This window comes from Sphingomonas molluscorum (assembly GCF_039522995.1).
GTDB lineage: Bacteria > Pseudomonadota > Alphaproteobacteria > Sphingomonadales > Sphingomonadaceae > Sphingomonas > Sphingomonas molluscorum.
In genome coordinates this window covers 478,142-533,937 of sequence record NZ_BAAAEL010000001.1, presented here as the reverse complement: position 1 = coordinate 533,937, position 55,796 = coordinate 478,142, and the positions used below count along the sequence as shown (strand labels likewise).

The window sequence follows — 55,796 nt, the reverse complement described above, 5'->3', positions numbered from 1 at the left end:
CCGAGCCCGAGCGCCATGCGGAACGCGACGGCCAGCACCATCAGCGCCAGGATCAGACGGAGATATTCGGGCTTCACCACCTGTGCGAACTTCGCCCCGATCTGCGCGCCCGTGACCGAGCCGATCAGCAGCAGCACCGCGAGCACGATGTCGACCGCCTTGGTGGTCATGGCATGGACCAGCGTCGCGGCGGCAGTCACGAACAGGATCTGGAACAGCGAGGTGCCGACCACCACGCGCGTGCCCATGCCGAGCAGGTAGAGCATGGCCGGCACCAGCACGAAGCCGCCGCCGACCCCCAGCAGCACCGTCAGGATGCCGACGCCGAACCCCAGCAGCAGCGGTGCGAGCGGCGAGATGTAGAGGCCCGACGCATAGAAGCGCCAGCGCAAGGGGAGCGCGGCCACGAAGGGGTGGTGGCGGCGGCGCGCGGCCGGCGCGGGCTTTGCGCCGCGCAGCACGCGGATGCTGCCCACCGCCTCCTTCAGCATAAGCCCGCCGATCGAGCCCAGCAGCAGCACATAGATGAGCGCGATCACCGTATCGATCTGGCCGCTCGCCTGGAGCAACCGGAAGATGCCGGCGCCCGCGATCGACCCCATCACGCCGCCGACCGTCAGCACCGTGCCCATGCGCACGTCGACGCCGCCGCGGCGGAAATGGGCGAACACGCCTGACACGCTGGCGCCCGTCACCTGGCTCGCGGCCGAGGCGGCGGCGACCGTGGGCGGGATGCCGTAGAAGATCAGCAGCGGCGTGGTCAGGAACCCGCCGCCGACCCCGAACATGCCCGACAGGAACCCCACGCCGCCGCCCAGCAGCACGATCACGAGCGCGTTGACCGACAGGTTCGCGACGGGGAGGTAGAGGTCCATCGTCCCGTGGATAGCCGTTTGGCCCGGCGGGACAAAGCCTTCAGAAGTCGGTGCCGAGGGTCAGCGCAGGACCGGAGCCGGGAGCGGCATTCCCCGCGACGCGCTGGCGCCATTCGGCGGCGACGCGCAGCTTCGGCCCGCCGGTGGGCACCGTGGCGACGAGCGAGGGGCCGATGTCGAGCCGGCTGGCGCCCCGCTGGGCCCCGCCCCAGGCGCCGGCACCGAGCGCGAGCTGGAGGCGCTTGCCGCTGGCGACCGGATGGAGCAGCCGGACGGCACCATCGGCATAGGGCTCCCGCCGCGCGCGCAGGACGACGCCCGCCTGGCCATAGCCCTCCACCTGCAGCCTGCCCACGAGCGGGGTCGGGTTGATGCCCGCGATCGCGCCGAGGCCGGTCCCGTCCTGTCCGGAGTCGAGCGCGATCCGCCGCTCGAGCAGGATTGAGATCGGGAGCGGGAGCTTGAGCGGCTGCCACTCGACGCCCAGCCCGGCCTCCTTACCGACGCCGCGCAACGGGCTGGAGAGGCGGCCCGAGAGCGAAAGCGTGCGGGTGAGCGCATAGCGGATGCGGGCGCCGGCCTGGCTGCCGCCGAGCTGGGCGGGGCCGAACGCACCGTCGCCCGCCATGCTGCCGCCGCGCGCGACCAGCCAGGCACTCGCCGACCAGCGGCGCAAACCCTGGGGCTGGGTGACCAGCGCCAGCGCCGGTTCGGGCGAGGTGCCGGCCTGTGGCGCGAGCGTCCCGGCCGAAGCCGCTTCGGGAATGGACGAGATCGTGGCCACGGCGGGGCGGAGGACGGGCGAGTCGCCGGATCCCGGGAGGCCGGGAAGCAAGCGTTCCGGCGTCATCGCACCGACAAAGCGCGGGTGCGCGGACGGCTGGGGAAGCGCGAACAGCGGCGCTGCGGGCACGGGGCTGAGCCCGGCGGGCGTCTCGGAGGCCTCCGCGACGGGGGCGAGTTCGGCGCCCGGCCACAGCAGCGTCGCGCGCGCGCCGGTCCAGCCGACCAGCACGAGCAGCAGGAACTTGATCGGCCTTCCCGCGCCCGTCATGCCGCGGCTTCGCTGGTGACGACCGGGAAATGGTGCGCGGTCTTGTCCCAGCGCAGCTCGGCGCCGCGCAGCATGGCGAGATAGCGAAAGATCGCGCGGCGGGCGGCGAGCAGCGCCACCAGGTTGGCGATGATCGCGCGCGGGACGGAGCGGGCGCCCTCCTTCCAGCCGCAGCGCCTGCCGACGAAATGGGCGCGCATCGCGATCCGCCAGAGCAGCAGCGCGCTGTTGAGCATCAGCAGCAGCCGCATCGCGGGCGAGGCATCGGCACGGCTGGTGCCGATCAGCCAGTGGATGCTCTCCGAAATGCCCCAGCAGACCAGCGCGACATAGGCGGCGGCGAGCACCGGCACGGCCAGGATCGTGCGCCGGTCGCGCATCCGCATCCAGTGATCGGTCGCGCGGCCGCGCGCCGCCCAGCCGATCCGGTCCCAGCCGGCGAGCGCGATGCCGATCATCCAGCGCGCCTTTTGCCGCACGGCGGCGTCGAGCGTGGCGGGGAAATAGGCACGCACCCCCACCGGCTGGTCGCCGCCGGTCTCCCGCACGTTCAGGAACAGCCCGCGCCCGCCAAGCATGGCGATGGTGAGGCCGAGCTCATAATCCTCGGTGAGGCTCGCCTCGTCGAACGGCACGCCGCCGCGGGCGATGGCGATGCGCGCCAGCATCGGCACGGCGATCGCACAGCCGGTGCCGGCAAGCGGCAGCCCGGCGCCGAGTGCCTGGCGCACCGGCATCAGCTTGCCATGCGCCTCGGCGAATTCGTCGATGTAGTGGCCCGAGATCCAGCGCGAGCGGGGATCGGCGAGCGGCAGCACCGGCAGCTGCACGGTGGTGGCATGGTCGAGCCCCTGGTCGAGCAGCCGAAGCTCCTCGGGATGGACGAGATCCTCGGCATCGTGGAGCACCACGCCCTTGAACGGATGGCCTTCCGCCCGCTGGTCCGCGAGCAGCGCATGCCACAGCGCGTTCAGGCAATCGGCCTTGGTGGTCGGGCCGGCGCGCGGGCAGACCACCAGGCGGACGCGCGGGTCCTCCTGCGCCACGGCCTGGACGGCGGAGACGGTCGCCGGATCGTTGGGATAGGTGCCGGCGTAGATTCGGTAGTCGGGGTGGTCGAAGCGGGCGAGCGCGCTGCGCAGCATCAGCCCGATGACGGCCGCCTCGTCCCAGGCGGGGACGAACACCGCCAGCCGTCCGGGGGTGTAGGCACCTGGAGGCGTGGGCTCGGCGGCCTTGCGCCCGGGGCGCAGACGACGCCCGAAATGGACCAGATCGGTCGCCAGATCGTCGGCACCGCCGATGAGAAAGCCGAACGCCGCGAACAGCACGACTTCGTGCAGCACGCCATCGAGCACTCCGATTGCCGTCGCCAGGCCCCCCACAGCGAACTCCCCCGATTCGGATGCGGTGACTATGTAGTAAACGCGAGGTTAGGCAAGTTGGGTACGTAGTAATAGGTGTTTACGTACTTCGAGATTGCGAAGAAGTACGTGCTTTCGAAGAGATGTGACTTGGAGCGTCCTGGCAAAAACAGGTCGCGCATCTTTAGAGTTCGCCCGCACCTGGACTCCGGCCTCCGACCGAGTACGGCGAGTGCGCGGTCTCTTGGGGGCGGTGTTCCTCGGGACGTAGGGGTTCCGACAGGGCTGCGCCTTGTGCGCCCGCGAAGGCGCGCGCGGCGAGCCGGGGCAGGCATCGCGGCCTGCCCCGGACGGTGCGCCTTACCAGTAGAAGTTGCGGATCACGTCCACCACGCGGCCGCGGCGGTAATCGACCAGCAGCACGTCGTCATAGTGGCGCACCCAGCGCAGGCCCGGGCGGGCCGGCGGCAGGCGGTAGCGCCACGGATCGGCGATCACATAGCGGCTGCCGTAATAGGGCGGGGCGATGCGGCCGCCGACGCGGAAGCTGGAATAGCGGAACGGCGCCTGCCAGGGGCCGCGGGCGTAGAGCCGGCGGTTGCCGTTGCGGTACCCGCGCCAGTCGTCGCGGCCCCAGCGATGATCGCGGGCATAGCGGGGCGGCGCCGGCCGCACGCCCGGACGAACGTCGTGGCGATCGTAGCGGCCGCGGGTCTCGTGGCGGCGGTCGTCGCGATGATCCCGGCGATCCCAGTGCTCGCTGCGGGGCTGGGCGCTGGCGGCAGCCGGGGCGACCACGCCGGACAGGACGGTCGTGGCGGCAAGGGCTGCAAGGATAAGGCTACGCATGGGGGCTCCTCTACACTGCGGGCATTGCCCGATGTGGAGGGGATAGCGCCCCGTCGCTGAACGGCCCGCAAACCGGTTCGTCAGGGAAACGAAAGCTGCGCGTCCGCCGCGCAGCCCCCGAAAGCTTACTGGTTCGGGTTGCCGCCGCCCGGGCCGCCGCCCATGCCGGCCGCGCCCACGCTGCCGATGTTGCCGAACAGATCCTGGAAGAAGCTCTGATGGCGGCCGAGCGTCGGCGTCTTCTTGCCCGACGGGCTGATCGAGGCGACCTGTTCGATGCCGGTGCGGTCGATCGACTGGACGGTGCCGTTCTGGTCGAAGCGGACGCGGATCGTGGTCTGCTCCTTCGGGTTCGGGCGATTGAAGGCCAGGTTGCGGCTGTCGCGCGACAGATAATACCATTCGGTGTTGCCGCTGCCGAACTGGCCGGTGAAGGTCGGGTGGCCGAGCGTGCTGGTCACCGACTCGCGATTGTCGACGCCCGGCTGGACGGCGTTCACGAGATCGGCGTCGATCACATAGCCCTGGTGCGTGCGCACGCGCGTGCAGCCCCCCAGGCCCAGCGCGGCCAGCGCCACGGCGGCAACGGCAATGCCGTGGTGCGCAAACAGCTTCATCGACTTCCTCCAGCAAACCCGGCGGGCGATTGCATCACGCGCCGATCGCCTCAATATGCGGGCCGGCGGTGCGCGACAAGGCCGCCCTCCGTTTCCGTCTTTCGAAAGCCGTCATGCGCCTGCTCGACCTGTTCCGTTCCCCGCCGCCCGATCCGCTCGCCCCCCTGTACGACGCCGTGATCGCGCGGGCGCGCCAGCCGCACTGGTATGTCGAGGGCGCGGTGCCCGACACCACCGATGGCCGGTTCGACATGCTGGCGGCGGTGCTGTCGATGGTGCTGCTGCGGCTGGAAGACACGCCCGAGGGCGCGATGCCGGCGGTGCGGCTGGCCGAGCGGTTCGTCGACGACATGGACGGGCAGCTGCGCCAGTCCGGCATCGGCGACATCGTGGTCGGCAAGCACATCGGCAAGATGATGGCGATGCTGGGTGGAAGGCTGGGCGCCTATCGCGAGGGGCTGGCGACGGGCGCGCTCGCGCCGGCGGTGCTGCGCAACCTCTATCGCGGCGAAGACCCGGGTGCTGCCCCGCTCGCGCATGTGGCGGGCGGGCTGGAGGCGCTGCACCGCGCGCTCGGAGAGACGGCGATCGACACATTGCTTGCTGGAAGGCTTCCCGAATGACCCCGGCCCCTGAATTCAGCCGGCCGCACCGGCTCGACCGCATCGGCACGGGCGACAGCGACGTGCGGGTGGAGGCGAGCCTGGAGGAGCGTGCGGCGCTGGCCAAGCGCTTCCGCCTCGTGTCGATCGACGGGCTGGCGGCGGACTTCACGCTGCGCCGGGATGCGGCGGGCGTGGTGGCGCGCGGCACGCTCAAGGGCGCGGTGGTGCAGAGCTGCGTCGCCACCGCCGAGCCGGTGCCGGCGACGATCGAGGAAAGCTTCGCGCTGCGCTTCCTGCCGGAAGGCACGCCCGAGGGGGACGAGATCGAGCTGTCCTCGGAGGAATGCGACACCATGTTCTTCGAGGGCGGCGCGATCGACCTGGGCGAGGCGGCGGCGGAGACGCTGGCGCTGGCGCTCGATCCGTTCCCGCGCGCGCCCAATGCCGACGCGATCCTGCGCGAGGCGGGCGTGGTGGGCGAGGACGAGGTGCAGCCGTTCACGGCCTTTTCGGTGCTCAAGGACAAGCTGAAGTAAGGTGCCCGTGACCGCCGGTTCGTCGCCCCGCCGCCCGGGCGTGGTGCTGGCGATGCTGCTGCTCGTCTACAGCTTCAACTTCCTCGACCGGCAGATCCTGAGCATCCTGGCGATGCCGGTGAAGGCGGACCTGAAGCTCTCCGACTCGCAGCTGGGGATGCTGGGCGGGCTGGCCTTTGCGACGCTCTACTGCACGCTCGCGATTCCGCTGGCGATGCTGGCCGACCGGACGAGCCGCAGCTGGGTGATTACGATCAGCCTGGCGGTGTGGAGCGGGTTCACGGCGCTGTGCGGGACGGCGCAGGGCTTTGCGCAGATGTTCCTGTTTCGCGTCGGCGTGGGCGTCGGCGAGGCGGGGGGCGTGGCGCCCTCCTATGCGCTGATCGCCGACACCTTTCCGCCGGGCAAGCGCGCGCGGGCGCTGGCGATCTATGGGCTGGGCATCCCGATCGGGTCGGCCGTCGGCGTGCTCTTGGGCGGCGCGATCGCGGCGGCGGTCGAATGGCGCACGGCGTTCGTGGTGATGGGGGTGGCGGGGCTGCTCACCGCGCCCGTCTTCCGGTTGCTGGTCCGCGATCCGCCGCGCGCGCGTACCGGACAGGCGCCGCTGCTGCCGGTGTTCGGGATGCTGGCGCGCAAGCCGAGCTTCTGGCTGCTCTCGCTGGGCGGGGCGGCAGGATCGGTTGCGGGCTATGGCATCGCCTTCTGGATGCCGAGCCTGATGATGCGCAGCTTCGCGCTCGACCTGGCGGAGACGGGGCGGTTCGTGGGCGCGCTGCTGCTCACCGGCGGGGTGGCGGGGATCCTGCTGGGCGGGGTGATCGCCGACCGCTGGGGACGGCGGACCCGGCGTGCCTATGCGCTGGTGCCGGCGATCGCCTATGCGGCGGGCGTGCCGTTGCTGGCGGCGGGGCTGCTGTCGGGTTCGTGGGAAGCGGCGTTCGCGCTGTTCCTGGTACCGCAGGCGCTGGTCTATGCCTGGCCCGGACCGCTGCTGACGGCGGTGCAGCAGCTGGTGCCGGCGGCGATGCGCAGCACCGCGAGCGCGTGCTTCCTGCTCATCAACAACCTCATCGGGCTGGGGCTGGGATCGTGGCTGGTGGGCGCGCTGTCGAAGGCGCTGACCCCGCAGCTGGGCGACGAGGCGCTGCGCTATGCGCTGCTGGCGGCGCTGGTGTTCTACCTGGTCGCGGGCGCGCTGATGGCGGCGGCGGCGCGGGTGCTGCCGCGCGACTGGGTCGACGAGTAGCGACAGCGGGGGCGGCGCACCCTATATCGACGGTGCCGGCGCAACGACGCCGTGCACGCAGGAGAGATGTATGACCGCCGCCGACCCGACCGTGATCTTGTCCTATGCCCGCACGCCGATGGGCGGGTTCCAGGGGGCGCTCGCGGCCGTTCCCGCCACTCGGCTGGGGGCCACCGCGATCCGCGCGGCCGTGGAGCGCGCCGGCGTCGCCCCGGAGGACATCGAGCGTGCCTATATGGGCTGCGTGCTGTCGGCGGGGCTTGGCCAGGCGCCGGCGCGGCAGGCGGCGCTCCATGCCGGGCTGCCGCAGTCGGTCGAGGCGACCACCGTCAACAAGATGTGCGGATCGGGCATGAAGGCGGCGATGATGGCCGCCGACGCGCTGGCGGCCGGATCGTGCGACCTGATCGTGGCGGGCGGCATGGAGAGCATGTCCAACGCGCCGTACCTGATGACCAAGCACCGCGCTGGCGCGCGCATCGGCCATGATACGATTTACGACCACATGATGCTCGACGGGCTGGAGGACGCCTATGAGCCCGGCCGCGCGATGGGCACCTTTGCCGAGGACAGCGCGCGCGAATACCAGTTCACGCGAGAGGCGCAGGACGCGTTCGCGATCGAATCGCTGACCCGCGCGCAGGCGGCGCAGGCCTCGGGCGCGTTCGACCGCGAGATCGTTCCGGTCGAGGTGGTGGGCCGCAAGGGCAGCGTCACCGTGACCGCCGACGAGCAGCCGGCGAAGGGCGACGTCGCGCGCATCCCCACGCTGAAGGCCGCCTTTGCCAAGGAAGGCACGATCACCGCGGCCAATGCGTCGTCAATCTCAGACGGGGCGGCGGCGCTGGTGCTGGCGCGCCAGTCGGTGGCGGAAGCGCGCGGGCTCAAGCCAATCGCGCGCATCGTCGCCCATGCAGCGCATGCCCGTGCGCCGGCGCAGTTCACCACCGCGCCGGTGGGGGCGGTGCAGCGCGTGCTCGACAAGGCGGGCTGGTCGGTGGCCGACGTCGACCTGTTCGAGATCAACGAGGCGTTCGCCTGCGTGGCGATGATCGCGATGCAGGACCTGGGCATCGCGCATGACCGAGTGAACGTGCACGGCGGCGCCACCGCACTCGGCCACCCGATCGGGGCGTCGGGCGCGCGGGTGCTCGCGACGTTGCTGTCGGCGATGGAGGCACGCGGCGCCCGGCGCGGGGTCGCCACGCTGTGCATCGGTGGGGGCGAGGCGACCGCGATGGCGGTCGAGCGGATCGATTCATGATTTCTGGGGGGAGGAACTGCCGATGCGTCGTCGCGACCTGTTGGGGGCCGGCATGGCCCTGCCGCTAGCTTCCAGCGCGCTTGCGGCGCCTGCACCGGCGCTCCCCAGGGGCATTCGGCGGCTGTCGCCGAAGCTCGACGCGATCCTGGATGCCAACGCGCCGGTGGAGATATTGGGCGGCGGCTATCAATGGTCGGAGGGGCCGGTGTGGGTGCCGCGCGGCGGCGGCATGCTGCTGTTCTCCGACGTGCCGGCCAACCGCATGTGGCGCTGGCGGCGGGACAAGGGCTTCGACCTGTTCCTGGAGCCGTCGGGGCTGGTGGGGCCGATCCCCAAGTCGATCCGGGAAGCGGGATCGAACGGGCTGGCGCTCGACGGGCGCGGGCGGCTGCTGATCGCGGACAGCGGCAGCCGTGTGGTGGCGCGGCTCGACTTCGCCACCAAGCGCAAGACGACGGTGGTCGACCGGTTCGAGGGCAAGCGCTTCAACAGCCCCAACGACGTGATCTGCGCCAGCGACGGCGCGCTCTATTTCACCGATCCGCCCTATGGGCTGGCCGGCGAGGGTGAGTCGCCGCTGCGCGAACTCGACTTCTGCGGCGTCTATCGGCTCGGCGCGGACGGGCGGCTGGAGGTGCTGGACCGCAGCCTTTCCCGCCCGAACGGCATCGCCCTCTCGCCGGACGAGGGCACGCTCTACGTCGCGGTGTCGGACCCCAAGGGGCCGGTGCTGGTCGCCTATACGCTCGACGCGCGCGGCATGCCGACGGCCAAGCGCGTGCTGGTGGATTTCGCCGCCGACGTGGCGGCGGGCCTGCCGGGGCTGCCGGACGGCATGAAGGTCGCGGCCGAGGGGCATCTGTTTGCGAGCGGTCCCGGCGGCATGCATGTGCTGAGCGCGGAGGGCGAGCGGCTGGGGCTGATCCAGAGCGGCGACGTGATCTCCAACTGCACGATCGGCGAGGGCGGCGCGGCGCTGTACATGTCGTCCAACCACGCGATTGCGCGGGTTTCGCTGAAGCCGCGGGGGTAGGTCGGGGGACGGGGGGCGACCTCAACGCGTACCCCGGGCGGAGGCCGGGGCCCAGTTGGTGTGGCCTCCGAGGTCCGGCGCTTCTCTCCGCTGCTATCCCACCTGGGCCCCGGCCTTCGCCGGGGTACGCAAGAAGGGGAAGGCGTTTCCCCTCTTCGTGCTCCCGCGCAGGCGGGAGCCCAGGGTTTTGGTCGCTGGCGGTGGTTTGCCTTGGCTCTGGATCCCTGCCTTCGAGGGGATACGTTGGGGGCGCGTCGTCCGTCCAAAGGCGGGGAGGGGGACCGGGCCCTCGCCGCGCGTCAGAGAATGCCCGGGAAGGTGCCGCCGTCGATCAGCAGGCTCTGCCCGGTGATGTAGCCGGCGTGGGCCGAGCAGAGAAAGGCGCAGGTGGCGCCGAACTCGGCCGGTGTGCCGAGCCGCCTCGCGGGGATCGAGGCTTCGCGCCTGGCGCGTTCCTCGGCCTCGCTCGCGCCGGACTTGGCCGCCGCTTGCGCGACGATGCTGGCGATGCGGTCGGTGTCGAAGGCGCCCGGCAGCAGGTTGTTGATCGTCACATTGGCGTGGGCGACCGAGCGGGCGACGCCGGCGACCAGGCCGGTGAGCCCGGCGCGCGCCCCGCTCGACAGGTCGAGGCCGGGGAGCGGCATCTTCACCGAGCCGGAGGTGATGTTGACGATCCGGCCGAAGCGCCGCTCGACCATGCCCGGCAGCAGCGCGTGGATCAGCAGCGTCGGGGTGACGAGGTTGTTCTCCAGCCCGGCGCGGATCTTGTCGGCGTCGAGGTCCTCGAACGGGCGGAGCGGCGGGCCGGCATTGTTGTTGACCAGGATGTCGGCATCCGGCGCGGCGGCGAGCAGCGCCTTGCGTCCCGCCTCGGTCCCGACGTCGGCGGCGACCGCGATCACCTCCGCACCGGTCGATTGCCGGATCGCAGCGGCCGTCGCCTCGAGCTTATCGGCGTTGCGGCCGTTGAGGATGATGCGCGCGCCCGCCTCAGCCAGCGCCTCCGCGCAGCCGCGGCCGAGCCCGGCGCTGGAGGCACAAAGGATGGCGGTGCGGCCGGCGATGCCCAGGTCCATGGTCTTGCTCCTTTTTCTGCGCGCCTGTCCGTTCCCGTTGGCGGCGGATTTGCGTTGAAACCGCGCATGGTCCATTTTGGGGCCCGGACAAAGAGTTGAGTGGCGCGTGACGACGGTAGAGCAACTGCAGGAAAGCGCGCCGATCGGCCATGACCTTTCGGCCTGCGATCGGGAGCCCATCCACCTCTCCGGGGCGATCCAGCCGCACGGGCTGCTGCTGATCGTCGATGCGGCGACGCTCAGGACCGTCGCCGGTGCGGGCGACCTGGAGGCGCGGCTTGCGCCCGACTGGCTCGACCGCCCGATCGCGGAGCTGATCGGCCAGGACATCGCCGCGCTGCTGCGATCGGCCGACATGGGACCGGGCGGCACGCTGCGCCTGGCGCCGGTGGCCGGCACCGAGGGACCGCTGGAGGCGAGCCTCCACCGTTCGGGCGACATGCTGATCGTCGAGCTGGAGCCGCAGCCGGAGCCGGTGCGGCCGGCGATCGAGGTACTGGTCGGGCTGGAGCGCGCGGCCGCGACCTTCGAGCGGGCGGCCGACCTGGTCCAGCTGTGCGAGCGGGCGGCGGTGGCCTTTCGCCAGCTCACCGGCTTCGACCGGGTGATGCTCTATCGCTTCCTGGACGATGGCGCCGGGGTCGTGCTGGCGGAGGACCGGGCGCCGGGGCTCGACAGCTTCCTCAACCATCATTTTCCCGCCTCCGACATCCCGCGCCAGGCGCGCGCGCTCTATGTGCGCAACCGCGTCCGCGTGATCCCGGACGCGCACTACACGCCCGCGCCGATCCGGCCGGAATCGGCGAACCAGGGCGGGATCGACCTGTCGGACGTGGCGCTGCGCAGCGTCTCGCCGATCCACCTCCAGTATCTGCGCAACATGGGGGTGGAGGCGTCGGCGTCGATCTCGATCGTGCGCGACGGCGTGCTGTGGGGGCTGGTCGCCTGCCATCACGACAGCCCGCGCCGGATGGATCCGGAACTGCGCGCCGCGGCCCGCGCGCTGGCGAGCGGCCTTGCCCGCCAGATCCGCGCGCAGGAGGAAGCCGAAAGCTATCGCGAGCGGCTGCGGCTGCATGCGGGCGAGGACCTGGTCACCGCGCGGCTGGGCGGCGAGCAGCCGATCCGGGTGCAGCTGGCCCAGTGCGGCAAGGAGCTGGCGGAGCTGCTGGACGCCGACGGCTTTGCGCTGGTGTGCGGCGATAGCGTGTCGCGCGAGGGGCATTGCCCCGAGGACGCGGACCTGCTGCGGCTGGCCGAGTGGGTCAACGGGCAGGGCGGCGGACTGGTGGTCAGCCGGGAGCTTTCGACGCTGTTCCCGCCGGCAGAAGGCTATGCCGGCGTCGGCAGCGGGTTGCTGGGCATGCCGATCGACGGCACCGAGTGCATGGCCCTGTGGTTCCGGATGGAGGAGGTCGAGCGCGTCAACTGGGCCGGCAATCCGCACAAGGCGGTGGCGGTGGAGCCCGGCGCGGTGCTGACGCCGCGCGCCTCGTTCGAAAGCTGGTCGCAGATCGTGCGCGGACGCGCCCGCCGCTGGACGCTGGAGGAGGTCAAGGCCGCGCACCGGCTGCGCGGCGTGCTGCACGACCTGCGCCAGCGGGTGCGGCTGCGCGAGCTCAACGGCCAGCTGTCGGCGGCGAACCGCGAGCAGGAGCTGCTGCTGCGCCAGAAGGACGTGCTGATGCACGAGGTGAACCACCGCGTGCAGAACAGCCTGCAGCTGGTTTCCGCCTTCCTGGGTATGCAGGCGCGCGCGGTTGGCGATGCCGACCTGACGAGCCACCTGACCGAGGCGCAGGCGCGGCTGTCCGCGGTCGCGCTGGTCCATCGCCGCCTCTATCGCGACGACCAGGTCGAGGCGGTGGAGCTCAGCCGGTACCTGGACGAGCTGATGACCGACATGCGGGCGTCGCTTGGCGCGGACTGGGGATCGGCGCTGCGCGTCTATCTCGCGCCGGTGCTGGTGCCGACCGGCCGCGCGGTGGACATCGGGCTGATCACGACCGAGCTGGTCATCAACGCGACCAAATACGCCTATCCGGGCACCACCGGCCCGATCACGGTGATGCTGGAGCAGCATCGCGCCAACCTGCGGCTGATCGTCGAGGACCAGGGGCGCGGCAAGAGCGGCGCCGGCGAGGGCTTCGGCAGCCGGATGATGAAGGCGCTCGTCGGCCGGCTGGGCGGCGAACTGGCGTTCGAGGACAATGCGCCCGGACTGCGCGTGATCCTGACCGCGCCGATCGAGGAACGCGGCCGCTAGGCGGCTTCGGCCGCCTGCTGGTAGAGCGCGAAGCCGGCGACGGCGCCGGCCAGCGCGGCCTCGATCCAGCCGGGGCCGCCGGCCTCGCCCGCCTGGTCCAGCCACGCGAGGAAGGCGCGCCATTCGCCCTTCTCATGCGCGGCGGAGAGGTAGCGCGCGGGGAGCCCCGCGCCCACCTGCCGCGCGAGATAGACGCCGCCCAGGCGCGATCCCTCCACCACATAGGCGAGGCCGGCGATCGCCCCGGGACCTTGCGGCAGCGCGAACGGCAGTTGGGGCGGCAGCGGCCGGCCGAGGTCTGCGAGGTCCTGGGCCAGCAGCGGGGTGCGCGGGCGCCAACGGGGACGCGCCGGGGCCGCTGCCATCGCCGCCTCCGCCACCGGCAGCGCGCGGGCGTGCGCGACCAGCATCGCGGCATAGCTGTCGCGATCGGCGAGATCGAAGCGCGCAAAGGCGGCGTCGACGCGCTCGTGCGCGGCGCGAGTGGTCTCGCGGAGAAGGGCGCTGGCGTGCATCGCGGCGGCTGTAGCGCCGGGGCCGCACCGGGTCGAGCCTGCGGGTCGCGTGGCCCAGCGCGTGCGCTTGCGGCCTACGGCTTCGTGCTCCCGCGTAGGCGGGAGCCCAGGGTAGCGGGAGCAGGCGGTGGTTGTTTTGCTTGGCTCTGGGTCCCCGCCTGCGCGGGGACACGGGGTGCGCTTTGCTTCCGGGGACGTTCCAACTGGGCCCCGGCCTTCGCCGGGGTACGGAGGAGAAGGGGGCTGCCCCTAGGCCAGGCGGGCGGCGGCGGTGCGGAGGTCTTCGACGAAGCGGGCGTATTCTTCGTCGGCCTTGGCCCGGTCGGGGATGCGCAGCAGGTAGCTGGGGTGGACGGTGATCCAGCCCTCGCCGCCGCTGGGGAGCGCGATCGCCTGGCCGCGCTCGCGGCTGATGGTGACGGCGCGGCCGAGCAGCGAGCGGGCGGCGGTGGCGCCCAATGCTACCGTGACCTGCGGCTTTACCAGCGCGGTTTCCTGTTCGATCCACCAGCGGCAGGCGTCGATCTCGCCGGCGTCGGGCTTGCTGTGGATGCGGCGCTTGCCGCGCGGCTCGAACTTGAAGTGCTTGACCGAATTGGTGACGTAGACCGTCGAGCGATCGACGCCGGCTTGGGCGAGCGCGCGGTCGAACATCTGGCCGGCGGGGCCGACGAAGGGCTTGCCGGCCAAGTCCTCCTGGTCGCCGGGCTGTTCGCCGACGAACATCAGCCGCGCGTCGACGGGGCCTTCGCCGAACACGGTCTGGGTCGCGGGCTTCCAGAGGTGGCAGCGCTTGCAGCCCATCGCCTCTTCGCGCAGCGCCTCCCATGCGGCCTGGATGTTGCCGCCGATCTGGGTGCGGGCCTTGTCGATCATGCCTGCCTCTCGTGCCTGGGCGCCCGCGATCAGCTGTCCGACCAGCGCGGTCTCGGGCATGTTCTTCCAATATTTACGCGGCATCTCCTTGAGCATCGCGCCCTTCTTGAGCCGCGCCGGGTTGAAGATGGAGGCGTAGTAGGTCTTCCACACCTCCTCGACCGGATCGCCCTCCGGCGCGTCGGCGCGGGTAGCGCCGGGGCCTTCGGTGAGCAACTCGCCGTCCCAGTGCAGCGACACCTCCGGCGTCAGGATCGACCAGCGCATGCTGGCGAAGCGGTTGACGAAGAAGGCGGCGTTGGCGCGCACGATGTGGTGCTCGGGCTCGAACCAGGCGACGTAGCGGCTGGTGCCGTCGTCCTCGGGCACCTCGCGGAAGCGCAGGAAGGCGCGCATCTTGTGGATGTCGCGGCGGACTTCCTTGGCGAGCCCTTCCAGCTTGCGCACCAGCGGGTCGGCCCGGTCCTCGATCAGCCGGGGCTGGGTGCGCAGGCGACAGAGCAGCGTGTAGAGCAGCGCGAACCGGTCGGGCGCCGAGGACATGACGACGTCGCGGGCGAGGTCGAGGAAGGCGCGCGGCACCGAGAAGCCGGGGCCGGCGGGGGAAGCTGCCGGCGGAGCTTCGGGTGCCCCTTGCGCGAACAGGTCCGCGACCGCGTCGCCGGTGCGCCACACCACCTGGTCGGGCGCCACCCCTTCGGCCGCGAGCCCGCGCGCGGCGTCGCGCCACGCGTCGAAATCGTCGGGGGCCGAGAGGGTGACGCCGCGCACGTTACTCGCGCTCGTCGCTGCCGGGCGGGTTGTCGCGGGCTTCCTCCAGCTCCTTGGGCTTGCGGTCCTCGTAGATGTCGGCGAGCTTTTCCTCGGTTGCGTCGTCGAGCTCCTCGGCGGCGGCGGGGAACATCTCTTCCTCCTCCTCGTCGATGTGGTGCTCGTAGCGGCGGCGCATGTGGAAGAACTTCTCCTTCCACTCGTCGGAGTCGAACTCGAGGTTCATGAGCTCGCCGAGCACATCGTCGACTTCCTTGTGCTCGGAGACCGAGTGGCGGGCGTCGTCGCGAAGCTCGGGGTCGCCGAGCATGGTCGCGTAGAGCGATTCCTCCTCGGCGGCGGCATGGCTCTGCAGCTCGAGGCGGAACTCCTCGAACAGCTGCTGGCGCTCCTCGGCAGGCGTGGAGAAATCGGCGAGCCGCGCGAGCATGCCGCGCTGCTTGTCGTGGTCGCGCTTCAGGTCCTGGTAGATGCGGGCGTCCGCCATGATGTTCCTCCCTGGGTTCGAGGAGACAACCGGCGGCGGCGCGCGGCGTTTCACCCGCGAATCACTCTCAGGCGGCGAACAGCTCGAGCTGCTGCTTCTTGGGCGCGACCAGCGGCTTCAGCTCGGCGCGATCGGCGAGCGCGAGCGGTCGCCAGTCGTCGGCAATCAGGAAGGGGCGAAGCTTCTTGATTGAGACGGTGAGGCGGGCGACGTCGTCGAGGCGCAGGCGGCGCCAGCGGCGGGCAGATAGGATCGCGTTGACCGCCTTCACCCCCAGCCCAGGCACGCGCAGCAGCGCTTCGCGGGGGGCGCGGTTGACGTCGACGGGGAAGTTGTCGCGGAACTTCAATGCCCAGGCGAGCTTGGGATCGATGTCGAGCGGCAGCATGCCGGTGGCGTCATCGGCGGCGGCGCGCACTTCCTCGGGCTTATAGTCGTAGAAGCGCATCAGCCAGTCGGACTGGTAGAGCCGATGCTCGCGCATCAGCGGCGGGCGCTGGAGCGGCAGCACGGCCGACGCCTCCGGGATGGGGCTGAAGGCGGAGTAGTAGACGCGGCGCAGCTCGAAGCGGTCGTAGAGCGTGGCGGCGCGGCCGACGATGTCACGGTCGGTCGCGGCATCGGCGCCGACGATCATCTGGGTGGACTGACCGGCAGGCGCGAAGCGGGGCGCGCTGCGGTAGCGCTTGCGCGCATCGGTGCCGTCGGTGATCGCGGTGCGCATGCCGGCCATCGCGCCCTCGATCTGGGTCTCTGACTTTTCGGGGGCGAGGCGCTTGAGGCCGCTGGTGGTGGGCAGCTCCACGTTGATCGAGACGCGGTCGGCGTGGAGCCCGGCCTGATGGATCAGCTCGGGATCCGCGTCGGGGATGGTCTTCAGGTGGATATAGCCGCGGAAATCATGGTCTTCGCGCAGGGAGCGGGCGACCTCGACCAGCTGCTCCATCGTGTAGTTGGAGGAGCGGATGATCCCGGAGGAGAGGAACAGCCCCTCGATATAGTTGCGGCGGTAGAAGCTGAGGGTCAGGCGCACGACTTCCTCGGCGGTGAAGCGCGCGCGGCGGACGTTCGAGCTCTTGCGGTTGATGCAGTAATGGCAGTCGAAGATGCAGCTGTTCGTCAGCAGGATCTTGAGCAGCGAGATGCAGCGGCCGTCGGGCGCATAGGCGTGGCAGATGCCCATGCCCTCGGTCGAGCCCAGGCCCTTGCCGTCGCGCGAGTTGCGCTTGGCCGTGCCGGACGAGGCGCAGGAGGCGTCGTACTTCGCAGCGTCCGCGAGGATCGCCAGCTTTTCGCGGGTGTCGAGCTGCGCCATTCGTTCTATCTATGTTCGAACGGGCGGTGGTGCAAGGCTGGAAGATCAGCGGGTTAGGTGCTGCTCGCTTCAATATAAGCTTTCAGGCTCAGCCACCCCAGCGAGACGTTTGGAAGATGCGCAACAGAGACCCGAATCGCGCCGTATCCCTGCGTAGGCAGGGATCCAGGGCCAAGCAGAACCACGGCTCCCGGAGCTTAGAAACCCTGGGCTCCTGCCTGCGCAGGAGCACGATTGAGGGTGTGCTAAGGTTGATCAGTACGAACGGGGGGTGGGGGCAAGGTGCTGTGCGACAGAACTGTCGTCGGCGCGCCATGCCAACCACGCGACGAGACCCAGCAGCGGCAGCGCGACCAGCGCCCAGATGCCCAGCCCCTCCCAGGGGGTGAAGCCCAGCCATTCGTCGGCAACGGTGCGGAGGTACCCGGGCGCAAACCGCTCCAGCAGGACCGAGCGCCAGACCGCGAACTCGAAGAAGTCCGGCGCGGCGATTTCGGCCGAGGCGATCATCAGGTTGATGGCCATGGAGATTGCCAGCAACTGCGCGGCGAGGAGCTTGCCGACCGGCGTGCGCAGCAGCGTCCAGAAACCGGCGAGGCCGAGCCCCAGGAAGCCGAGCGCGGGAACGGCATGGCGCGGGCCGGTCGAGTGGCCGCCGTCCCAGTAGTAATAGGCGGCGTTGTAGAGGAAGGGCAGGATGCTCAGCACGATCGCGAGCACGGCAAGGTCGCGATGGCGGCGATCCCAGAGCAGCCAAGCAAGGCCGATCGGCGCCAGCACCAGCACGGGCGAGACCCACAGGATGCCGCGGCGCGGGCCGAACACGATCTCCCACAGCACGTGCGGCTTGGGGTAGGTGAGGCCGAAGAAGCCCTGCTGCATGCCGACGAAGTCGGTGACGCCGGCATAGCCGGACTGGAACGGCGATCCGAACACAAAGGCGTTGTAGGCGAACAGCGGCAGCACCGCGACGAGGGCGACGCCGGCGGCGGCGAGCATCACCGGCAGCCGCTGTGCCCAGGCCCAGCCGCGCATCCGCCACAGTGCCCACAAGCCGATCGGCAGCGCCTCCAGCACCAAAGGCGGCTCGATCACCGCGCCCCAGCCGAGTGCCAGGCCGGCGATCGCGGCATAGCCGATGCCGGCGCGCGTGCCGCCGGGCGTGCGGGTGCCCCGCCACACCGCCCAGACGGCGATCACCAGCATCGCGCCCGAGGCGGCATGGCCGAAGATGGTGGTGGCCCAGCCCCACGCGATCGAGCCCAGCGCATAGCCGAGCGCCCCGAACAGGCCGGCGGCGGTGCTGCCGGTGACGCCGCGGCCAAGGTCGAACAGCAGCATCGACGCGATGGCGACGAACAGCGCGGAGGTGAAGACGGCGGTGAGGCGGACCCGGATCTTGATGAAGCGGTTGAAGCCGGGGTCCTCGTTGCGGATGCGGTGGAACTCGGCATCGTCGCCGGTGACGGCATCGGCCAGCGCGACGAAGGGCACCGCCATCAGCGTCATGCCCGGTGCCTTGTCGGTGTAGAAATGGTCGCCGAACTGCGCGCGGTCGATCGTCAGCGCGGCATATTCGTCGATGGTGGCATCGCCTTGCTCGACCAGCGAGACGGCGGCGTACATGCGGGTCGCGTTGTTGGGATTGAACTCCCAGGAGCCGAACCAGCCGCAGGAGAACCAGACGAGCGCGAACAGCAACCAGGCGATCGGATCGCGTCTCAGTCCCGTCTGTGCCGTCATGCCGCCGCCGCCGTTCCCCGTTCAAAGAGGCGTGCGGCTACGACGGCAGGGACTTGGACGCAACGTCCGGCGCGATCAGGGAACGCTGCGTTCGGCCTCTGCCTTGGCGGCGCGGCGTTCCGCCTTCCAGCGGTTGGCGTTCTGGACGAAGCAGCCCGATTGGCCACTGGCACCCACGGTGCTGCACGAACCGACGCCCGTGGCGCCTGCCTCCAGCCCGGACTGCTGGCGCACGGCCCAGCTCTGCTGGTCGGGCGACGCCTCGGTGGTGCGTAGCTCTTTGGGGATGCGGAAGCGCTCTTCCTCGCCGCGGCGCACGCACACCACGATTTCCTCGCCATTGGCGTTGGTGGGGCATTTGTCGTTGCCGTAGATCACCAGCACGCCGTTCTGGGCGGCATTCTGGGCGACCGCGGGGGCGGACAGGCCCAGCACCGGCGCGGCCAGCCCGATCGCTGCCATCAGCATCCACTTTGCCATCGGTCGTCCTCCTGTTGCCGCCATCCTAACGCGGCAAGCCTCATATGCGTTTCGATGCGGCGATTGCCACCCGGCAGCCGAGCCGGATCACGGCGGACAGCACCGGATAGCCGATCGCCTGTTCGGCACCGTGGGCGATCGCGGCTTCCTTGTGCTCCAGCTCCTCGGCCTGGAACTCGCGCACCGCGGCCGAAAGCTCCGGCTCCTCGTCGCGAAGCTCGGCGAGCTGCTGGTCGTAATGCTTGTCGATCTCGGTCTCGACGGCCGCGGTGCAGGCCATCGCCGCCTCCGGCCCGATCGCGGCGGTGACGGCGCCGAGCGCGAAACCGGCGACGCTCCAGAAGGGCTGGAGCAGGGTCGGGCGGACGCCGCGTTCGGCGATCAGGGCGTCGAACCAAGCGCGGTGGCGTTCCTCCTGCTTGGCCATGCCGACGATCTCGCGCGCGAGCGGAACGCGATCGCCCATCACCGCGAGCTGCCCCGCATAGATGCGGGTCGCGCCATATTCGCCCGCCTGATCCACCCGGATCATCTGGGAGACCGGTTCCCGCCGATCGCCGGGTCGCCACCGCTTCATGCGCGTTTTCCTGCCAGCACAAAGATCCCCAACGCGCCGGCGAGCGAAAAGATCGCATTGAAGCCGGCGAGCGAAATGCCGGCCAGCGTCCATTGCGGCACGTCGCAGCGGATCACCGGCGCCTTCATGATCGCGTCGAGCATGTTGCCGCCGCCGCCCGAGAAGGGGGTCGCGCAGCCGGTGATGCCCTGCCACCAGCCATATTCGACGCCCGCGTGGAACACGCCGATCGCTCCGCTGGCGGCGATGGCGACACCGGCGAGCAGCACCAGCGCGACGCGGGCGGAGGTGCGCGCCACCAGGAAGCTGAGCATCGCGAGCACGATGGCGGCATAATGCGGCCAGCGCTGCCAGTGGCACATCTCGCACGGGTAGAGCCCGCCCAGATATTGCGATCCGAGCGCGCCCAGCATCAGCACTGCGGGGACGAGCAGCGCGAGCCAGCGCGCCGCCTGGAGATTGCCGCCGCGCATGTCAGCGCTTCTTTGCCGGCGTCGCCGTCGCCACCGCGCGCGGCGCAGGACCCAGGCGGCCGAGCGTCTGCAGGGCATAGTGGAGCTGGAAATCCTCGATGCCGCGCTTCTTGAGCGCCTCGGCACTCTCGGTGAAGCGCGGATCGGGCTTGCCGTCATCCTCCAGCACCGAATTGTCGACCTTGGCCTCGTTGATGAGGTGGCGGCGCAGGTCCGCCTCCCGGAACACCGGGCGATCCTTGTAGTCGGGGTCGGAGATCTGCGGCACCTTGAGGTCGGGTTCGATGCCGCCCTCCTGCACCGATCGGCCCGAGGGCGTGTAGTAGCGCGCGGTGGTGAGGCGGAGCGCCGTCTCCGGCCCGAGCGGCAGCAGCGTCTGCACCGATCCCTTGCCGAAGGTCCGCTCGCCCATGACGATCGCGCGGTGGTGGTCCTGGAGCGCGCCGGCGACGATTTCCGAGGCGGAGGCGGTGCCGGCATCGACCAGCACGATGATCGGCAGGCCCTGGGTCAGGTCACCGGCCTCGGCATAATAGCGTTCGATGTCGGTCTTTTCGCGGCCGCGCTGGGACACGATCTCGCCGTGGTCGAGGAACACGTCCGACACCTCGATCGCTTCGTTCAGCAGGCCGCCGCCGTTCTCGCGCAGGTCGACGATATAGCCGAGCGGTTTGTGGCCGAGCGCCTTGTCGATCGCGGCGACCGCGGCGCGGGTGTCGGCGCCGGTCTGGGCGGAGAAGGTGTTGATGTTGATGATGCCGATGCCGTCCTTCACCTCCCACTTCACGGGCTTCTGGACGATGATCTCGCGCGTCATGGTGGCGGTGATCGGCTTTTCCTGGCCCGGGCGGACCAGCGTCAGCGTGACCTTGGTGTTGGCGGGCCCGCGCATCTGCGAAATCGCCTCGTCCAGCGAGCCGCCGTAGATCAGCTTGCCGTCGATGTGGGTGATGTAGTCGCCCGCCTTGATGCCCGCGCGCGCGGCGGGCGTGTCCTCGGTCGGCGCAATGACCTTGATCGCGCCGTCGATCATGGTGACGGTGAGGCCGAGGCCGCCGTAGTTGCCCTCGGTCGCGATGCGCATGTTGTCGAAATCGAGCGCGTCCACGTACGAGCTGTGCGGGTCGAGCGCCGCGAGCATGCCCTGGATCGCGCCCTTCACCAGCACCTTGTCGTCGACCTTGTCGACGTAGGAGGCGCGGACGCGATTGTAGACGTCCATGAAGGTGTCGAGCTCGCGATAGCTGTCGCTGTCGACCTGCGCCATCGCGCCGTTGGCGATCGGAACCAGCGCCAGCGCGCCCACGATCGCAGTGGCCTGGAGGAGCGGGCGAACCATGCGGGAAACCTTATGAACGGACATGCCGCACCGGAATAGCGCCAAAGCGTGGCCGCGTAAAAGGAACTCTGGCGGACCGCCTCAGCCGAGCATCGTCGCGAGGTCGATGGCGGCGCCGTGGCGGCGCAGCTCGACGGTGACCTGGGGCGCGTCGCCGCCGGGGGCGAGGCCGAGCGGCGTGCCGGCGGCCACCTCGCTCCCGCGGCGCACGGTGGCGCGGCCGAGACCGGTCACGAGCGTCGTCCAGCCGTTGCCGTGATCGAGCAGGATGATGGTGCCGTAGCTGCGGAAGGGGCGGGCGAGCAGGACGCGGCCCGCCAGCGGCGCGACCACGCGCGCGCCGGGCGCCACCGCGAGCGTCAGGCCGCGCGACCGCACGCCGGCGTCCGAAATCTCGCCGAAGCCAGTCACCACCGCGCCGGCCACCGGCAGGCGATAGGGCGAGCGGTGGACGGGCGTGCCGTCCGACCCGGGGCGCAGCAGCGGCCCGGACAGGGTGGTGAGCTCGCCCAGCGTCACCGCGGCGAGCTGCGTCTCCTGCATCTGGTCGACGATGTCGCGCGCCCGTTCGCCAAGCGCGATCGCGCGGTCCGATTCGACCAACGCGGTGCGGCCGAGATCCTGCGACCGCAGGCGCTCCGCCGCCTCCAGCCGCACCAGTTGCAGGCGTTCATCCTCCAGCCGCCGCCGGCTGCTGCCGAGTGCCTGCACCGCGAGTGCGGCCTGGCGCCGCGTGCGCTGGACTTCTGCGACTTCTGCGCGGACGGCGCTGGTGCGCTGGCGGACGGCGGGAAGCACGGTCGCGAGCACGGCGCGGACGTGAACGGCATCGGCGGTGGAGCCGGGCTGGGCGACGGCCGCCACTGCCGGGCGGCGGGCGAGCGACTGGAGCGCGGCCATCAGCCGAACGATCGGGTCGCGGCGGCGGGCAAGCTCCTCGCGGCGCTCGGCGAGCAGGCGGCCGACGACCGCCACGCGCGCTTCGGCGGCGCGATGCTCCGCCTCGGCGGCGGCGATGCGGGCGGCCATGCTGCGCTGCCGGGCGGCGGCACGATCGGCGGCGGTCTGGGCGGCGGCGGCCTGGCGCTCCAGCGCCTGGGCGCGGGCCTGGGCACGATCCGCCTTAATCCGGGCGGCGCGCAGCCGCTCGCGCTGTTGGTCGAGGGGGGATGGGGCGGCGGTGCCGATGGTGGCGGCGCCGAGTGCGGCGCCACCGGCGGCCAGCACCAGCAGGGCGGCCGCGACTGTCCCGCCGCGGCGCATCAGCCCTCGCGGTGGTAGGGGTGGTTGGAAAGGATGCTGGCGGCGCGCCACAGCTGCTCGGCAAGCATCGCGCGGGCCATCATGTGCGGCCAGGTGAGGCGGCCGAACGAGATCAGCAGGTCCGCCTCCCGCCGGTCGGCATCGTCGAAGCCGTCGGCGGCGCCGATCAGGAACCGCGCCTCGCGCACCCCGTCGTCGCGCCAGTTCCCCAGGATCTGTGCGAACTGGCGGGACGGCATGTCGCGGCCGGTTTCGTCGAGCATCACGATGCGGGTGCCGGGTTCGCGCGGCGGCACCTTGCCGCCCTTGTCGGGCAGCTCGGTGACGCGGGTCGGCCAGGTGACGCGCTTGAGATAGCGATCGACCAGCTCGGCCTCGGGACTGCGCCCGATGCGCCCGCGCGCGACGATATGCAGCAGCACGGGCGCGAAGGGTCAGGCGGAGGCGGGCGGGTTGCCGGTTGACCCCATCGTCGGCGTGTCGCCGAACGCCCACATCCGCTCCAGATTGTAGAAGGTGCGGACCTCCGGGCGGAACAGGTGGACGATCACGTCGCCCGCGTCGATCAGCACCCAGTCGGCGGTCGGCAGACCCTCGACCCGGGGGCTGCGGCCGAACTCGGCCTTCACCTTCTCGGCGATCTTGGTGGCCATGGAGGCGACCTGACGGCTCGAACGGCCGGAAGCGACGACCATATAGTCGGCGATGCTGGACTTGCCGGCGAGCGGGATCGAGACGGTTTCCACCGCCTGATCGTCATCCAGCGAGGTGAGGACGAGGCGGTGCAGCGCCTCGACGTCGTCGGTACCGCCTTCGCGTGCGGAAGAGGGGTTGGGCAACTTGTCTCCTAGCCTTTCATGGCCGTGCGCGTGGGGATTTGGTTCGGCCTGCTGTGCCGGTGCCAGGCGGGATCGGCGGCTCGAATGCCGGTCGCCGAGGTCGGATCGGGGCGGAAGCGCAGCAACACGAGTGCCGGCAAACTCCAATTCGTCCATCGTTTCGCCTGGCCTGCGGGCCGCGCATGGCGCCGCAGCCAGCCCATCGCGACACTTGCGCGGGCCCGTCGATCATACCCCGGACGCGCGATAACCGCAATCGGCATGGTGCGCGCGATTTCGCGCCACCCGCGCCAGCGGTGGAACTGGGCGAGATTGTCGGCCCCCATCACCCAGATGAAGTCTTGATCGGGGAAGCGCGCGACGAGCTTGCGCAGCGTGTCGAGCGTGTAGCGGGTGCCGAGCCGGCGTTCGATGTCGGTCGCCCGGATGCGCGAGTGGCGGGCCATGCGGGTGGCGGACGCGAGGCGCGCGGCGAAGGGCGCCATGTCGGACGCATGGTCCTTCAGCGGATTGCCGGGCGACACCAGCCACCACAGCTCGTCGAGCTCCAGCGCGCGGATCGCCTGGAGCGAAATGCCGCGGTGGCCGCGATGCGCCGGATTGAAGGAGCCGCCGAGGAGGCCGATGCGGGACATGGGGGCGCGATGCCAGTGTTGCGCGGCGGGTGCAACGGCGTGGGGCGATGCCAGGGAGTGCGTCGCATAACCTTTCAGTACCCCGGCGGAGGCCGGGGTCCAGGTGGGAAGGCGGTTGCGGAGTGCCCCAAACCCCCTTCGCCGCAACTGGGCCCCGGCCTCCGCCGGGGTACGAAGCGCGTTCGGGGTGCGGCAGCGCGCGCCACCCCGTTGGGCGCGCCGTGCTCCTGCGCAGGCAGGAGCCCAGGGTTTCGGGCGATATCGGCCGTTGCTTTGCTGGGCCCTGGACCCCCGCCTGCGCGGGGGTACGGTTGCGGGCGTGGTTCGCGTTAGCGCTTGCGGACGGAGGCGAGTGCGGGGGCGCGGTATTCGGATTGGCGTTCGATCATCCAGCCGGGGTATTCCGGCGCCAGCTTGCTGGCGGCATCGAGGGACGCGAGCTGCTCCGCGGTCAGCTCCACGTCCACCGCGGCGAGATTGTCCTCCAGTTGGTCGACGCGTTTGGCGCCGACGATGACGCTGGTCACCACCTTCTGGTGGAGCAGCCAGGCGAGCGCGATGCGGGCGACCGACACGCCGTGCGCCTCGGCGATCGGGTCCATGGCGGAGAGCACCGTTTCGCCGCGGGTCTGGTCGACCGGCGGGAAGTTGAAGTTGGTGCGGCGGCCGTCGCTGTCACCCGCCCGGTACTTGCCCGACAGATAGCCACCGGCGAGCGGGCTCCACACCATCAGGCCGAGCCCTTCGGACTCTATCATCGGCGCCAGCTCGCGCTCCAGGTCGCGGCCGGCGAGGGTGTAATAGGACTGCACCGTCTCGAACCGGGCGAAGCCGCGGCGTTCGGAGATGCCGAGCGCCTTGGCGATCTGCCACGCCGCCCAGTTGGAGACGCCGACGTAGCGGACATGGCCCTGGGTCACGAGATCGTCGAGCGCGCGCAGCGTCTCCTCTATCGGGGTCACCGAATCCCAGCCGTGGATCTGGTAGAGGTCGATGTGGTCGGTGCCGAGCCGCGTGAGGCTGGCCTTCACCTGATCGAGCAGATGCCCGCGCGAGGCGCCGCGATCATTGTGGCCCGGCCCCATCGGCCCGAACGCCTTGGTGGCGAGCACCACCTCCTCGCGCCGCAGCCCCAGGTTGCGGATCGCCTGGCCGGTGATCTCCTCCGACAGGCCGTTGGAATAGACGTTGGCGGTGTCGATGAAGTTGACGCCCGCGTCGACTGCGGTGCGGAGCAGCGCGTCGGCATCCGCCTGCTGCACCTGGCCCACCGCCTTGAACATGCCCTCTCCGCCAAAGGTCATGGTGCCGAGGCAGAGTTCGGACACGAACAGGCCGGTTCGGCCGAGCTGGTTGTAGTGCATGGGGGTGCGCCTCCTGAGCGATAAGCGCCCGGCAGATGGGGAGGTTTTTGGCGCGCGCAACCGATCGGTACGAAAAACGCGGCTGTTAGCGTGGACCCCTGCGTAATCGCGCACCGTGCTCCTGCGCAGGCAGGAGCCCAGGGTTCCACGCAATACCGGTCGTAGCTTGGCTTGGCCCTGGATCCCTGCCTGCGCAGGGATACGACAGAAATGGCAGATCTGTTGCGTTCTGGGAAAAGGTGGCTTCAGGGGCGGGTCTGGCCGGTGCCGGTAACGGTCCATTTGTAGGTGGTGAGGCCTTCGAGCGCGACGGGGCCGCGGGCGTGGAGGCGGCCGGTGGAGATGCCGATCTCCCCGCCCAGCCCGAACTCGCCGCCGTCGGCGAATTGGGTGGAGGCGTTCCACATCACGATTGCCGAATCGACCCCGTTGAGGAAGCGCTCGGCCGTGGCCGCGTCCTCCGTCACGATCGCGTCGGTATGGCCCGAACTGTGGCGGGCAATATGGGCGAGTGCGCCTTCTACGCCGTCGACCCGCTTCACCGACAGGACCGCGTCGAGATATTCGGTGTCCCAGTCCTCGGCCGTGGCGGGGCGCACGCGCGGGTCGATCGCCTGCACGTCCGCGTCGCCGCGCAACTCGCAGCCGCCGTCGATCAGTGCGGCGAGCAGCGGCGCGGGATCGGCAAAGGCGCGGTCGATCAGCAGCGTCTCGGTCGCGCCGCAGATGCCGGTGCGGCGGAGCTTGGCGTTGACCACCAGCGCCTGCGCCATCGCCGGGTCGGCGGCGCCGTCGACATAGCTGTGGTTGATGCCGTCGAGATGCGCGAGGACGGGCACGCGCGCCTCGGCCTGGACGCGGGCGACCAAGCTCTTGCCACCGCGGGGTACGACCATGTCGATCAGGCCCTCGGCGGCTAGCATCGCGCCCACGGCGGCGCGATCGGTGGTGGGGACCAGCTGGATCGCATCGGTCGGCACGCCACCGGCGACGAACCCGCGCTGCATGGCGGCATGGAGCGCGCGGTTGCTCTCGATCGCCTCCGACCCGCCGCGCAGGATGGCGGCATTGCCGGCCATGACGCACAGCGCGCCGGCGTCGGCGGTGACGTTGGGGCGGCTTTCGTAGATGATGCCGATGACGCCGATCGGCACGCGCACGCGGCGCAGCACCAGTCCGTTGGGGCGGCGATCCTCCGACACCAGCGCGCCGACCGGATCGGGCAGCCCGGCGATCGCCTCGACGCCGGCAGCGGCGCCTTCCAGACGGGCGGGATCGAGGCGGAGGCGGTCGAGCAGCGCCGGGCTCAATCCGCGCGCTTCGCCGGCTGCGACATCGCGCGCGTTGGCGGCGAGGATCGCGGGCGCATCGGCGCGGATCGCGGCGGCGGCGGCGCGCAGGGCGGCAGCTCGGGTCGCGGTCGGAAGTGCGGCGAGCGTGCGGGCGGCGGCGCGGGCGCGAGTGCCCATGGCACGCACGAGGGCGATCGGATCTTCGGGCAGGGCGGCGGTGGCGAGATCGGCGGACATAGGCGCCACGCTAGCATGGCCGCGCGCGCCCCCCAAAGCCCCTCGACAGGGTGCAGGGACGTGGTAGCTTTTCGGCCATGGGGGAAGTGGAAACAGGGGGCGACATCGTCGCCGGGGGGCTGCTCGCGTGCGCGATCGAGCCGAGCGCAGGCGAGGGCCGGGGGCAGCGGCCCGGGCATGGGGCGGGCCATGCGCATGGCCTGTGCCTCAACTGCGGGACGGCGCTGATCGGGGCGCATTGCCACCGGTGCGGGCAGGCGGGGCACATCCACCGCACGCTCCATTCGGTCGGCCACGACCTGCTGCACGGCGTGTTCCATTTCGAGGGCAAGATCTGGGACACGCTGCCGATGCTGGTCGCGCGACCCGGCGCGCTCACCCGACGCTATGTAGAGGGCGAACGGGCGCGGTTCGTATCGCCGCTGGCGCTGTTCCTGTTCACGATGTTCCTGATGTTCGCGGTGTTCGGCTGGGCCGGGGTCGGCAGCTGGATGCAGGAAGAGACGTTTCCGGAGCACATCGTCAAGGTGGATGCCGGGGATGCCGAGCGCCTGCAGGCCCGCATTGCGGCGCTCGATCGCGAGATCGCCCGCGGCGATACCAAGGGGCAGGCGGCGCGTGGGCTGCAGATCGAACGCTATGCGGTGGAGCAGGAGCTTGCGGTCGTGCAGGGGCACAGCGGCATCCCCGCGATGCTGCGCCGGCTGGGCGTGCAGCTGGAGGACAACGGCTACAAGAAGCTCGGCCACAAGCTCCAGAACCCCGAGCTGCTGCTCTACAAGATCAAGTCGAGCAGCTACAAATACAGCTGGGCGCTGATCCCCTTGTCGCTGCCGTTCATGTGGATGCTGTTCGCCTGGCGGCGGCAGTATCGCATGTACGACCACGCGATCTTCGTGATCTACTCGATCAGCTTCATGAACCTGCTGTTCGTGGTCATGGCGCTGTTCAGTCTCTCGCCCTTGCTGTCGTGGCTGGACGCATGGCTGCTGCTGGTGCCGCCGATCCACATGTTCGCGCAGCTGAAGGGCGCGTACCGGCTGCGGACGTTCAGCGCCGCCTGGCGCACGGTGGCGCTGCTGTTCGTGACGGCGGTGGTGCTGTCGATCTTCGTGTCGCTGCTGGTGGTGCTGGGGGTGATGGGGTGAGCGGCGCTGCTGCGAGGGCGGCGGCGGGGGTGGGGGAGTACGGCAAAGCTAGCGGTCGAGGCCCTGGGCTCCTGCTTTCGCAGGAGCACGGTTGGGTCGTAGAGTCATTGGAGCCGACTTTCGGGGATACTTTTCGCCGCTTCCCACATCATCAGCTTCCCGACAGCGAACGATCGTCAAGAAATCCTGCCATGCCGCAGCGGCCAGCACACCCGCCAGTGAATCACTCAGCTTTAACGACTCTCTCCATCACGCCGAGTGGCGGAAGCGCCAGCATCTTGCGAGATAATGAAAGCAACTCGGAGCGGGAATTGATCGCACAATAGCGAGTGACCCAGATGTCGAGCCCTTTTGCCTCTAGTGTGCTCCCAGAAGGGCAACGCTGCTGTAGCACGATGAATCGGTTAATTTCACCGCTATCTGGCTCACGTGCTAGCAGTGTGTATTCGCTCCCAGGATTGATACCTTTCTGAAGCGCCCAAAGCTCCCACTCAACGCCTGCTGCGCGCGTCGTTCCCAACTGGACAAAGAATCCATACTCTGATGGAGCTTCGTCCAACCCGCTCTGTTCATCGGCCGTTCGCATGATTGCCGAACAATGGAACACCCCATAGTTGGTGAACCGCGCCCAATGCTGCTCGCCAAGGCTGTTGTTCGGGCTAGGTGTGAAACGCCAGTCGCCAAACTGCACTCGTGAAATGCATCCAAATTCATCACCCGACGAAAAACTTCGCGGCCACGTCTGCTCCCAATCAAAAGTGTAAAGCGGCAGCGATGAATGAATACGCTCGCCCGCCATTTCTTCGCCCGCGAGAGCTGGAGCCGATATCGGAACAAGGGCCGCCAAACCTATGCCAGCCGCCCAAGCGCTTAAGTGCTTCATGCGCCTCCCCCTTGCGCCAAGTCTGAACGCGAAGGAATGTGTCTACAAGAGAAGTCATCTTGCTATGGACGCAGAGCGGGATCCACTCAAAGCCGGCCATTAAGCATTCGACGGGCTCTTGCGAAGAAGGGAGCCCAGGACCACGGCTGCGCGAGCCGTTGTTCTGCTTGGCCGTGGGTGCCTTGTGCAGGCAACTCGGGGTGCGCTCCCTATTGTGAGCCACCGCAACTGGGCCCCGGCCTTCGCCGGGGTACGGGTTTCTTTTCGGGGCGGGCGCCCCTCCCGATATCCCCGGGCGGCCAAAGAAAAACCCCTCCGCGAGGCCGTCGCGGAGGGGTTTTCTGTTCGTGGCGGGCCGGATCAGGCGCCGGCGGGGCTGGGGTTGCCGAAGGGCCCCTGGGGGCGCCGCGTGCGCGGGATCGAGGTGCCGGCGGCGACCACCGGGCGGGTCGGGCCGTCGGTCGGGCGGCCGATGTCCTCGCCGGCGATCAGGCGCTTGATTTCGTCGCCGCTCAGCGTCTCATACTCGAGCAGGGCGCCGGCCAGCGTGTGGAGCTGGTCGACATGCTCGGTCAGCACGTCGCGGGCGCGGGTGAGGCCGCCTTCGACGATGCGCTTGATCTCGCTGTCGATCAGTTCCGCCGTCTTGTTCGACATGCGGGCCGGGGCCGACTGCGAATAGCCGAGGAAGCTCTCACCCTGCGGCTCGGCGTACTCGACCGGGCCGACCGCGTCGGACATGCCCCAGCGGGTGACCATGTCGCGCGCCAGGCTCGTCGCCTGCTGGATGTCGCCCGAGGCGCCCGAAGACACCTTGTCATAGCCGAAGATGATCTCCTCGGCGACGCGGCCGCCCATCGCCACCGCCAGGTTCGCGTACATCTTGTCGCGGTGGTAGCTGTAGCTGTCGCGCTCCGGCAGGCGCATCACCATGCCCAGCGCCCGTCCGCGCGGGATGATCGTCGCCTTGTGGATCGGATCCGACGCGGGCTCGTGGATCGAGACGATGGCGTGGCCGGCCTCGTGATAGGCGGTCATCCGCTTTTCGTCGTCGGTCATCACCATCGAGCGCCGCTCGGCGCCCATCATGACCTTGTCCTTGGCCTCTTCGAACTCGAGGTTCGCGACCAGGCGCTTGCCCTTGCGGGCCGCCATCAACGCGGCCTCGTTGACGAGGTTGGCGAGGTCCGCGCCCGAGAAACCCGGCGTGCCGCGCGCGATGGTGCGGGCGTCGACGTCGGGCGCCAGCGGCACCTTCTTCATGTGGACCTGCAGGATCTTGATGCGGCCCTCGATGTCGGGGCGGGGCACCACGACCTGACGGTCGAAGCGGCCCGGACGCAGCAGCGCAGGGTCGAGCACGTCGGGGCGGTTGGTCGCCGCGATGATGATGATGCCCTCGTTCGCCTCGAAGCCGTCCATCTCGACCAGCAGCTGGTTGAGCGTCTGCTCGCGCTCGTCGTTGCCGTTGCCGAGACCCGCGCCGCGATGGCGGCCGACGGCGTCGATCTCGTCGATGAAGACGATGCAGGGCGCCGACTTCTTGGCCTGTTCGAACATGTCGCGCACGCGGCTCGCGCCGACGCCCACGAACATCTCGACGAAGTCAGAGCCGGAGATGGTGAAGAAGGGCACGCCCGCCTCACCCGCGATGGCACGGGCGAGCAGGGTCTTGCCGGTGCCGGGCGAGCCGACCAGCAGTGCGCCCTTGGGGATCTTGCCGCCTAGGCGCGCGAACTTGGTCGGGTCCTTCAGGAACTCGACGATCTCCTGCAGCTCCTCGCGCGCCTCGTCGATGCCGGCGACGTCGTCGAAGGTGACCTTGCCTTCCTTCTGGGTCAGCATGCGGGCACGCGACTTGCCGAAGCCCATCGCGCCGTTCGCGCCGCCGCCCTTCTGCATCTGGCGCACCACGAAGAAGGCGATGCCGAGGAACAGCAGGAACGGAAGCGCCTGGACCAGCATGTACTGCCAGATCGACGGGCCTTCCTCCGGACGCGCGGTGATGCTGACGCCGGCCTTGCGCAGGCGCTCCGTCAGCTGCGGGTCGTCCATCGCATAGGTGCGGAACTTCTCGCCGTTCGACTGGGTGCCGGTGATGACGTTCTTGGTGACGTTGACGTCCTTGACCGACCCTTCCTCGACGCGGTCGAGGAACGCGGAATAGGGGATCGACGTACCGGCGTTCTGCGCCCCGCCGCTGGGGAACAGCGACACGAACAGCGCCAGGGCCATGAGGATGCCCACCCAGATGAGCAGGCTCTTCATCCAGGGGTTGCCGTTGCCGCCGTTCTCGGGGCCGGGCTGCTTGTCGTTGTCGTTCATGAAAGCGCGTACCTCTTCGTCCCTGCAAGATAGGCTGCGGGGGATGAATGGCAATGGAACAACATCGATCAGGCTGATCGACGCGGCGGTGCGGGCCGGAAATGCCACCGGTCCCCGTGCGCCGAGGCGGAGACGCCTGCCTGGGTAGCGCCGCTGCCGCCCTCCAGCGCGTCCAGCAGCGGCTCGACGTTGGCGGAGTCGGACCAGCTTCCCTCGGCCGCGGGCGCGTGGTGGCGGACGTGGCGGATGGCGCGGCGGACGAGGCGGCGACGCAGTTCGCGGGGCAGGCCGGCCATGTCCAGCGCGCGTTCCCCGGCGGGCGCCGGGCACAGCCGCTCGCGCTCGATCCAGGTGACGGTCTCCGCAATTGCTGCATCCGTTTCGGCGCAATGCTGCGCAGCACGGGCGAGCCCCTCGACATCAAGCGGGGGCGAGCCGGCCAGCAGCGCGCGGACCCCGGTCCGGTCGTGGCGGGGATCGGTGTTGGAGGGATCGTCGACGAAGGGGAGGGCGGCTGCCTCCGCCAGCGCGCGCAGGGTCGCGCGCCGCCAGCCGAGCAGCGGGCGGACGACCGGGAGGCCGCGCGCCTCGCCGGCGCCGGTGCCGTCCCAGCGTTCGGGGTGCCAGGTCCAATAGCGGCGGATGCCGGCGAGCCCGGCGGGGCCGGAGCCGCGCACGGCGCGCATCAGGAAGGTTTCAGCCTGGTCGTCGGCGTGATGGGCGGTGAGCAGCGCGGCCGCTTCCTCGCCGAGCGCCCATCGGCCGAGCAACTGGTAGCGCAGCTGCCGCGCCTGTGCCTGGATGCTGGCGCCCCGGGGCGGCCGTTCCGGCGCGAGCGTCGCGTGCGGGATGCCGGCGTCGCGGCACCAGCGGGCGACGATTGCGGCCTCGTCGGCGGCATCGGGGCGGAGGCGGTGGTCGACGGTGGCGGCGATCACCCGGCCGGGGTGTGCGGCATGCGCCAGCGCCAGCATCGCCATGGAATCGGGGCCGCCCGAGACGGCGAGCGCGATCGGGCCCGCGGGCGGTACGCCGATCGCGGCGGCGAGGTCGTGCGCGAACCGCGCGACCGCCGCCGGATCGAGGGTCACCGGATCAGCTGCACTTGGCGGCGGTGCGCCCACGCTGGATATCCGCCTTCATCGTTGCCGAGATGCGGTCGGCATAGACGTCGGACAGCTCGGCATAGACCTCGCACGCGTCCTTCGGCTTCTTGAGCTGCACCAGCGCGTCGGCGAGGTAGAAGAGGCTGTCGGGGGCGCGCTCGCCGTCCGGCATCTTCTTGTAATTGTCGTAAAAGGCGATCGAGGCGAGGCTGGGCTTGCCGTCATCGAGATAGGCGCGGCCGATCAGGTTCTGGGCCCAGCTGGCGCGGCGGTGCTTGGGGTATTTGTCGACCACGGTCTTGAGCTGGGCCGCGGCCTCCGAATAGCGCTTCGCCGACCACAGGCGATAGCCGTAGACATAGGCGTCCTCGGCGGGATCGCCGCTGGGCGCGGGCTTTTCCACGGCAGTGCCGGCCCCCGCAGGAGCGGCAGCAGCGGGGGCGGCGGGCTTGGTGCCGGCATTGCCCGGAAGCGTCAGCACGCCGCCGCCGTTGCCGGGGCCGCGGGTCGGGGCAGGGGAAGCGGCCGGGGCGCTGTCCGGCTCGCCACCCTGCGCGGCCGGAGCGGCAGCGCCGCCGCCCTCCAGCGCGGTGAGCCGGCCGTCGTTGGCGCGGCGATAGGCCTCGAACGCCTCCTCCATCTGGCGCAGCTTGTACTGCGCCTGCTCGACCTGGCCGGTCAGCGTCATCTGCTGCGATTCGAGTGCGGCGACCCGCGCCTCGAGATTGGCGATGGGGCTGCCGGCGGGCGTGCCCGGCGCCTCGATCGGCGTCTGGGGCGCGGTGATCTCTGGCTCGACCTGGGCCTGGGCGCCGCCCGGGAACACCTTGCGCTGCACGGCGCGCATCTCGCGCTCGAGCTTGTTCACCCGGCCTTCGATCGCGGTCTGCGCGGTGGCGGGGACGGAAACTGCAAGGCCGGCCGCGAGAAGCGGAAGCGTCATGAGGATACGCATGTCGTGACACCCCCCGGTGGGATTTGGGAAAACTAGGGGGACCCTAATGGTCCGGCGATGCTGTCGCCAGCCTTAAGCGCGCCCGGAAAAACCCGGGCGTGCCCAAGGTGTGGGCGTCAGCCCTGGGGCGCGGCCGGAGCGGCGGTGTCGCCGGCACCGGCGGCGGCAGGCGCCGGGGTGGCGCCGCCGTCGCGGGCACGCAGCGCCTGGGCGCTGACGCCGATATCCTTGATCGGGCGGGCGCCGCTGCCGAGCGGGGCCACCGAGGAGCCGTTGATGGTGACTGCCAGCTTGTCCGGGCGGCCGACGTTGATCATCGGGCCGTTGGCGTCGACGGGAACGTCGTAGCGCTCGCCCGCGGTCATCGTCTTCTGCATCAGCGTCTTGCCGGCGGCGTCATAGACGCGGACCCACACTTCGTCGGTGGCGGTGAGCGTCACCTGGCTGCCGGTCACGGGCGCGGCCGGTGCGGCAACGGCCGGGGAGGCGGCGGGCACCGGCATCACGCCGAGCTCGCTCTCCGCCGTCGCCTGCTGCGCGGGCGGCGCGTCCCCGCCGGTGAGCAGGGTGGTGCCGAACCAGATGGCGAGCAGAAGCAGGATCAGGCCACCTGCGATCAACCCGCCGGTGGCGAGCCCGCGCGAGGGAAGCCGCGGGGGCGCATGGGGCTGAAGGTCGGGCTTGGGCTCGCGCCGCTGGTAGCTGGTGTCGAGCTCGCGGCGCAGATCGCGGGCGAGCGCCACCTCGTCCACGCCCACCGCCCGTGCGTAGGAGCGGCCGAAGCCCATCGCATAGGTGGTGGAGGGCAGCTGGGAGAAGTTCGACGTCTCGATCGCCTCCAGATGCCGCTGCGGGATCCGAGTACGCGCCGCCACCTCGGCAAGGTCGAGGCCCTGGGCCTCGCGCGCCTGCCGCAACCGTTCGCCTGCCGTCATCGCTGCCGGGCTCCGATCCACGGCGCCCTCGCCCTCACCCATTCCAGTCTCCACGCGGGGAATATTCACCAAGCTCGCGCCCCCGTCTTCGGGGCAGGTTTCGGACACGCATAAACCTGTGTCAACGTCGGGACGCGCGTATCCGCCGCCGTTTCACGCCAGTTCAACCCCATTGTCGCTCGCCCAGGCGGTCAGCGCGGCCCGCATGTCGGGCGGTGGGGCTGCCAGCAGCCGCTCCATGGTGGCGGTGATGGCGGCGCGATCGAGCGAATGGATCATCGCCTTGATCGGGCCGACCGCGGCCGGCGTGATCGAAAGCCGGTCGATGCCGAGGCCGAGCAGCGCCATCGCCTCGAGAGAGCGCCCGCCCATCTCGCCGCACACGGTGACCGGGACGCCGGCATCGCGGGTGGCACGCACCACCCGGCGCAGGAAGCGCAGGATCGCCGGGCTCAGCCAGTCGTAGCGCAGCGCCAGCTGCGGGTGCGCGCGATCGGCCGCGAACAGGAACTGGGTGAGGTCGTTGGTGCCGATCGACAGGAAATCGAGGCGCGGGAACAGCAGGTCGAGCGTCTCGGCAAGGGCCGGCACCTCCAGCATCGCGCCATAGAGGATCTCCAGCGGCAGCTTGCGCCCGCGCGAGGCGACCCAGTCACGCTGGCGCTCGAACAGCTCTCGCGCCTGCTCGAACTCCCAGGGTTCGGACACCATCGGGAACATGACGCGCAGCGTGCGGCCGGCCGCCGCCTCGATCAGCGCGCGCGCCTGCGCCTTCATCAGCCCCTCTCGGGTCAGCGCCAGGCGCAGCGCTCGCCAGCCCATCGCCGGGTTCTCTTCCTCATGGTCGCCGGTCGCAAGATAGGGCAGCGCCTTGTCGCCGCCGATGTCGACGGTGCGGAACACGACCGGGCGATCGCCTGCCACGTCGAGCACCTCGCGATAGAGCCGCTGCTGGCGCTCGCGCGAGGGAAGGGTGGAGGAGACCAGGAACTGGAACTCGGTGCGGAACAGGCCGATGCCGTCCGCGCCGGTGAGGTCCAGCGCGGCGGCGTCGTCGCGCAGGCCGGCGTTGACCAGCAGGGTGATGCGGTCGCCGTCGCGGGTGACGGGCGGCTCGCTGCGAAGGGCAGCAAAGGCGGCGCGGCGGCGCTGCGAATAGAGCAGCTTGGCGTCGAACGCCTCCTCCAGGTCGGCGGTGGGGCGGATGACGCAATAGTCTTCGGAGGCGTTGAGCAGCAGCCGGTCGCCTTCCGAGATCAGCCGGCGGACGTCGCGCACCCGGCCGAGCACCGGCACGCCCATCGCGCGGGCGACGATGGTGACGTGCGCGGTGAGCGAGCCTTCCTCCAGCACCACGCCCTTGAGGCGCCGGCGGTCGTATTCGAGCAGTTCGGCCGGACCCAGGTTGCGAGCGATCAGGATCGTATCCTGGCGCAGGCCCAGTTGTGCGGCGGTGCCGAGCTGGCCCGAGACGATGCGCAGCAGCCGGTTGGAGAGATCCTCCAGGTCATGCATGCGATCGGCGAGCAGCGGATCGGAAATCTCGCGCATGCGCATGCGGGTGCGCTGCTGGACGCGCTCGATCGCGGCCTCGGCGGTGAGGCCGGAATCGATCGCCTCGTTGATGCGGCGCGACCAGCCCTCGTCATAAGCGAACATCTTGTAGGTCGCGATGACTTCTTCATGCTCGCCGCCGACGCCGAACTCGGCCTGGCTGGTGATGCGGTCGATCTGCTCGCGCATCTTGTCGAACGCGGCATAGACGCGGTGGCGCTCGGCCTCGGTATCCTCGGCCACCGTATGCTCGACGGTGATGCGCGGCTGGTGGAAGACGGCGACCCCCGCGCCCATGCCCTCGACCAGCTTGAAGCCGTTGATGCGGGCGGTGCCGGTCGCCTGGGGGCGGCTGGCGGCGGTGGGGCCGGCCGCGTCGATCAGATCGGCGTTGGCGATCAGTTCGGACAGCACCATGGCGACCGTCTGCAGCGCCTCGATCTCGACGTCGTCGTAGCGGCGCGGCTCGGTATGCTGGACCGCGAGCACGCCCACCGCCCGCTCGCGCCGGATGATCGGCACGCCCGCAAAGCTGTGGAAGCGCTCCTCGCCGGTTTCGGGGCGATAGGCGAAGTCCGGGTGGCTCGCCGCCTCGGCCAGGTTCAGCGTCTCGACATTGGCGGCGATGGTGCCGACCAGACCCTCGCCGGGTGCCAGTTTGGTGACGTGCACCGCCTCTTCGGCGAGACCGACGGTGGCGAAGAGTTCGAACACGCCCTCGCGCAGCAGGTAGATCGAGCAGACCTCGCTATCGAGCGTCTCCCCGATGATGTTGACCACGCTGTTGAGCTTGGCCTGGGCGGGGCTGCGCGACGCCATCACGTCGTGGAGGCGGGTGAGGATCTCTCGGGCGGAAGCGGCGGCCGATGCGGGCATGGGGCTGGCTACCATGCCGTTGCGGCCGACGCCATCGCGCAGCCGGGAAGTTCGGTAACGAAGTGTGCAAGCGGAGCGTGCGGCATCACAGCGTCCGCACCAGGCGCACGGCCATGGCGAGCCAGGCGGGTTCGGGCACCACCTGCTGGCGGGCGCCGGCACCGGGCGGCAGCAGGTGGAGCTTGCCGTCGCTGCGGGCGAGCAGGCGGCCGAACACGAAGCGGCCGGCGGGGCGGGGGACCAGCACGTCGCGGTTCATGGCGCTGCCGAACGCGTCGGGGGCCAGGCGGGCGCACCAGATCTCGTCGCCCGCCCGATAGTCGCCGACGCCGCCGGAGACGGTGACGGCGACCAGGCTGGGATCGATCCGGGGGGCTGCGACGGTGGCGGCACGGCGGGGCGCGGTGGCGCCGCCGGCATCAAGGATCGCGGCGACGGCAACGTCGGGACGGTCGGGCAGCTTCACCAGATCGGCGGAATCGACGCCCAGCGCCTCTGCGATGCGGTTGAGCCAGCCGATCGAGACGGTGCGCGTGCCCGTCTCCAGCCGGCCGATCGTCTGGGCGGTGGTGGCGGGGCGGCAGCGCAGTGCCACCTCCTCCAGCGTCAGCCCCTTCGCACGGCGCACTTCGCGAATGGCGGTGATCATCTCCGGCTCCCGCAACAAACCATATCGGTTTGTCACTGTCCTACAAACAAGCCGCTGTGGCAAGGACGAGTCGCAACGATGGAGAGGAACGATGCGCGAACTGGCCGAACGCGGACTGGAGGGCGAACGGGTGGCGAGTACCCCGCCGGCGCGGGGGCGGCGCAGCGTCACGGTGAACCTGGCCGAATCGCCGCTGTCGTGGCTGCGCGCGCGCGGGCTGGTGAGCCCGCGCCAGTTCGATGCGGGCGAGCAGCTGCGCGAGGATTACGAGCGGGCATCGCTGGGGCCGCGGGTGACGATGCGTTGGGATGCGGGGCCACGCGGCAGCGGCAGCCGGGGTGCGCCCTCCGCGGGTACGCCGGGCGGACCGCAGCTGTCGGCCAAGCGCCGCTTCGACGCGGCGATCGCGGCGGCGGGGCCGGGGCTGGCCGACGTGCTGTGGCGGGTGGTGTGTGCGGGCGAGGGCTTGCCGGCGGCGGAAAAGGCGCTGGGCTGGCCGGCCCGGGCCGGGCGGCTGGTGCTTACGCTGGCGCTCGATCGGCTGGCGGAGCACTACCGGCTTCCGTGAGGAAGCGGCGATAGGCCCAGCCGATGCCGATGAGTGCGAAGCCGAGGCCCAGGAAGGAGAGGATGCGCAGCACGCCCTCCAGCGCGGCGGCATCGACCAGGAACACCTTGAAGGTGGTGGCGGTGAGCAGCAGCAGGCCGAGCAGGCGCAGGTCCGACGCCTTGGCGGTGATGCCGCGCCACAGCCAGAACAGCGACAGGCCGAGCATGGCGGCCGAATAGCCCCAGTTCTCGCCGGTCCCGAGCGGGCCGGTGAGGATGCTGCCGTGCGTCGCCTGGCGCACCGTGGCGACCAGCGCCAGCAGGGTGAGCGCGGCGGCGAGCGGGCGAATGCCGCGGCGGGACGGCAGCGTCCAGAAAAACGCGGCGGCGAGCGCGAAGTGCAGCGTGGCGGCGTTCAGCAGCGGGATTGCCCCTACCGCCTGGACCACGCCGGCGGGGTTGAACACCATCAGGTCGAACCAGACGATGCGGGCGACGCCGAGCGCGAGCAGCAGGCCGGCGGCCTGGGGGAAGCGGTGGGTGCGGACCAGCGCCCAGCCGCCGAGAAGCAGCGCTTGGGTGATGACCGCGCGCTCCACGAAGCCAATGGCGGCAAAGGCAGGGGGCTCGGCGATGGCGAAGGGTTGCTTCAGCAAGAGATAGGCGAGCAGCGGCACCGCACCGCCGGCGATGGCGAGGGCGATGCGGCGGGCGCGGCCGAAGCTCTGCCGGTCGGCGAACAGGATCGCGACCAGCACGGCCGTGGGGAGGCCAAGGAAGCGCAGAATGTCGCGGAGCGGCGGCAGCAGGCGATAGGGCAGCATCTCCCCGAACAGCGAGCGGCCGAACGCTTCCGCCACCTGGGCGAGCGGGATCAGCGCCAGCACCAGCAGCCCGAGCAGCGGCAGGAGGGTCAGACGGCGCACCGAAGCGTCGCCGGTGACACGCCCCCAGCCGGCGAGCGCGGCCATCGCAGCGGCGAGCGGCAGGGCGACCAGCGCGCCCGGCACGATCTGCTGGAGGCCAGCCGAGAGCAACGCCGCGGCGGCGAGCCCACCGCCGACGAGGCCGGTGTCCTGCGCGTTGGCGCGGTCGCGGTGGCGCCAGCTCAGCCACGCGCAAGCGCCGGCGAGCAACAGGTCGAGCAGGCACCAGAAGCCGGGGTCGAGCAGCCTGGTGGCAGCGAGCTGGGCGACGAGCCCCGGTCCCGCGGTGCCGACGACGCCGAGCAGCGCCCAGCCTCGGCCCGTGCGGGACAGCAGCTGGCCGGGGATGGCGAACAGCAGCGTCGCGAGGATGGCGGCGGTGGCGGTGATCCCAGGGGCGGGGCGCATCAGCCCGACGCCGAGCAGCACCAGCACCAGGCCGAGTGCGGCGATGGGTGCCGGCATCAGCTTGGGGTCGCGCCACGCCAGGAACAGCGCGGCCGCCGAGAGGACGAGATAGAAGCCCCAGGCGAGCGGGCCGAAGTCGAGCAAGGGGGCGGCGAGCAGCAGCTGTGCGAGGCCCGCCACCATCGGCGCGGCACGCAGCCACGGGCGCTGGATGCCGGCGGAGGGGAGCGCGAGGGTGACGCCGAGCGCAAGCGCGACGATGAAGGCGGCGACACCACCGACCTCGTCGGCGCGAACCGCGGCGAGCAGGAAGCCGGCCCAGCCGAACGCCGAGGCTCCCGCCGCGAGCGCCAGCCACATCCAGCCGCGCGCGACCGCCAGCCACAGCAGCGCCGCGACGAACAGGCCGAGATAGACGAGCAGCGGGCCGATGCCGGCCGCGTCGAAGCCGGCGACCAGCGGCGCGGCGAACCCGCCTGCCAGCGCCATGACCGCGGTGGGCGGGCCGTGGCGAAGCGCCAGCCCCAGCGCGACGCCGGTGATCGCGAGCATGATCGCGAAGCCGGCGATCGGGCTCACCAGATCGTAGGCCGCCGCCGCGAGATAGAGGGTCGCATAGGCGCTGGCGATGCCGGCGCCGGCGAGCACCTGCGCGATGCGGGGGTCGTCGCGGGTGGCGGGCAGGCGGCGGGCGACTTCGCCGCCGGCGAGCAGCAGCAGCGCGAACAGCCCGGCGAGGACGGTGCGGATGCCGGGGGTGAGCAGGCCGCTCTCGATCGAAAGCCGCACCAGGAAGACGCCGGCGAGCACCAGCGCGGCCCCGCCGACCCATACCGGCAGGCGGCCGCCGACCAGCGCCTCAAAGCTCGGCATCTCGAAGCGCGGCTTGGGCGGCGCCTCGGGTTCGAGCGGGGCGGAGAGGGGCGCGGCAGGCGCAGCGGGGCGCTGGACGACGGCAGGCTCATCGCGGCGTTCGACCGCTGGCGGGGTGGCGATCGGCTGGGCCGGTGCCTCGAACCGCGCCTCGACCAGCGCCTCGCGAAGGTACTCCACCTCACGCTCGACCGCCGTCAGGCGGCGCCACATCAGGACGAGCGCGGCGACGATGCCGGCGAACAGAAGCGTCATGAACAGGTCCACGGGCGGGTTGTGGCACAGCCGCGCGCGCAAGTCCGCATGCATTCGCGTGGACGCGCGCACCGACACGCCTATATGCGCCGGTGCCCATCAGGAGTGTCCGGCCATGCAGATCGCGTTCGTCAAATGCCACGGGTCGGGCAACGACTTCCCGCTGGTGGACGCGCGCGAGCTGGATCTGCCGGAGAACGCCTGGGTGCGGCTGGCGCGCGCGCTGGCCGATCGCGCCGGGCCGGTCGGCGGCGACGGGCTGCTGCTGCTGACCCGCGGCGATGCGACCCATGCGTTCGGGATGCGCATGTTCAACTCCGACGGCAGCGAGGCGGAGACGTGCCTGAACGGCGTGCGCTGCACCGCGCGGCTGGGGTTCGAGCGGCTGGGGATCGCCGACGCGCGCGTGCTGCTCAAGACCAGCGATGCCGAGGCGCGGCTGCAGCCCAAGCTGGCGCCGGGCGTCACCACCATCCGCACGCGGGTGGGGCCGGTGTCGACGCTCGCCGCCGACGTCGGCCTGCGGATTGCGCAAACCGAGGTGATCGACGCGCCGATCGCGGGGCTGCCGAGCGCGCGTGCTTTTACCGCAGTGGCGATGCCGAACCCGCATCTGGTGACGTTCGTCGACCGGGTGGACGAGGCCGAGCTGGTCGCGCTGGGCGACTGGTGCGAGGCGGCACCCGCGCTGCTCCCTGCGCGCGGCAACGTCAGCTTCGTGGAGGTGCGCGGCAGCAAGGACGCGCCGGCCTTGTTCGTGCGCACCTATGAGCGGGGCGTGGGGCTCACCAACAGCTGCGGCAGCGCGATGGCGGCGTCGACCTATGCCGCGGCGCGGACGGGGCGCATCCCGTTCGACCGCGAGACGCGGGTGTTCAACCGCGGCGGCATGGTGCGGGCGAGCGCGACCGAGGCTGCCGAAGTGACGATCGCGGGCAATGCGACGTTCGAGTGGGAGGGGCGGATCGCGTTTGATCCTGCGACCGCCACCTTGGGTGAACTGGAAGTGGTTGCGCGGCGGCCTGACGAGGTTGCGGCTTGGGAGGCGATGCTCGCGGGGCTCTGAACCCGCCCTATCGCCGCCGACACCGTGTTCCTGCGCAGGCAGGAACCCAGGGCCAAGCAGAGCAACGCTTGGCAGCTTCCGGAACTCTGGGCTCCTGCCTTTGCAGGAGCACTGGAGGGGGGCGGCGTGCGGGTTCACCTCGGGTGCGTGAAGGCAGCGTTAGGGAAAGCGATCATTCCTGAAATTTCTTTCCGACCACTAAACACGCAATAAAATGTTGCGAACGCTGGTGCTGCTGGCGTAGGGGCGGCGCGATTTCGGTAGAAAGAGTGTCATGCCCGCATATCGTTCGCGTACCACCACCCACGGCCGCAACATGGCCGGCGCCCGCGGCCTGTGGCGCGCGACGGGGATGAAGGATTCGGACTTCGGCAAGCCGATCATCGCGGTGGTGAACAGCTTCACCCAGTTCGTGCCGGGGCACGTCCACCTCAAGGACCTGGGCCAGCTGGTCGCGCGCGAGATCGAGGCGGCGGGCGGCGTCGCCAAGGAGTTCAACACCATCGCGGTCGACGACGGCATCGCGATGGGCCACGGCGGCATGCTCTATTCGCTGCCCAGTCGCGAACTGATCGCCGACAGCGTGGAATATATGGTCAACGCCCATTGCGCCGACGCGATGGTCTGCATCTCCAACTGCGACAAGATCACGCCCGGCATGCTGATGGCGGCGCTGCGCATCAACGTGCCCGCGGTGTTCGTCTCCGGCGGGCCGATGGAAGCCGGGAAGGTCGTGGTGAAGGGTAAGAAGCGCGCGCTCGACCTGGTCGACGCGATGGTGGTCGCCGCCGACGAAAGCTACAGCGACGAGGAAGTGGCCGCGGTCGAACGCTCGGCGTGTCCCACCTGCGGCAGCTGCTCGGGCATGTTCACCGCCAATTCGATGAACTGCCTGACGGAAGCGCTGGGGCTGTCGCTGCCGGGCAACGGCTCGACGCTGGCCACCCATGCCGATCGCGAGAAGCTGTTCCGCGAGGCCGGGCACCTGATCGTCGATCTCGCCAAGCGCTGGTACGAGCAGGACGACGTCACCGCGACGCCGCGCGGCATCGCCACCATGGGCGCGTTCGAGAATGCGATGAGCCTAGACATCGCCATGGGGGGCTCCACCAACACGGTGCTCCACCTGCTGGCGGCCGCGCACGAGGCGGGCGTCGACTTCACCATGGCCGACATCGACCGGCTGTCGCGGCGGGTGCCGTGCCTGTGCAAGGTCGCACCCGCGAAGGCCGACGTGCACATGGAGGACGTCCACCGGGCGGGCGGCATCATGTCGATCCTGGGGGAGCTGGAGCGCGGCGGGCTGATCGACGCGAGCCTGCCGACAGTGCATGCGCCGACCATGGCCGACGCGCTCGCGCGCTGGGACATCGGCCGCACCAACAGCGAGGAGGTGCGCGACTTCTTCCGCGCAGCCCCCGGTGGCGTGCCGACGCAGACGGCGTTCAGTCAGGCGGAGCGCTGGGAAGATCTCGACACCGATCGCCAGAGCGGCGTGATCCGGTCGACCGAGCATCCCTTCTCTAAGGACGGGGGCCTGGCGGTGTTGTTCGGCAACCTCGCGCCCGAGGGGTGCATCGTGAAGACGGCGGGTGTCGATGATTCGATCCTGACCTTCCGCGGGCGCGCGCGCGTCTATGAGAGCCAGGATGCGGCGGTGGCGGGGATCCTGGGCAACCAGGTCGAGGCCGGCGACGTGGTGGTGATCCGCTATGAAGGGCCGAAGGGCGGGCCTGGGATGCAGGAAATGCTCTACCCGACCAGCTATGTGAAGTCGAAGGGGCTGGGCGCGGCCTGTGCGCTCATCACCGACGGGCGCTTCTCCGGCGGCACGTCCGGTCTGTCGATCGGCCATGTCTCGCCGGAAGCAGCCGAGGGTGGGCTGATCGCGCTGGTCGAGACGGGCGATCCGATCCTGATCGACATCCCGAACCGCGGCATCCGCCTGGACCTGGACGATGCGGTGCTCGCCGAGCGGCGCGCGGCGATGGAGGCGCGCGGGGCGAAGGCGTGGAAGCCGTTCGGCCGCAAGCGCGAGGTGTCGCCGGCATTGCGGGCCTATGCGGCGCTCACCACCAACGCCGCGCGCGGCGCGGTGCGCGACGTGAGCCAGGTGGAGGGTTAGGCGGATCGCTTTTTCCCGTATCCCCGCGCAGGCAGGGATCCAGGGTCCGGCAGAGCAACGCCTGGTAGCGCCTGGTGCCCTGGGCTCCCGCCTGCGCGGGAGCACGGAAGGAGGGAGCGAGCGGGTACGGTTGCGCTTTGGGAGGGCGGTACGAACACGGCTTCTCGCACACCCTTCCCCGGCTGGACCGCCTCGGCTAGACCCGCGCGGATGACGCCACCCCTGGACTGCCCCAGCGAAGGCCGCTTCGACGGCGCCGAACACCGGTTCGCCCTGCGCGTCTATTTCGAGGACACGGACCTGTCGGGCGTGGTCTACCATGCCAACTATCTGCGCTACATGGAGCGGGCGCGTTCGGACATGCTGCGGCTGACCGGCTGCGACCAGCGCGCCGCGTTCGAGGCGGGCGAGGGGGCCTATGCGATCCGCGACCTGCACATCCGCTATGCGAGCCCTGCGCGGCTCAACGACACGCTGGTGGTGGTCAGCCGCATGACGCAGTTGCGCGCGGCATCGGTCGTCATTCATCAACGAGTAATGCAGGGTTCGGTGTTGGTAGCCGAAGCGGAGGTCGAGGTGGCGTTCGTGGCACCATCGGGCACCCCGCGTCGGCATCCGCCGGCCTGGCGGCGCACGTTCGAGACCCTGATCTGGAAGGAAAGCTGAGAGCCTGATGGACGTTCTGGTAAATACCGACGCGGCCTCCATGTCGCCGATTGGCTTGTTCATGCAGGCGGACTGGGTCGTGAAGTTCGTGATGCTGGGGCTGTTGGCCGCCAGCATCTGGACCTGGGCGATCATCCTGACCTTCCTGGGCCGGCTGCGCCGCGTGCGCCGCGACACCGAGGCGTTCGTCGAGGAGTTCGAGCGGACCGAGGACATCGACGCGTTCCACAAGAAGCACGTGACCGGCAAGAGCGCCGTCGCCCACGTCTTTGCCGCGGGCGTGCGCGAATGGCGCCGCTCGACCGCGAGCACCAGGATCGACCGCGACGGCACGCGCGAGCGGCTGGCGACCAGCATGGGGTCTGCGGTGGCCGAGGAGGTCGACAAGCTGTCGGACCGGCTGAACGTGCTGGCGACGATCGGCTCGGTCGCGCCGTTCGTGGGCCTGTTCGGCACCGTGTGGGGCATCATGCGCAGCTTCACCGGCATCGCTCAGGCCCAGAACACCAGCCTGGCGGTGGTGGCGCCGGGCATCGCCGAGGCGCTGTTCGCCACCGCGATTGGGCTGTTCGCCGCCATCCCGGCGGTGATCGCGTACAACCGCTACAGCCACCGCATCAACCAGGTGGAGGCGCGGCTCAACCGCTTCGCCGACGCGTTCCACGCGACGCTGAGCCGCCAGCTGGAAGGCGTGGACTAAGCCCATGGCGATGCAGCTTCCGTCCAGCCGCGGCAAGGGCCGGCGCACGCCGATGGCGGAGATCAACGTAACCCCGCTGGTCGACGTGATGCTGGTGCTGCTGATCATCTTCATGGTGACGGCGCCGCTGCTCACCACCGGCGTGCCGGTGAACCTGCCCGACAGCCGCGCCAAGGGGCTGGAGCAGGAGCAGGAGCCGGTGCAGCTGTCGCTCGCCGCCGATGGCAGCATCTATCTGGGCGACACGCCCGTCAGCGAGCAGGCGTTGCCCGAGCAGCTGGCGCGCATCGTGGGCAGCCAGCCGGCCGGTGCCGAGCCGCGGCAGGTGATGCTGCGCGCCGACACTGCGCTCGATTATGGCCGGGTGATGCGGGTGATGGGCGAGCTCAACCGCGCGGGGTTGAACCGCGTGGCGCTGGTGTCGACGCAGGGGGATGCGCCCTGATCGTGCGGTTCGTAACGGAGGTGCGGCGATGAGCCGTACGGAAAAATGGGCGCTGGGCGGGGCGGCGATCGGGCACGCGCTGCTGTTCGTCGGCCTGTCGCTCGTCTGGAAGGGCGAACAGCCCAAAGAGCTGAAGATGTCGCCGCCGATCGACGTCAGCCTGGTGGACGAGGTCGCGCTGGAATCGACCGCGCCAGCCGAGACCGAGGCGCCCGACCAGTCGGTGGCACCCGAGCAGGGCGCGCCGGAAGACGCGGCACCCCCGGAAGAGACCGCGCCCGAGCCGGAGCCCCAGCCTGCGCCTGCGCCCCCCGTGCCGCAGCCCAAGCCCGAGCCCCGGCCCGAGCCGAAGCCGGCGCCTAAGCCGCAGCCGGCGCCGAAACCCGTTCCCAGGCCGCAGCCGCCCAAGCCCAAGCCGGCCCCGGCGCCCAAGCCTGCGCCCAAGGCACCGGCAAAGCCCGCGCCCAAGGCCGAGCCGAAACCGGCGGCAAAGCCTGCCGCAAAGCCCGCCCCGGCCAAGCCCGCAGCGGCCGCCGCCAAGCCCAAGGCGGCCCCGGCGAAGGGCAGCGGCACCGACGCGGCGGCAAAGGCAGCCAAGCCGCGCGGATCGCGGCTGGGCGCCGACTTCGCCAAGAGCCTTGCCGACACGGCAGCCGAAAAGGGCAAGGGCCAGACCGCGCGTGCGGCGCAAGTCGGCGCGCAGTCGCTCGCCGGCCTGGCCGCGGCGATCAGCCGCCAGGTCCAGCCCTGCGCCAACCGGATCACCAATCCGGGGCCGGGCGCCAACCGTATCCGCTCGCGCATCAACCTGCAGATGGCGAAGGACGGCAGCCTGACCGCGCGTCCCAAGCTGATGGGCCAGTCCGGCGTCGACGACGAGAACGGCCGCTATGCGCAGCGCGTGGGCGAACTCGCGGCGGCGGCGATCATCCAGTGCGCCCCCTTCGAACTGCCCGACGAGCTGTATGAAGGCGGTTGGAAGAACATCACCATCAACTACAAGCTGCCCGGCTGACGGAGAGAGCCATGCGTATCCCCTTGTCCCGCCTTGCCACGCTTGCGTTGGCATCCCTCAGCTTCGGCCTTGCCGCGGCGCCCGCCCATGCCCAGGTCGAGGTCGACATCGAAGGCGGTATCTCCGATCCGATGCCGATCGCGGTGCCGGTGATGCCGACCCCCAGCGACGTCGGCACCGCCGCCGGCCAGACCAGCGCGCTCGGCCGCCAGCTGGCCGAGGTGGTCGCCAACGACCTCAAGAACTCCGGCCTGTTCACGCCGCGCGGGCCGCAGGGCATCGCCGCGGTGCCGTTCGCGCAGGCCGCCGCACCCGACTTCGGCTATTGGGCCGGCACCCAGGCGCAGGCGCTGGTGCAGGGCTTCGTCCGCGCCAACGGCGACGGCACGCTGACGGTGGGCTGCTATCTGTACGACGTGTTCGCGCGCACCGAGCTGACCCGCCAGGGCTTCGTGGTGACGCCGGCCGAGTGGCGCCGCGCGGCCCACAAGTGCGCCGACACCGTCTACACCCGCCTGTCGGGTGAGGGGCCGTATTTCGACAGTCGCATCGTCTATGTCTCGGAGACGGGGCCCAAGGGCAAGCGCATCAAGCGGCTGGCGATCATGGACCAGGATGGTGCCAACCACCGCTTCCTGACCAACGGCCAGTCGATCGTGCTGACGCCGCGCTTTGCGCCCAACCAGCAGTCGATCGTCTACATGAGCTATCAGAACGAGCGGCCGGCGATCTATGTCTATGACATCGCCTCCGGCCAGCAGCGGCTGCTGGTGCGCAACGCCAGCCTGACCTTTGCGCCGCGCTTTTCCCCGGACGGGCGCTGGGTGATCTTCTCCATGGCGCAGGCGTCGAACACCGACATCTATCGCGTGTCGGCGTCGGGCGGCACGCCGCAGCGGCTGACCAACTCGCCCGGCATCGACACCGGCGGCAGCTATTCGCCCGACGGCAGCCGTATCGTCTTCGAAAGCGATCGCTCGGGCACGCAGCAGCTCTACGTCATGAACGCCGATGGTTCCAACCAGCAGCGCATCAGCTTCGGATCGGGCCGCTATGCGACCCCGTCGTGGAGCCCGCGCGGCGACCTGATCGCATTCACGCGCCAGGGCGGCGGCAGCTTCCGCATCGGCGTGATGAGCCCGTCGGGCGGCGGCGAGAAGCTGCTGTCGGACGCCTGGGGCGACGAGGGGCCGAGCTGGTCGCCCAACGGCCGCGTCCTCACCTTCTTCCGCGCGTCGCAGGGCGGGGCGGGCAAGGCGGACGTGTGGTCGGTCGATCTCACCGGGCAGAATGTCCGCCGCATCCCGACGCCGCTCGACGGATCGGATCCGAGCTGGGGGCCGCTGCGCCCCTAAACGGGCGCCGGCACCCGCAGGGCGGGCGTCCCAGAATCAGGCTTTAGCACTTGCCGCCGCATCGGGTTGTGGCGGAATATACATCTGTAATCGAGGAGACAGCTGATGGCGAAACTGACGAGCAAGTTGATCGTGGCGGCGGCCCTGGTGGCGACGGCCGGCTGCGCCAAGAAGCGCCCGGAAGTGCTGCCGCCCGCCCCGGGCGACACCGCTGCGCCGGTCGACGGCACCGGCACCGGCGGCCAGACGGGCACCGGCGTGGTCCCGGGCAGCCGCGAGGACTTCCAGCAGTCGGTCGCGAGCGACACCGTCAACTTCGCGCTCGACAGCTACGACATCGACCCGCAGGCGCGCTCAATCCTGGACAGCCAGGCATCCTGGCTGCAGCGGTATCCGAACGTTCGCATCACCATCGAGGGCCATGCCGACGAGCGCGGCACCCGCGAATACAACCTGGCGCTGGGCGATCGCCGGGCGAACGCCGCGTCCAACTATCTGGCGGCACGCGGCGTCGCTGCGGCGCGGATCACCACGATCAGCTATGGCAAGGAGCGTCCGCTGGCGCTCGGCTCGGACGAGAGCTCCTACGCGAAGAACCGCCGCGCGGTGACCGTCGTCCTCCAGTAACCACCAGCCGCCGCCGGAACCGGGCTGGTTTCGGCGGCGTTCCCCTGGGGCATGAAGCCCGTCCAACCGCCTGCGATCCGCGATCCGGTCGACCTCGTCACCGCCAAGCTGCACGCCTGGGTCAACGGCTTCTTCCTCCAGCTCCCCAACATCGTCGCCGCGATCGTGCTGCTGCTGGTGGCATGGGGCGTCGGCAGGGCGATCGCCTGGGGCATCCGCCGGGTCGGGCGACGGCGCCACCGCCTGGACTTGAGCGCGGTGCTCGGGTCGCTCGCCTTCGGCGCGGTCATGGTCGCCGCGCTGCTGCTGGCGGCGACCATCGTCTTCCCCAGCGTCAAGCCGGCGGACGTGCTCGCGACGCTCGGCATCGGTTCGGTCGCGATCGGCTTTGCCTTCAAGGAAATCCTGCAGAACCTGTTTGCGGGCCTGCTGCTGTTGATGCGGCGGCCGTTCCGCCGCGGCGACCAGATCGTCACCAAGGACTATGAAGGTACGGTCGAGCACATCCAGAGCCGGGCGACCCTGATCAAGACCTATGACGGCAGGCGCGTCATCATCCCCAATGCGGACCTCTATATCTCGCCGGTGATGGTCAACACCGCCTTTCCGGTGCGGCGCGAGCAGTTCGACGTCGGCATCGGCTATGGCGACAAGCCGTCCCATGCCGCCGAGCTGTTCCTGGAGGCGATCCGCAAGGTGGAGGGCGTGGTCGCGGACCCGGCGCCCGAGGTGCTGCCCTGGGGCCTGGACGACAACTACATCACCCTGCGTGCGCGCTGGTGGACGGAATCGAAGCGCACCAGCGTGGTCCACATCCGGTCGCGCGTGGTACTGGCGCTGTACGAAACCGCGATCGCGCACGGCATCGACCTGCCGTTCCCGACCCAGATGGTGCTGTTCCACGACCAGACCGAGGAAGCCGACGGCGACCGCGCCCGACAGCGCGAGGGCTGGCCCGCGGGCGGGAGGGCGCCTCGCGCGCGGCGGCTCCGGCGGCGGGAAGGTGCTGTCGACGAGGGGGCGGAAGAGCACGTCGTCGCGGAGGGGACGCGGGAGGAGCGCTGACCGCTGCGTCTCTGCATACCCCGGCGGAGGCCGGGGCCCAGTTGCGGCGCCGTTTCGATTTCGCGCACCCACAGCCGCCTTCCCAACTGGGCCCCGGCCTTCGCCGGGGTACGGTGTCGTGTGGGGCGGGGCGTTCTTAGTATCTCGCGGGTGGGAATGGGCTGAGCAACGCAGGAGCCCAGGGTTGCTCGCGCTCCCCTTGTTGTCCCGCACCAATCCCGCTTGCGTTCCTGCCGACCTGATATAAAAGTGATATCACATTAACAGGGAGGCGGAGATGGGATCGGATCGGGTGTTGCGGCAGAGCCTGGAGCGGCCGGCGACGACGTACAACGGCTTCATGATGCTGCTGGTGGAGCTCGGATTGATCGTGCTGGGTGCCGTGGGGGCGCTCAACGCGCCGGTGCATCCCTGGGGGATCGTGCTCCTGATCGTGGCGGGCGTCGCGTTGCTGCTGGTGGCGTGCGGCTTCTACCTGCTCCAGCCCAACCAGGCGGCGGCGATCCTGCTGTTCGGCGACTATCGCGGCACCGATCGCACGACGGGCCTGCGCTGGAACTGGCCGTGGCTCACCAAGTCCAAGATCTCGGTGCGCATCCACAACATCACGTCCGAGCGGTTGAAGGTGAACGACCTGCGCGGCAACCCGATCGAGATCGCCTCCAACGTCGTGTGGCGCGTGGCCGACACCGCGCAGGCGCTGTTCGACGTCGACGATTACAAGGCGTTCGTGATGGTGCAGATCGAGAGCGCGGTGCGGGCGATCGGCTCGCGCTACCCGTACGACGACTTCACCCATGAGGAGATGACGCTGCGCGGCAATGCCGACGTGGTGAGCGAGGAACTGCGCGTCGAGCTGCAGGAGCGCGTCGCGAGTGCAGGCGTGCAGGTCGACGAATGCCGGCTGACGCATCTCGCCTATGCGCAGGAGATCGCCCAGGCAATGCTCCGCCGCCAGCAGGCGGAGGCGGTGATCGCGGCCCGCCAGAAGCTGGTCGAGGGTGCCGTCTCGATGGTCGAGACCGCGCTCGCCCAGCTGTCGGAGAAGAACGTGGTCGAGCTCGACGACGAGCGCCGCGCGGCGATGGTGTCGAACCTGATGGTGGTGCTCTGTTCGGAGCGCGACACCCAGCCGGTCGTGAACGCAGGCTCGCTGTACCAGTAACGTGGCTGCGCCCCCGAAAAAGGCGTTCCCCCTGCGCCTCGATCCCGCGCTCTATGCGGCGATCGAGCGCTCGGCTGCGGGCGAGCTGCGCAGCGTCAACGCGCAGGTCGAATGCCTGCTGCGCGAGGCGCTGGCGAAGCGGGGCGTGAAGCTTGCCGATCCCCAGCCGGTCCGCCGCGGTCGGCCGCCCAAGGAGAGCAATCATGGCGAATGAGAAACGCAGGGACGACGACGTCTGGTTCGCCTCCAAGCGCTTCGGCTATGGCGCTGGCTGGCCGATCGCGTGGCAGGGATGGGTGCTGCTGGGCGGCTATCTGGCGATGCTGCTGCTGGGGTCGCACTATGTGGCGCCGGAGCATCCGATTGGCTTCGGCATCTTCGTGGGCGTCCTGACGATCGCGGTGCTGGCCCTTTCCGCCGCCCACACCCGTGGCGGGTGGCGGTGGCGCTGGGGCGGCGACGACGAATAGCCGGGCTTTGCACCACTCGCGTCCGGAAGGGCTTGCCCCCGCCGCCGCCCCGCCCGACAGGGGCCTGAGGCAGCAGGGGAAAGCAGGATGTGGATCGAGGTGGTCGGCTGGTCTGGATCCTTCCTGATTCTGCTCGCCTATGCGCTGCTGTCGACCGGCCGGTTGGATGCGCGCGGCGTGCCGTACCAGTTGATGAACGTCGCCGGCGCGCTCGGCATGGCGATCAACGGCTGGGCGCATGGCGCGCTGCCGAGCGTGTTCAACAATGCGATCTGGATGGGCATCGGCCTGCTCGCGCTCGCAGGGCTGCGCGTCCGGCGGGCGTAGCCCACGTCCTCAGGCGGCGCGGGTCGGGGTCGGTAGCAGCAGGGCGTCAAAGGCTTCGACCGGCATCGGGCGGCCGTAGAGATAGCCCTGGGCGCTCGTGCAGCCGCACTGGGCGAGCAGGTCGCGCTGCGCCTCGGTCTCGACGCCCTCGGCGATGACCTCGATTCCGAGCATGCTGCCGAGGAACGCCATGGCGGTGACCACCGCTGCATCGGCCTTGTCGTCGGCGAGGTCGCGAACGAAGCTGCGGTCGATCTTGATCCGGCTGATCGGGTAGTGCTTCAGCACGCTCAGCGAGGCATAGCCGGTGCCGAAGTCGTCCAGCGCGACGCCCACCCCCTGGTCGCGGAGCACGCGCAGGGGGGCGAGCATGGTCTCGTCTTCCCGCAGGATGATGTTCTCGGTCACCTCCAGCTCCAGGGCGCTGGGGGGCAGCCCATGCCGGTTGAGCTCGGCGCGGACGCGCTCGGCAAGCGTGCCGTCCCGAAACTGCGCGCTGAACAGGTTGATGCCCAGCACGAAGCCGGGGGCGCCTGCATGCCAGCGGGCGGCCTGGCGGCATGCCGTCTCCAGCACCCAATGCCCCACGTCATGCGCGAGACGCCCGGATTCCAGCGCGGGCAGGAAGGCGTCGGGCGTCAGCAGCCCACGCTCGGGATGCTGCCAGCGCAGCAGCGCTTCCGCGCCGAGCAGGGCGCCGTCGGCCAGCCGGACCTGGGGCTGGTAGAAGAGCCGGAACTGGCCCTGGTCGAGCGCGTCGCGCAACTCGCCCTCGAACGCGCGGCGATGCAAGGCCGCGCTGCGCAGCGCGGGCGTGTAGAAGCGCTGGCAGTGCCGCCCCTCGCTCTTGGCCTGATACATGGCGAGGTCGGCGGCGGAGAGCAGGTCCTCCGCATCCGTGCCGTCGCCCGGAAAGGTGGTGACGCCCACGCTGGCGCTGACATGCACATCCTGCCGCTCCAGCGCGATAGGGGCCGAGACCGCCTGCGTCAGCCGATCGGCGATGGTGGTGGCATGCGCGCGCGGATCGGCGCCCGGCAGCAGGATCGCGAACTCGTCACCCCCCAGCCGGGCGACGGTGTCGAACGGCCGGACGCAGTCGAGCAGGCGAGCGGCGATCGTCTTGAGCACCGCGTCGCCGGACGAATGGCCGAGCGTGTCGTTCACGTCCTTGAACTGGTCCAGGTCCAGCATCAGCAGCGCGAAGGGCTCGTCGCGCGCGACCAGGGCCGAGGTGCGGTCGAGCAGCGCGGCGCGATTGGGGAGCTCGGTCAGGGGATCGAAATGCGCCATGTGGAACAGCCGGTCCTCGGCCGCGCGCCGCTCCGTCAGGTCGCGCATGATCGATCCGAACGCCGCATGCGGGCCTTCCGACCACATCGACAGCGAGAGCTCGATCGGGAACTCGCGGCCGTCCTTGTGCAGCGCGACCAGTTCGACCTTGCGCCCGATCAGCTTGGTGGTGCCGCCGTGTGCGGCGCGCATGAGGCCGCCGTCGTGCAGTCCCCGCGCCTTGGGCGGCACGATGATGTCGATGTCCTGGCCCTCGGCCTCGTCGGCGGTGAAGCCGAACATGGCCTCGGCCCCTGCGTTCCAGAAGCTGATGCGGCCATGATGGTCGGCGACCACGATCGCGTCGGGCGTGGTCGCAGCGATGTTATGGAAGCGCGATTGGCCGATGGTGCGCGCGATCTCCAGGCGGCGCACCTCCAGCCGGTTCATGACGATCGCGGCAAGCGCCAGCAGGTTGGCGCGATCCGCATCGGTGAAGCGGCTGCGGGGGCGCGGGTCGATCAGGCACAGCGTGCCGATGCCATAGCCTTCCCGCGTGCGCAGCGGCGCGCCTGCGTAGAAGCGGATGAAGGGCGTGTCGGTCACCAGCGGATTGTCGGCGAAGCGAGCGTCGGTGCTCGCATCGAGCACGACCAGTTCCGCCTCGTCGGCGAGCGCATGCGCGCAGAAGGAGATCTCGCGCGGCGTCGTGGAGATGTCGGTGCCGACGGCCGCCTGGAACACCTGCCGGTCGTCGGCGACGAAGGAGACGGCGGCGCTCGCGGTGCCGAAGACGCGCGACGCAAGCCGGGTGATCTCGTCCAGCCCGAGGTCCACGTCGGGCGCGAGCGCGTCATATTCGGCGAGCGCCGCGAGGCGTTCTTCCTCATTCCAGAGGAGCGGGGGCAGGCGCATGCGGTCTCCGGCCGACGTTGGGAGACCGCTATGCGGTTCAAAAGGCTAAGGTTCCGTTAGCCACGCTGCATGCCCGGCCGCGCGAAACGCAGCCGGGCAGCGCCTTACGCCTCGCCGAAGACGCGGGCGAAGATCGTGTCGACGTTCTTGAAGTGGTAGTCGAGGTCGAAGCGTGCCTCGATCTCTTCGGGCGAGAGCGCGGCGGTGACTTCGGAATCGGCCTTGAGCAGGTCGAGCAGCGACAGGGCGCCGTCCGATTCCCACACCTTCATCGCGTTGCGCTGGACGAGGCGATAGGCGTCCTCGCGGGATACGCCCGCCTGAGTCAGCGCCAGCAGCACGCGCTGCGAATGGACCAGGCCGCCCATGCGGTCGAGGTTCTTCTGCATGCGGGCCGGATAGACCAGCAGCCTGTCCATCACGCCGGTGAGGCGTGCGAGCGCGAAGTCGAGGGTGATGGTCGCGTCCGGGCCGATGTAGCGCTCGACCGAGGAGTGCGAGATGTCGCGCTCGTGCCAGAGTGCCACGTTCTCCATCGCCGGGATGGTGGCGCTGCGCACCATGCGAGCGAGGCCGGTGAGGTTCTCGGTCAAGACCGGGTTGCGCTTGTGCGGCATCGCCGACGAGCCCTTCTGGCCGGGCGAGAAATATTCCTCGGCCTCGAGCACTTCGGTGCGCTGGAGGTGGCGGACCTCGGTCGCGAGCCGCTCGATCGAGGAAGCGATGACGCCCAGCGTCGCGAAGAACATCGCGTGGCGGTCGCGCGGGATCACCTGGGTCGAGACGGGCTCTACCGAGAGGCCGAGCTTGTCGGCGACATAGGCTTCGACACGCGGGTCGATGTTGGCGAAGGTGCCGACCGCGCCGGAAATCGCGCAGGTTGCGACGTCCGCACGCGCGGCCACGAGGCGGGCGCGGTTGCGCGCGAATTCGGCGTACGCCTCGGCCATCTTGAGGCCGAAGGTCACCGGCTCGGCATGGATGCCGTGGCTGCGGCCGATCGTGGGCGTGAGCTTGTGCTCATAGGCGCGGCGCTTGAGCACCTCGAGCAGTCGGTCGAGATCGGCGAGCAGGATGTCGGACGCGCGGGCGAGTTGCACCGCCAGGCAGGTGTCGAGCACGTCGGACGAGGTCATGCCCTGGTGCAGGAAGCGCGCTTCCGGGCCGGTCCGTTCCGACACATGGGTCAGGAAGGCGATGACGTCGTGCTTGGTCTCCGCCTCGATCGCATCGATGCGGGCGATGTCAAACGGGCCGGCGGCCTCGTGCGCCGCCCAGATCTTGGCGGCAGCTTCCTTGGGCACCACGCCCAGTTCGGCGAGCGCGTCGGTGGCGTGGGCCTCGATCTCGAACCAGATGGCGAAGCGGGTCTCGGGCGACCAGATCGCGGTCATCTCTGGGCGGGCGTAGCGGGGAACCATGCGGGTCTGCCTGTCTGGAGTTTCGGTTGGCCGCCGAATGCCAACGCTTTGCCCCCGAGTCGAGCGGAAAAGCCGACAAGATGTCGTCTGAATAGTGGCCGGCTAGTGGTGAAAACCAAGAATTGATGCCTATATTCTTCTCACAGCCAGAAGCGCTGCGCCGACACTGTGCCGGTGCGCGCAAACATCGGAAATGGAGGCTGAAGATGTTGAAGCAGATTCTTCTGATCGGTGCGATGACGGTTGCTGCGCCTGCACTGGCGCAGGCCGGCCAGACCACACCGGGAAGTCCGTCCGCAGGGATGGGGACGCCGGGTGCGCAGCCGCAAAGCTTGCCCTCGACGGCGACCACTCCGGGCACGACGCAGGCAGCGCCGCAATCGACGCCGGATGCGCAGTCGTCCGCGGCCGCCACCCCGTCGCAGATCGCACAGGTGGTCGAGCAGGATTTCCCCAAATATTCGGGCGGCAAGGAAACGCTGACGCAGACGCAGTTCGGTGCCTGGATGGCCTCGCTGCGCTCGGCGACGGAGCCCGGCGCCACCGCCGACAGCCCGCAGATGAAGACCTGGATCACCCAGGCCTTTGCGCAGGCGGACACCGACAAGTCGAAGTCGGTGACCAAGGCGGAGCTGACGAGCTTCCTGACCAGCGCGGCGGGCTGACCCCGCGCCGGGTGACCCAAGCACCCCATTCCGGCCTCCTTCCCCTGGGCCGGTGCCG

At 70.2% G+C, this 55,796-nt stretch carries 53 protein-coding genes (1 of these 53 cut by a window edge); 22 read left to right on the top strand and 31 right to left on the bottom strand.

The genetic code is table 11. From position 1 onward, the window contains the following. From ABDZ92_RS02655 to ABDZ92_RS02635, 5 genes are all read right to left on the bottom strand, one after another. On the bottom strand, positions 1-875 hold the 5' portion of the coding sequence (locus ABDZ92_RS02655; RefSeq protein WP_125959086.1) for a sulfite exporter TauE/SafE family protein. It extends 40 nt beyond the left edge of the window; the window shows 875 of its 915 coding nt (coding positions 1-875); its start codon is at positions 873-875; its stop codon lies off the left edge, out of view. A gap of 40 nt (positions 876-915) precedes the next feature. Beyond that, the gene (locus ABDZ92_RS02650; RefSeq protein ID WP_241211696.1) at positions 916-1,929 is read right to left on the bottom strand and encodes a hypothetical protein; all 1,014 of its coding nucleotides are present in this window, start codon (positions 1,927-1,929) and stop codon (positions 916-918) included. After that, positions 1,926-3,314 (bottom strand): glycosyl transferase family protein, encoded by a 1,389-nt coding sequence (locus ABDZ92_RS02645; RefSeq protein WP_241211695.1) that lies wholly within the window; start codon positions 3,312-3,314, stop codon positions 1,926-1,928. The genes ABDZ92_RS02650 and ABDZ92_RS02645 overlap by 4 nt, the downstream gene beginning before the upstream one ends. A gap of 339 nt (positions 3,315-3,653) precedes the next feature. Further along, positions 3,654-4,142: an RcnB family protein gene (locus tag ABDZ92_RS02640; protein WP_125959085.1), complete on the bottom strand. Its 489-nt coding sequence runs from the start codon at positions 4,140-4,142 to the stop codon at positions 3,654-3,656. Between the two features lie 125 nt (positions 4,143-4,267). Then, positions 4,268-4,759, bottom strand: coding sequence for an outer membrane protein assembly factor BamE (locus tag ABDZ92_RS02635; RefSeq protein WP_125959084.1), 492 nt, complete (start codon positions 4,757-4,759; stop codon positions 4,268-4,270). Between the two features lie 113 nt (positions 4,760-4,872). Here ABDZ92_RS02635 and ABDZ92_RS02630 point away from each other — a divergent pair, with 113 nt between their 5' ends. The 5 genes from ABDZ92_RS02630 to ABDZ92_RS02610 all read left to right on the top strand — a co-directional run bounded on the left by ABDZ92_RS02630 (position 4,873) and on the right by ABDZ92_RS02610 (position 9,446). Then, the gene (locus ABDZ92_RS02630) at positions 4,873-5,382 is read left to right on the top strand and encodes a ubiquinol-cytochrome C chaperone family protein (protein WP_125959083.1); all 510 of its coding nucleotides are present in this window, start codon (positions 4,873-4,875) and stop codon (positions 5,380-5,382) included. Continuing rightward, positions 5,379-5,900 carry a YceD family protein gene (locus tag ABDZ92_RS02625; protein WP_125959082.1) on the top strand — a complete coding sequence of 174 codons (522 nt, stop codon included), beginning with the start codon at positions 5,379-5,381 and terminating at the stop codon, positions 5,898-5,900. The genes ABDZ92_RS02630 and ABDZ92_RS02625 overlap by 4 nt, the downstream gene beginning before the upstream one ends. A 52-nt stretch (positions 5,901-5,952) precedes the next feature. After that, positions 5,953-7,149: a spinster family MFS transporter gene (locus ABDZ92_RS02620; RefSeq protein ID WP_125959249.1), complete on the top strand. Its 1,197-nt coding sequence runs from the start codon at positions 5,953-5,955 to the stop codon at positions 7,147-7,149. 70 nt (positions 7,150-7,219) lie between these two features. Further along, entirely contained in the window at positions 7,220-8,413 is a 1,194-nt protein-coding gene (locus ABDZ92_RS02615; protein ID WP_125959081.1) for an acetyl-CoA C-acyltransferase, read from the top strand. 22 nt (positions 8,414-8,435) lie between these two features. Continuing rightward, positions 8,436-9,446, top strand: a complete 1,011-nt coding sequence (locus ABDZ92_RS02610; RefSeq protein ID WP_125959080.1) for an SMP-30/gluconolactonase/LRE family protein — start codon at positions 8,436-8,438, stop codon at positions 9,444-9,446. Between the two features lie 299 nt (positions 9,447-9,745). Here the strand turns inward: ABDZ92_RS02610 and ABDZ92_RS02605 are convergent, their stop codons facing one another. Next, positions 9,746-10,525, bottom strand: a complete 780-nt coding sequence (locus tag ABDZ92_RS02605; RefSeq protein WP_125959078.1) for an SDR family oxidoreductase — start codon at positions 10,523-10,525, stop codon at positions 9,746-9,748. Positions 10,526-10,631: 106 nt separating this feature from the next. On the opposite strand from ABDZ92_RS02605, the gene ABDZ92_RS02600 reads away from it, so the two are divergent. Next, a complete protein-coding gene (locus ABDZ92_RS02600; RefSeq protein WP_125959077.1) occupies positions 10,632-12,791 on the top strand; it encodes a histidine kinase dimerization/phosphoacceptor domain -containing protein in 2,160 nt (719 codons plus the stop codon). Here the strand turns inward: ABDZ92_RS02600 and ABDZ92_RS02595 are convergent. The 15 genes from ABDZ92_RS02595 to ABDZ92_RS02525 all read right to left on the bottom strand — a co-directional run bounded on the left by ABDZ92_RS02595 (position 12,788) and on the right by ABDZ92_RS02525 (position 26,997). Beyond that, positions 12,788-13,306, bottom strand: a complete 519-nt coding sequence (locus ABDZ92_RS02595; RefSeq protein WP_125959075.1) for a biliverdin-producing heme oxygenase — start codon at positions 13,304-13,306, stop codon at positions 12,788-12,790. The genes ABDZ92_RS02600 and ABDZ92_RS02595 overlap by 4 nt on opposite strands. Positions 13,307-13,555: 249 nt before the next feature. Continuing rightward, a complete protein-coding gene (locus ABDZ92_RS02590; RefSeq protein ID WP_125959073.1) occupies positions 13,556-14,953 on the bottom strand; it encodes a UdgX family uracil-DNA binding protein in 1,398 nt (465 codons plus the stop codon). 1 nt (position 14,954) lies between these two features. Then, complete coding sequence (locus ABDZ92_RS02585) at positions 14,955-15,440, bottom strand: hemerythrin domain-containing protein (protein WP_125959072.1); 486 nt, start codon at positions 15,438-15,440, stop codon at positions 14,955-14,957. A gap of 67 nt (positions 15,441-15,507) precedes the next feature. Then, complete coding sequence (locus ABDZ92_RS02580) at positions 15,508-16,755, bottom strand: putative DNA modification/repair radical SAM protein (RefSeq protein ID WP_125959071.1); 1,248 nt, start codon at positions 16,753-16,755, stop codon at positions 15,508-15,510. A gap of 255 nt (positions 16,756-17,010) precedes the next feature. Continuing rightward, positions 17,011-18,498: a hypothetical protein gene (locus ABDZ92_RS02575; protein ID WP_125959070.1), complete on the bottom strand. Its 1,488-nt coding sequence runs from the start codon at positions 18,496-18,498 to the stop codon at positions 17,011-17,013. Positions 18,499-18,573: 75 nt separating this feature from the next. Further along, positions 18,574-18,978, bottom strand: coding sequence for a hypothetical protein (locus ABDZ92_RS02570; RefSeq protein ID WP_125959068.1), 405 nt, complete (start codon positions 18,976-18,978; stop codon positions 18,574-18,576). A gap of 40 nt (positions 18,979-19,018) precedes the next feature. After that, a complete protein-coding gene (locus ABDZ92_RS02565) occupies positions 19,019-19,555 on the bottom strand; it encodes a demethoxyubiquinone hydroxylase family protein (RefSeq protein ID WP_125959067.1) in 537 nt (178 codons plus the stop codon). Continuing rightward, positions 19,552-20,028 carry a disulfide bond formation protein B gene (locus tag ABDZ92_RS02560; protein WP_125959066.1) on the bottom strand — a complete coding sequence of 159 codons (477 nt, stop codon included), beginning with the start codon at positions 20,026-20,028 and terminating at the stop codon, positions 19,552-19,554. The genes ABDZ92_RS02565 and ABDZ92_RS02560 overlap by 4 nt, the downstream gene beginning before the upstream one ends. Position 20,029: 1 nt before the next feature. After that, positions 20,030-21,367 carry a S41 family peptidase gene (locus ABDZ92_RS02555; protein WP_125959065.1) on the bottom strand — a complete coding sequence of 446 codons (1,338 nt, stop codon included), beginning with the start codon at positions 21,365-21,367 and terminating at the stop codon, positions 20,030-20,032. 81 nt (positions 21,368-21,448) lie between these two features. Next, complete coding sequence (locus ABDZ92_RS02550) at positions 21,449-22,630, bottom strand: murein hydrolase activator EnvC family protein (protein WP_125959064.1); 1,182 nt, start codon at positions 22,628-22,630, stop codon at positions 21,449-21,451. Continuing rightward, the gene (locus ABDZ92_RS02545; RefSeq protein ID WP_125959063.1) at positions 22,630-23,052 is read right to left on the bottom strand and encodes a 23S rRNA (pseudouridine(1915)-N(3))-methyltransferase RlmH; all 423 of its coding nucleotides are present in this window, start codon (positions 23,050-23,052) and stop codon (positions 22,630-22,632) included. Before ABDZ92_RS02545 ends, ABDZ92_RS02550 begins: the two co-directional genes overlap by 1 nt. Before the next feature lie 12 nt (positions 23,053-23,064). After that, complete coding sequence (gene rsfS, locus ABDZ92_RS02540) at positions 23,065-23,469, bottom strand: ribosome silencing factor (protein WP_125959062.1); 405 nt, start codon at positions 23,467-23,469, stop codon at positions 23,065-23,067. 8 nt (positions 23,470-23,477) lie between these two features. After that, positions 23,478-24,158, bottom strand: coding sequence for a nicotinate-nucleotide adenylyltransferase (locus ABDZ92_RS02535; protein WP_277599968.1), 681 nt, complete (start codon positions 24,156-24,158; stop codon positions 23,478-23,480). 275 nt (positions 24,159-24,433) lie between these two features. Continuing rightward, positions 24,434-25,468 (bottom strand): aldo/keto reductase, encoded by a 1,035-nt coding sequence (locus ABDZ92_RS02530; protein ID WP_125959060.1) that lies wholly within the window; start codon positions 25,466-25,468, stop codon positions 24,434-24,436. A 245-nt stretch (positions 25,469-25,713) separates the two neighbouring features. Then, positions 25,714-26,997 (bottom strand): glutamate-5-semialdehyde dehydrogenase, encoded by a 1,284-nt coding sequence (locus ABDZ92_RS02525; RefSeq protein ID WP_125959058.1) that lies wholly within the window; start codon positions 26,995-26,997, stop codon positions 25,714-25,716. Positions 26,998-27,074: 77 nt separating this feature from the next. Here ABDZ92_RS02525 and ABDZ92_RS02520 point away from each other — a divergent pair, with 77 nt between their 5' ends. Continuing rightward, positions 27,075-28,145, top strand: coding sequence for a DUF3667 domain-containing protein (locus tag ABDZ92_RS02520; protein ID WP_125959057.1), 1,071 nt, complete (start codon positions 27,075-27,077; stop codon positions 28,143-28,145). Between the two features lie 223 nt (positions 28,146-28,368). Here ABDZ92_RS02520 and ABDZ92_RS02515 read toward each other — a convergent pair whose 3' ends face one another. The 7 genes from ABDZ92_RS02515 to ABDZ92_RS02485 form a co-directional block, all read right to left on the bottom strand. After that, positions 28,369-29,028: a hypothetical protein gene (locus ABDZ92_RS02515; RefSeq protein ID WP_125959056.1), complete on the bottom strand. Its 660-nt coding sequence runs from the start codon at positions 29,026-29,028 to the stop codon at positions 28,369-28,371. 360 nt (positions 29,029-29,388) lie between these two features. Continuing rightward, entirely contained in the window at positions 29,389-31,353 is a 1,965-nt protein-coding gene (gene ftsH / locus ABDZ92_RS02510) for an ATP-dependent zinc metalloprotease FtsH (RefSeq protein WP_125959055.1), read from the bottom strand. Between the two features lie 68 nt (positions 31,354-31,421). After that, positions 31,422-32,444 carry a tRNA lysidine(34) synthetase TilS gene (gene tilS / locus ABDZ92_RS02505; RefSeq protein ID WP_241211694.1) on the bottom strand — a complete coding sequence of 341 codons (1,023 nt, stop codon included), beginning with the start codon at positions 32,442-32,444 and terminating at the stop codon, positions 31,422-31,424. 4 nt (positions 32,445-32,448) lie between these two features. Continuing rightward, complete coding sequence (locus ABDZ92_RS02500) at positions 32,449-33,402, bottom strand: tetratricopeptide repeat protein (RefSeq protein ID WP_241211693.1); 954 nt, start codon at positions 33,400-33,402, stop codon at positions 32,449-32,451. Between the two features lie 128 nt (positions 33,403-33,530). Further along, positions 33,531-34,391, bottom strand: coding sequence for a helix-turn-helix domain-containing protein (locus tag ABDZ92_RS02495; RefSeq protein ID WP_125959052.1), 861 nt, complete (start codon positions 34,389-34,391; stop codon positions 33,531-33,533). Between the two features lie 111 nt (positions 34,392-34,502). Then, entirely contained in the window at positions 34,503-36,779 is a 2,277-nt protein-coding gene (gene ptsP, locus ABDZ92_RS02490) for a phosphoenolpyruvate--protein phosphotransferase (protein WP_125959051.1), read from the bottom strand. A gap of 85 nt (positions 36,780-36,864) precedes the next feature. Then, a complete protein-coding gene (locus tag ABDZ92_RS02485; RefSeq protein WP_125959050.1) occupies positions 36,865-37,428 on the bottom strand; it encodes a helix-turn-helix domain-containing protein in 564 nt (187 codons plus the stop codon). A 91-nt stretch (positions 37,429-37,519) separates the two neighbouring features. Here ABDZ92_RS02485 and ABDZ92_RS02480 point away from each other — a divergent pair, with 91 nt between their 5' ends. Further along, on the top strand, positions 37,520-37,996 hold the full coding sequence (locus ABDZ92_RS02480; RefSeq protein WP_125959048.1) for a DUF6456 domain-containing protein: 477 nt from the start codon (positions 37,520-37,522) through the stop codon (positions 37,994-37,996). Here ABDZ92_RS02480 and ABDZ92_RS02475 read toward each other — a convergent pair. Continuing rightward, positions 37,950-40,439: a DUF2339 domain-containing protein gene (locus ABDZ92_RS02475; protein WP_241211692.1), complete on the bottom strand. Its 2,490-nt coding sequence runs from the start codon at positions 40,437-40,439 to the stop codon at positions 37,950-37,952. The two genes, ABDZ92_RS02480 and ABDZ92_RS02475, sit on opposite strands and share 47 nt — an antisense overlap. A gap of 115 nt (positions 40,440-40,554) precedes the next feature. On the opposite strand from ABDZ92_RS02475, the gene dapF reads away from it, so the two are divergent. The 13 genes from dapF (at position 40,555) to ABDZ92_RS02410 (ending at position 51,465) form a co-directional block, all read left to right on the top strand. After that, positions 40,555-41,505, top strand: coding sequence for a diaminopimelate epimerase (gene dapF, locus ABDZ92_RS02470; protein WP_125959047.1), 951 nt, complete (start codon positions 40,555-40,557; stop codon positions 41,503-41,505). Positions 41,506-41,779: 274 nt separating this feature from the next. Further along, a complete protein-coding gene (gene ilvD / locus ABDZ92_RS02465) occupies positions 41,780-43,630 on the top strand; it encodes a dihydroxy-acid dehydratase (protein WP_125959046.1) in 1,851 nt (616 codons plus the stop codon). 210 nt (positions 43,631-43,840) lie between these two features. Further along, positions 43,841-44,296: a YbgC/FadM family acyl-CoA thioesterase gene (locus tag ABDZ92_RS02460; protein ID WP_125959045.1), complete on the top strand. Its 456-nt coding sequence runs from the start codon at positions 43,841-43,843 to the stop codon at positions 44,294-44,296. A 7-nt stretch (positions 44,297-44,303) separates the two neighbouring features. Then, on the top strand, positions 44,304-44,996 hold the full coding sequence (gene tolQ, locus ABDZ92_RS02455; RefSeq protein ID WP_125959044.1) for a protein TolQ: 693 nt from the start codon (positions 44,304-44,306) through the stop codon (positions 44,994-44,996). A 4-nt stretch (positions 44,997-45,000) separates the two neighbouring features. Then, the gene (gene tolR, locus ABDZ92_RS02450) at positions 45,001-45,441 is read left to right on the top strand and encodes a protein TolR (protein WP_125959043.1); all 441 of its coding nucleotides are present in this window, start codon (positions 45,001-45,003) and stop codon (positions 45,439-45,441) included. Positions 45,442-45,469: 28 nt separating this feature from the next. Next, positions 45,470-46,456 (top strand): cell envelope biogenesis protein TolA, encoded by a 987-nt coding sequence (locus ABDZ92_RS02445; protein ID WP_125959042.1) that lies wholly within the window; start codon positions 45,470-45,472, stop codon positions 46,454-46,456. Positions 46,457-46,467: 11 nt separating this feature from the next. Next, entirely contained in the window at positions 46,468-47,811 is a 1,344-nt protein-coding gene (gene tolB, locus ABDZ92_RS02440) for a Tol-Pal system beta propeller repeat protein TolB (RefSeq protein ID WP_125959041.1), read from the top strand. Between the two features lie 105 nt (positions 47,812-47,916). Next, positions 47,917-48,438: a peptidoglycan-associated lipoprotein Pal gene (gene pal, locus ABDZ92_RS02435; RefSeq protein WP_125959040.1), complete on the top strand. Its 522-nt coding sequence runs from the start codon at positions 47,917-47,919 to the stop codon at positions 48,436-48,438. Positions 48,439-48,489: 51 nt separating this feature from the next. Beyond that, positions 48,490-49,503, top strand: coding sequence for a mechanosensitive ion channel family protein (locus ABDZ92_RS02430; RefSeq protein WP_125959039.1), 1,014 nt, complete (start codon positions 48,490-48,492; stop codon positions 49,501-49,503). Between the two features lie 277 nt (positions 49,504-49,780). Then, on the top strand, positions 49,781-50,668 hold the full coding sequence (locus ABDZ92_RS02425; RefSeq protein WP_125959038.1) for an SPFH domain-containing protein: 888 nt from the start codon (positions 49,781-49,783) through the stop codon (positions 50,666-50,668). A gap of 1 nt (position 50,669) precedes the next feature. Beyond that, positions 50,670-50,882: a type II toxin-antitoxin system antitoxin gene (locus ABDZ92_RS02420; protein ID WP_125959037.1), complete on the top strand. Its 213-nt coding sequence runs from the start codon at positions 50,670-50,672 to the stop codon at positions 50,880-50,882. Continuing rightward, the gene (locus ABDZ92_RS02415; RefSeq protein WP_125959035.1) at positions 50,872-51,138 is read left to right on the top strand and encodes a hypothetical protein; all 267 of its coding nucleotides are present in this window, start codon (positions 50,872-50,874) and stop codon (positions 51,136-51,138) included. The genes ABDZ92_RS02420 and ABDZ92_RS02415 overlap by 11 nt, the downstream gene beginning before the upstream one ends. Before the next feature lie 87 nt (positions 51,139-51,225). Further along, complete coding sequence (locus tag ABDZ92_RS02410; RefSeq protein ID WP_125959034.1) at positions 51,226-51,465, top strand: CBU_0592 family membrane protein; 240 nt, start codon at positions 51,226-51,228, stop codon at positions 51,463-51,465. A gap of 9 nt (positions 51,466-51,474) precedes the next feature. Here the strand turns inward: ABDZ92_RS02410 and ABDZ92_RS02405 are convergent, their stop codons facing one another. Together ABDZ92_RS02405 and purB are read right to left on the bottom strand one after the other, a co-directional pair. Then, positions 51,475-53,652, bottom strand: coding sequence for a putative bifunctional diguanylate cyclase/phosphodiesterase (locus ABDZ92_RS02405; RefSeq protein WP_125959033.1), 2,178 nt, complete (start codon positions 53,650-53,652; stop codon positions 51,475-51,477). Positions 53,653-53,756: 104 nt separating this feature from the next. Further along, positions 53,757-55,073 carry an adenylosuccinate lyase gene (gene purB, locus ABDZ92_RS02400; protein WP_125959032.1) on the bottom strand — a complete coding sequence of 439 codons (1,317 nt, stop codon included), beginning with the start codon at positions 55,071-55,073 and terminating at the stop codon, positions 53,757-53,759. Positions 55,074-55,279: 206 nt separating this feature from the next. Here purB and ABDZ92_RS02395 point away from each other — a divergent pair, with 206 nt between their 5' ends. Further along, positions 55,280-55,738, top strand: coding sequence for a hypothetical protein (locus ABDZ92_RS02395; protein ID WP_125959031.1), 459 nt, complete (start codon positions 55,280-55,282; stop codon positions 55,736-55,738). Positions 55,739-55,796: the final 58 nt, after the last annotated feature.

Bases quoted from the DNA above. Each gene is read 5' to 3' on its own strand.
- ABDZ92_RS02650 (WP_241211696.1), bottom strand. From the start codon at position 1,929: ATGACGGGCGCGGGAAGGCCGATCAAGTTCCTGCTGCTCGTGCTGGTC.
- ABDZ92_RS02640 (WP_125959085.1), bottom strand. From the start codon at position 4,142: ATGCGTAGCCTTATCCTTGCAGCCCTTGCCGCCACGACCGTCCTGTCC.
- ABDZ92_RS02635 (WP_125959084.1), bottom strand. From the start codon at position 4,759: ATGAAGCTGTTTGCGCACCACGGCATTGCCGTTGCCGCCGTGGCGCTG.
- ABDZ92_RS02630 (WP_125959083.1), top strand. From the start codon at position 4,873: ATGCGCCTGCTCGACCTGTTCCGTTCCCCGCCGCCCGATCCGCTCGCC.
- ABDZ92_RS02625 (WP_125959082.1), top strand. From the start codon at position 5,379: ATGACCCCGGCCCCTGAATTCAGCCGGCCGCACCGGCTCGACCGCATC.
- ABDZ92_RS02620 (WP_125959249.1), top strand. From the start codon at position 5,953: ATGCTGCTGCTCGTCTACAGCTTCAACTTCCTCGACCGGCAGATCCTG.
- ABDZ92_RS02615 (WP_125959081.1), top strand. From the start codon at position 7,220: ATGACCGCCGCCGACCCGACCGTGATCTTGTCCTATGCCCGCACGCCG.
- ABDZ92_RS02610 (WP_125959080.1), top strand. From the start codon at position 8,436: ATGCGTCGTCGCGACCTGTTGGGGGCCGGCATGGCCCTGCCGCTAGCT.
- ABDZ92_RS02605 (WP_125959078.1), bottom strand. From the start codon at position 10,525: ATGGACCTGGGCATCGCCGGCCGCACCGCCATCCTTTGTGCCTCCAGC.
- ABDZ92_RS02595 (WP_125959075.1), bottom strand. From the start codon at position 13,306: ATGCACGCCAGCGCCCTTCTCCGCGAGACCACTCGCGCCGCGCACGAG.
- ABDZ92_RS02585 (WP_125959072.1), bottom strand. From the start codon at position 15,440: ATGGCGGACGCCCGCATCTACCAGGACCTGAAGCGCGACCACGACAAG.
- ABDZ92_RS02580 (WP_125959071.1), bottom strand. From the start codon at position 16,755: ATGGCGCAGCTCGACACCCGCGAAAAGCTGGCGATCCTCGCGGACGCT.
- ABDZ92_RS02575 (WP_125959070.1), bottom strand. From the start codon at position 18,498: ATGACGGCACAGACGGGACTGAGACGCGATCCGATCGCCTGGTTGCTG.
- ABDZ92_RS02570 (WP_125959068.1), bottom strand. From the start codon at position 18,978: ATGGCAAAGTGGATGCTGATGGCAGCGATCGGGCTGGCCGCGCCGGTG.
- ABDZ92_RS02565 (WP_125959067.1), bottom strand. From the start codon at position 19,555: ATGAAGCGGTGGCGACCCGGCGATCGGCGGGAACCGGTCTCCCAGATG.
- ABDZ92_RS02560 (WP_125959066.1), bottom strand. From the start codon at position 20,028: ATGCGCGGCGGCAATCTCCAGGCGGCGCGCTGGCTCGCGCTGCTCGTC.
- ABDZ92_RS02555 (WP_125959065.1), bottom strand. From the start codon at position 21,367: ATGGTTCGCCCGCTCCTCCAGGCCACTGCGATCGTGGGCGCGCTGGCG.
- ABDZ92_RS02550 (WP_125959064.1), bottom strand. From the start codon at position 22,630: ATGCGCCGCGGCGGGACAGTCGCGGCCGCCCTGCTGGTGCTGGCCGCC.
- ABDZ92_RS02530 (WP_125959060.1), bottom strand. From the start codon at position 25,468: ATGCACTACAACCAGCTCGGCCGAACCGGCCTGTTCGTGTCCGAACTC.
- ABDZ92_RS02525 (WP_125959058.1), bottom strand. From the start codon at position 26,997: ATGTCCGCCGATCTCGCCACCGCCGCCCTGCCCGAAGATCCGATCGCC.
- ABDZ92_RS02520 (WP_125959057.1), top strand. From the start codon at position 27,075: ATGGGGGAAGTGGAAACAGGGGGCGACATCGTCGCCGGGGGGCTGCTC.
- ABDZ92_RS02515 (WP_125959056.1), bottom strand. From the start codon at position 29,028: ATGAAGCACTTAAGCGCTTGGGCGGCTGGCATAGGTTTGGCGGCCCTT.
- ftsH (WP_125959055.1), bottom strand. From the start codon at position 31,353: ATGAACGACAACGACAAGCAGCCCGGCCCCGAGAACGGCGGCAACGGC.
- ABDZ92_RS02500 (WP_241211693.1), bottom strand. From the start codon at position 33,402: ATGACGCTTCCGCTTCTCGCGGCCGGCCTTGCAGTTTCCGTCCCCGCC.
- ABDZ92_RS02495 (WP_125959052.1), bottom strand. From the start codon at position 34,391: ATGGGTGAGGGCGAGGGCGCCGTGGATCGGAGCCCGGCAGCGATGACG.
- ptsP (WP_125959051.1), bottom strand. From the start codon at position 36,779: ATGCCCGCATCGGCCGCCGCTTCCGCCCGAGAGATCCTCACCCGCCTC.
- ABDZ92_RS02485 (WP_125959050.1), bottom strand. From the start codon at position 37,428: ATGATCACCGCCATTCGCGAAGTGCGCCGTGCGAAGGGGCTGACGCTG.
- ABDZ92_RS02480 (WP_125959048.1), top strand. From the start codon at position 37,520: ATGCGCGAACTGGCCGAACGCGGACTGGAGGGCGAACGGGTGGCGAGT.
- ABDZ92_RS02475 (WP_241211692.1), bottom strand. From the start codon at position 40,439: ATGACGCTTCTGTTCGCCGGCATCGTCGCCGCGCTCGTCCTGATGTGG.
- dapF (WP_125959047.1), top strand. From the start codon at position 40,555: ATGCAGATCGCGTTCGTCAAATGCCACGGGTCGGGCAACGACTTCCCG.
- ilvD (WP_125959046.1), top strand. From the start codon at position 41,780: ATGCCCGCATATCGTTCGCGTACCACCACCCACGGCCGCAACATGGCC.
- ABDZ92_RS02460 (WP_125959045.1), top strand. From the start codon at position 43,841: ATGACGCCACCCCTGGACTGCCCCAGCGAAGGCCGCTTCGACGGCGCC.
- tolQ (WP_125959044.1), top strand. From the start codon at position 44,304: ATGGACGTTCTGGTAAATACCGACGCGGCCTCCATGTCGCCGATTGGC.
- tolR (WP_125959043.1), top strand. From the start codon at position 45,001: ATGGCGATGCAGCTTCCGTCCAGCCGCGGCAAGGGCCGGCGCACGCCG.
- ABDZ92_RS02445 (WP_125959042.1), top strand. From the start codon at position 45,470: ATGAGCCGTACGGAAAAATGGGCGCTGGGCGGGGCGGCGATCGGGCAC.
- tolB (WP_125959041.1), top strand. From the start codon at position 46,468: ATGCGTATCCCCTTGTCCCGCCTTGCCACGCTTGCGTTGGCATCCCTC.
- pal (WP_125959040.1), top strand. From the start codon at position 47,917: ATGGCGAAACTGACGAGCAAGTTGATCGTGGCGGCGGCCCTGGTGGCG.
- ABDZ92_RS02430 (WP_125959039.1), top strand. From the start codon at position 48,490: ATGAAGCCCGTCCAACCGCCTGCGATCCGCGATCCGGTCGACCTCGTC.
- ABDZ92_RS02425 (WP_125959038.1), top strand. From the start codon at position 49,781: ATGGGATCGGATCGGGTGTTGCGGCAGAGCCTGGAGCGGCCGGCGACG.
- ABDZ92_RS02415 (WP_125959035.1), top strand. From the start codon at position 50,872: ATGGCGAATGAGAAACGCAGGGACGACGACGTCTGGTTCGCCTCCAAG.
- ABDZ92_RS02410 (WP_125959034.1), top strand. From the start codon at position 51,226: ATGTGGATCGAGGTGGTCGGCTGGTCTGGATCCTTCCTGATTCTGCTC.
- ABDZ92_RS02405 (WP_125959033.1), bottom strand. From the start codon at position 53,652: ATGCGCCTGCCCCCGCTCCTCTGGAATGAGGAAGAACGCCTCGCGGCG.
- purB (WP_125959032.1), bottom strand. From the start codon at position 55,073: ATGGTTCCCCGCTACGCCCGCCCAGAGATGACCGCGATCTGGTCGCCC.
- ABDZ92_RS02395 (WP_125959031.1), top strand. From the start codon at position 55,280: ATGTTGAAGCAGATTCTTCTGATCGGTGCGATGACGGTTGCTGCGCCT.